Raw genomic sequence first — 57,671 nt, 5'->3', positions numbered from 1 at the left:
GAGGATTCGCCACGCTTACAGATTTTGTCGATTTCGTCGATAAACACGATACCGTGCTGCTCAACCGCGTCGATAGCATCCTGCTTCAGCTCTTCCGGGTTCACCAGTTTCGCCGCTTCTTCTTCGATCAGCAGCTTCATGGCGTCTTTGATTTTCAGCTTACGCGCTTTCTGCTTCTGGCCGCCCAGGTTCTGGAACATAGACTGCAGCTGGCTGGTCATCTCTTCCATGCCGGGCGGTGCCATGATTTCCACACCCATAGGGGCAGCAGCAAGATCGATCTCAATCTCTTTGTCGTCCAGCTCGCCTTCACGCAGTTTTTTGCGGAACGCCTGACGCGCCGCTGACGGCTCAGCCTGCTGTTCAGCCTGGCCCCAGTTGTTTTTCGCCGGTGGGATCAGGACGTCAAGAATGCGCTCTTCCGCCATCTCTTCGGCGCGGTAGCGGTTTTTCTCAATCGCCTGGACGCGCACCATTTTGATCGCCGAGTCGGTCAGATCGCGAATGATGGAGTCCACTTCTTTACCCACATAGCCCACTTCGGTGAACTTGGTGGCTTCGACTTTGATGAACGGGGCGTTAGCCAGTTTCGCCAGACGACGGGCGATTTCGGTTTTACCGACACCGGTCGGGCCGATCATCAGAATGTTTTTTGGCGTCACTTCATGGCGCAGCTCTTCTTCGAGCTGCATGCGGCGCCAGCGGTTACGCAGGGCAATAGCCACGGAACGCTTGGCGTTGTCCTGGCCGATAATATGTTTGTCCAGTTCGCTGACAATTTCGCGTGGGGTCATTTCAGACATGGGAGATCCTTACGCTTTAGACGGTAATTCTTCGATGGTGTGGTTGTGGTTGGTATAGATGCAGATATCACCTGCAATATCCAACGCCTTCACCGCGATATCGCGCGCGTTCATGTCGGTATTTTCCAACAGCGCACGGGCTGCAGCCTGGGCGTACGGGCCACCGGAGCCAATAGCAATCAGGTCGTTTTCAGGCTGAATGACGTCACCGTTACCGGTGATGATAAGCGAAGCGGTTTCATCGGCCACCGCCAGCAGCGCTTCAAGTTTGCGCAGCATGCGATCGGTACGCCAGTCTTTCGCCAGCTCAACGGCGGCTTTCACCAGGTGACCCTGGTGCATTTCCAGTTTGCGTTCAAACAGTTCGAACAGCGTGAAGGCGTCAGCCGTGCCGCCTGCAAAACCGGCGATCACTTTGTCGTTGTATAAACGACGAACTTTCTTCACGTTGCCTTTCATTACGGTATTACCCAGCGTGGCCTGGCCATCACCGGCGATTACCACGTGGCCGTTACGGCGTACACTTACTATTGTTGTCACGAGCAGACCCCCTGGTTACAGAATCGGGAAACAGAAGCCCTGAGCCTGTGCTCAGGGCTGAATAGAATGATAGATGGGGGGGAATTTGGGGGTTTCAACCCCCGGTAGCGAGTCGAATGCAGTTTGTGTGTCCCGCCACTTTCAAACGGGAAATGGTTCCGTCGGCATTTTCTTTGCCTTTGACCGGGCCAATCACCACGCGATTCCAGCCGTTATTGGTGGTAATGCGTGAATCAAACCCTTCAAAAGCCAGCTGTGCGCGCACCGTTTCCGCCTGCTCAGCACCTTTGAATGAACCACATTGAACCATCCAGCGGCGTTCGTCTTTTTTCTCAGCAGTCTGCTTCGGCGCATCGGTCTCTTTGGTTACCGGTGCGGCCTGCTGCGTTTTCGGCTGCTGCGCAGTGGTATGCGCCGGCGTCTGCAGCAGATCCTGATACGGCTGAGCCGCCTGTTTCTGCGGCTGGGCCTTCGGCGGTTGCTGCACTGGCTGGGACTGCGCCGTTCGCGTTTGCTGCTGATACGGCTGTTCCGTCACCCGCGGCTGCGTTTTAGGCTGCTGCACTGGCTGGGTTTGCGCCCACTGCTGTTGTTGCTGCTGTTGCTGTTGGAGCTGCTGCTGCGCCTGACGACGCTGCAGCGTTTGCTGACGCTGTTCCGGCGTCTGCTCGTTCCACGGCACTTCGTTCAGCTGCGTAGGCTGCTGGCGCATATCGGCCTGCATTTGTGCCAGCAACTGACGCTGTTCATCCGTCAACTGGCTGGCATTTTGCACTTCGCCACCCGCTGAAGGTTCGGTCGGCGCACGTACGCCAGGCTGACGGCTTTCCAGCTCTTTGATATAGCGCCAGCGCTCTTCAGGCTTCGGCGGAAGGCCGTTTCCGGCAACCTTGCTGGCCTGAAGCGCCTCGGACTCTTCTTTTTTATGGTGCGTGATGAAGTACAGACCACCAATAAAGGCCACGACTACAGCCGCAGCAATAGCGACCATCGCTGGCGAGACAGCAGGCAGGTTACGTTGCTTTTTCCTTGAGCTACTCTTTTTGCGTCGCGAAGGTGCCGGCTGGCCGCGACGTACATAATCTCGTTGTGCCACTATCGTTTCGCTGTATTTATTCGTTCGTCAGCCCGCCATGTTACTTAAGCGGCGGGGCTTTGACCAGATAAGGGTGTCTGAAAGACATTTACTTTAAGTCAATGCCTGGGTAGAACCGCGCACAATCAATTCACAGTCCAGCAACCGCGAGCCGCTGTTAACTGTTTGACCATGCAGCTGATCCAGCAGAAGAAGCATCGCTTCACGCCCAATATCATAGCGCGGCTGCGCCACGGTCGAGAGTGGAGGATCGCAAAATTCTGACAGCGAAATATTATCGAATCCGATGATCGACAAATCTTTCGGTATGCGCAGGCCGCGGCGCTTCGCATACGATAATGCCCCCAGTGCCATCACATCGCTGTGACAGAACACCGCGGTCGGCGGCTCGGGTAGATCCAGCAGCTTCTCCAGTGCCTGTCCACCGGCTTCAAAGGTGAAATCCCCGCGAGCAATGTAGTGCGGATCGACGGTGACGCCGGTACGGCGCAGCGCCTGAACGTAGCCCTGCAGGCGGTAGTGGCACAATGGCATCTCTTCCGGCCCGGCAATGCAGCCAATACGCTTGTGCCCCAGCTCCTGAAGATAGTTGACGGCGTTGAACGCGGCGGTCAGGTTATCAATATGTACCGTCGGCAGCTCCAGCTCGGGTGCAAACTCGTTGGCCATCACCATCGGCGGTAAATTGCGCTGCTCTTCAATGCTGGCATCAAAGGGCAGGCGAGACCCAAGCAGCAACATGCCGTCGATCTGCTTGGTGATAATGAGGTCGATAAAGGTTTTTTCCTGCTGGTTCTGGTGAGCACAGTCGCCAATTAGCACCAGATAACCTTGCTCTGCCGCCGTCACTTCGATACCGCGAATAATCTCGCTGAAGAAGGGATCGCAGATGTCCGGCACAATCACCAGGATGGTGCGCGACTCATTGCGTTTAACGTTTCGTCCCATCGCCTGCGGGAAATAGCCCACTTCCAGCGCAGCCTGCTCTACCCGGTTACGGGTCGCCTGGGAGACTTTATCCGGGTTCATTAATGCGCGGGACACGGTTGCCGTAGAGACTTGTGCTTTCTGGGCAACGTCTTTCATGGTCGCCGTGGCAACCTCTTTCCTGGACTTCAACGTCTTCTCCTCGCCTGAACACCGAACTTCTGACGCCACCATTTTTACAGATAGTTAATGGAATCGGTTACAGAATTTTCATAAAAAGTGTGAGGAGCGTTAAATTTTTCGATCCGTCTTCAGCCTTCGATAGGATCAACGTCCAGCACCCACTTCACTTTGCGCGCTTCCGGTAGGGTATTGATCAGCACCAGCGCGCCGCTGACGATATGTTGCAGGCGGATGCGCGAAGGGTGCTGGAGCAAAATCTGCCAGCGGAAACGTCCACCACGCTTTGGTGCCAGCGCCGGCACCGGCCCCAGTATCCACAGCGGGTTATCCACCAGCGGACTGGCCTGCAGGAGGTTTCTCAGCTGCTGCAGGAAAAGCGGTGCCTGCTGGTTGTTGTGATCTTCTGCGCGGATGATGACGTGGCTGGTCCACGGCGGAAGCTGCATCGTCTGGCGTTCTGCCAGCGCTTGCTCCGCAAACGCGTCATAGCCTTTATGCAGCAGGGTTTGCAGTAACGGATGTTCAGGATGGTGGGTCTGTAAAACCACTTCACCCTGTTTGCCTGCGCGACCGGCACGTCCGGCAACCTGGGTATAAAGCTGGGCAAAACGTTCTGCTGAGCGAAAATCGGCCGAAAACAGCGCGCCGTCTACGTCCAGCAGGGCGACCAGCGTTACGTCCGGGAAGTGGTGCCCTTTGGCCAGCATCTGCGTGCCAATCAGAATGCGTGCGCCACCGCGATGCACTTCCGCCAGCTGCTGTTCCAGCGCCCCTTTGCGGCTGGTGGTGTCACGGTCGATGCGGGAAAGAGGAACGTCAGGGAAGAAAGGCTTAAGGGCCTCTTCCAGTTGCTCCGTCCCCAGACCGACCGGCACGATATGCGTTGAGCCACATGACGGACACTGGCGTGGTACCGGCCGCTGGCTATCGCAGTGGTGGCAGCGCAAATGGCGCTGGGCCTGATGGAACGTGTAGTAGTGGTCGCAGCGCGGGCATTCGGCAATCCAGCCGCAGTCGTGACACAGCAGCGCCGGGGCAAACCCGCGGCGGTTAAGGAACAAAATGACCTGATTACCGGCCTGCAAATGCTGGCGCATCCGGGTGATAAGCGCAGGCGCTAACCCCGCCTGCACCTGCTGGCCTTTTAGATCCAGCACATGCTGAATAGCAGGGCGCGCGTTCCCTGCGCGCCGCGTCAGGCGCAGCATGTGGTATTTACGCTGGCGAACGTTATGCAGCGTTTCGAGGGCGGGCGTCGCGGAGCCAAGAATAATCGGGATTTGCTCGCTGTGGGCGCGATAAACGGCCAGATCGCGGGCGTGATAGCGCCAGCCTTCCTGTTGCTTATAGGAGCTGTCATGCTCTTCATCGATGACGATAACGCCGAGGTTTTTAAACGGCGTAAACAGCGAGGAACGGGTGCCAATCACAATCGCCGCTTCGCCGTTTTTGGCTTTCAGCCAGGCGCTGAGGCGCTCGCTGTCGTTCAGGCCCGAATGTAACACTTCAACCGGCGCATTAAACCGCTCGCGAAAACGGGCGATGGTTTGTGGTGTAAGGCCGATTTCCGGAACCATCACCAGCGCCTGTTTACCCTGCGCAAGCACGTTTTCCAGTACGCTGAGATACACTTCTGTTTTGCCGGAGCCGGTGACCCCTGCCAGTAGCCAGGCGGAGAAATGATCGGAGGCGCTGTGAATGGCTCCTACGGCGGTGGCCTGCTCGGTGTTGAGTCGCAGACGATCCCCTGAAACGGAGAAACTGTCCCGCCAGTCATAAAGGGCAGGCGCCTCGCTTGCCAGTTCGCTCAGCCCTTTTTTGCGCAGGGCCTGTAGCGCCGTTTCGCTCACCTCAAGCTCGTCAACCTGATGCCGCCAGATTTTCCCCTGACGCAGGGCCGCCAGCGCCTGCTGCTGTTTCTGCGAGCGTTTCAGGCTATTGATATCGACCGCCTGACCCTCTTCAGTGGCAAACCAGTACCACAGGGGAGCGTGGCTGGCACTTTTACCCTGACGAAGCATAATAGGCAGGGCGTGGAACAGGACATCGCCGATGGGGTGATGGTAGTAATCTGCCGCCCACAGCAGGAGCCGCCAGGTGCTGGTGGAGAAAACGGGCTCGCTGTCCAGTACCTCCGCGACGGCTTTTAGCTCATTGAGCGGCAATTCGCTCTTATCGCTCACCGACACCACAATCCCAATACGCTGCTGTTTACCAAATGGCACGGTCACGCGACAGCCCGCTTTGGCGCTCATGCTGTCAGGCAGCAGATAGTCAAAGGTGCGGGGAAGCGGAACGGGCAGGGCAACGTGAGCGACGGGCATCGAATCTTCCTGACTTGAAAAGTGGCGCGTTAGTATACACATTAGTGAAAGCGGCGTGCGGATCAGTTTGCATACGTTGGTCAAATTCTGTATGATTCGCCGCCTTTGGTGTACTTTACGCCAAAGAACTTACATTCAACATCGCGTGGTGTCTGGCGTTAGGGCTGGAAGAGCGACGCGGCCTTAACTGAGGTTCTCCCATGAAAAAAGATATTCACCCGAAATACGAAATGATTACTGCAAACTGTTCTTGCGGTAACTCTATCCAGATCCGCTCTACCGTGGGTCACGATCTGAACCTGGACGTGTGCGGCAAATGCCACCCGTTCTACACTGGTAAGCAGCGTGATGTTGCAACCGGTGGCCGTGTTGACCGCTTCAACAAGCGTTTCAGCATCCCGGGCGCTAAGTAAGTTTCCCGAAAAAAAGGCACCGCAAGGTGCCTTTTTTGTATCCGCTTCTCAGTATTCCCACGTATCCGGGTCGATACCCAGTTCACGCATGATCACCTTCGCCTCTTCCGGAATTTCATCACTACGCTCTTTGCGCAGATCTTCATCGTTTGGCAACGGTTGACCGGTAAACGCATGCAGAAACGCTTCGCACAGCAGTTCGCTGTTGGTCGCGTGGCGCAGGTTGTTCACCTGACGACGCGTACGTTCATCGGTGAGGATCTTCAACACCTTCAGAGGAATGGAAACCGTAATTTTCTTTACTTGCTCACTCTTCTTACCGTGCTCAGCGTATGGGCTGATATATTCGCCGCTCCATTCAGCCATGAGATACCTTTAATCCTCTCAGTCATTAATCTAAAGGTGCAAAACCCGTCATCGCCAGTTTTGACCGTAATCCAGCGTAGTTTACCGTAGAGACGATACCGTGGCACGGATATTGCCGCTGCAGCGTGCACTAAAGCATATAATTTTAACGGCTATTTGCGCATTGCTCAATCTATACGCAAAGAAGTTTAGATGTCCAGATGTATTGACGTCCATACTTTCAATGTTTACTCTGGTGCCTGACTTTTCACCTCTTTTAGCCAGGAAGCCTTCACCATGACGCGTAAACAGGCCACCATCGCAGTGCGTAGCGGATTAAATGATGACGAGCAGTACGGCTGTGTTGTCCCGCCAATTCATCTTTCCAGTACTTACAATTTTACCGGTTTTAATGAACCCCGTGCGCATGACTACTCCCGTCGCGGCAACCCGACGCGTGACGTAACCCAGCGCACGCTGGCGGAGCTGGAAGGCGGTGCAGGCGCCGTGTTAACCAACACCGGGATGTCTGCGATTCACCTGGTGACGACGGTATTTCTGAAGCCGGGCGACCTGCTGGTGGCACCGCACGACTGTTACGGTGGTAGCTATCGTCTGTTTGACAGCCTCGCAAAACGCGGGTGCTACCGCGTGCTGTTTGTCGATCAAAACGACGAACAGGCGCTGAAACAGGCGCTGGCAGAGAAACCGAAGCTGGTGCTGGTGGAAAGTCCAAGCAATCCATTGTTGCGCGTCGTCGATATTGCGAAAATTTGTCAGCGCGCAAGGGATGCGGGAGCGATAAGTGTAGTGGATAATACCTTCCTCAGTCCGGCCCTTCAGAACCCGCTTGCGCTGGGTGCCGATCTGGTATTGCATTCATGCACAAAATATCTGAACGGTCATTCTGATGTGGTAGCGGGCGTGGTGATTGCAAAAGATCCCGACGTTGTCACCGAACTGGCATGGTGGGCCAATAACATTGGCGTCACTGCGAGCGCTTTCGACAGCTACCTGTTGTTGCGCGGTATCCGCACGCTGTCGCCGCGCATGGAAGTGGCGCAGCGCAATGCTCAGGCGATTGTCGATTTTCTGAAGACCCAGCCGCTGGTGAAAAAGCTCTATCACCCGTCGCTGCCGGAAAACCAGGGGCACGAGATTGCCGCGCGTCAACAAAAGGGATTTGGCGCGATGTTAAGTTTTGAACTGGACGGTGACGAGCAAACGCTGCGTCGCTTCCTGAGCGGGCTGTCATTGTTTACGCTGGCGGAATCATTAGGTGGGGTTGAAAGCTTGATCTCCCACGCCGCGACCATGACGCACGCAGGTATGGCACCAGAAGCACGTGCCGCCGCCGGTATTTCTGAGACGCTGCTGCGTATCTCGACCGGTATTGAAGATTCTGAAGATTTAATTGCCGATCTGGAAAATGGCTTCCGGGTCGCAGCCAAGGGGTAATCATGAGTGTGATAGCGCAGGCAGGGGCGAAGGGTCGTCAACTGCACAAGTTTGGTGGTAGTAGTCTTGCTGATGTGAAGTGTTACCTGCGTGTCGCAGGGATCATGACAGAGTATTCGCAGCCGGGGGACATGATGGTTGTCTCCGCGGCTGGCAGCACCACCAACCAGTTGATTAGCTGGCTCAAACTGAGTCAGACCGATCGCCTCTCTGCGCATCAGGTGCAACAGTCCTTACGTCGTTACCAGAGTGAGCTGATTGCCGGCTTACTGCCTGCGGACGTCGCGGACGGATTGATTAGCGCCTTTACGCATGACCTTGAGCGTCTGGCTGCCCTGCTGGACAGCGGTATTACCGACGCGGTGTATGCCGAGGTGGTCGGCCACGGTGAAGTGTGGTCTGCACGCCTGATGGCGGCCGTGCTGCAACACCTGGGCGTGGATGCGGCCTGGCTTGACGCGCGTGACTTCCTGCGCGCCGAACGCGCCGCTCAGCCACAGGTGGATGAAGGCTTGTCATATCCGCTGCTGCAACAGCTGCTGGTTCAGCATCCGGGCAAACGTATTGTGGTGACCGGCTTTATCAGCCGCAGCAGTGCCGGTGAAACCGTGCTGCTGGGACGTAACGGCTCTGACTACTCAGCGACGCAAATTGGTGCGCTGGCAGGCGTTTCCCGCGTCACCATCTGGAGCGACGTGGCCGGTGTCTACAGTGCTGACCCGCGTAAAGTGAAAGATGCCTGCCTGCTGCCGCTGCTGCGTCTGGACGAGGCCAGCGAGCTGGCACGCCTGGCGGCACCGGTTCTGCATGCGCGTACGCTACAGCCGGTTTCCGGGAGCGACATCGACCTGCAACTGCGCTGTAGTTACACCCCGGATCAAGGCTCTACCCGTATCGAACGCGTCCTGGCGTCCGGTACGGGGGCGCGAATTGTGACCAGCCATGACGACATCTGCCTGATTGAGTTCCAGGTCCCGGCGGGCCAGGATTTCAAACTGGCACACAAAGACATCGACCTGATCCTCAAACGCGCCCAGGTGCGTCCGCTCGCCGTTGGCGTGCATAACGATCGCCAGCTGCTGCAGTTCTGCTACACCGCTGAAGTGGCGGACAGCGCCCTGAAAATTCTTGATGAAGCGGGCCTGCCGGGCGAGCTTCGCCTGCGTCAGGGTCTGGCGCTGGTGGCGATGGTGGGGGCGGGCGTTACCCGCAACCCGCTGCACTGCCATCGTTTCTGGCAGCAGCTGAAAGGCCAGCCGGTTGAATTCACCTGGCAGTCGGAAGAGGGCATTAGCCTTGTGGCCGTACTGCGTAAAGGACCTACCGAGAGTCTGATTCAGGGGCTGCATACCTCTCTGTTCCGTGCGGAGAAACGCATTGGACTGGTGCTGTTTGGCAAAGGAAACATCGGCTCACGCTGGCTGGAGCTGTTCGCTCGCGAGCAGGTGACTCTCTCAGCGCGTACGGGGTTTGAATTTATTCTCGCGGGCGTGGTGGACAGCCGCCGCAGCCTGCTGAACTACGAAGGGCTGGATGCCAGCCGGGCGCTGGCCTTCTTTAACGATGAAGCGGTTGAACAGGACGAAGAGTCGCTGTTCCTCTGGATGCGCGCGCACCCGTATGACGATCTGGTGGTGCTGGACGTGACCGCCAGTGAACAGCTTGCCGATCAGTATCTTGATTTCGCCAGCCACGGTTTCCATGTTATTAGCGCCAATAAGCTGGCGGGGGCGAGCAGCACGGACAAGTACCGTCAAATCCACGACGCGTTTGAAAAGACAGGCCGTCACTGGCTGTATAACGCCACGGTGGGCGCTGGCTTGCCGGTTAACCATACCGTGCGTGATTTGATTGAAAGCGGCGACAGCATTCTGGCGCTGAGTGGCATCTTCTCAGGTACGCTCTCCTGGCTGTTCCTGCAGTTTGATGGCACCGTGCCGTTCACTGACCTGGTGGATCAGGCATGGCAGCAGGGCTTAACGGAGCCTGACCCACGCGTTGACCTCTCCGGTAAAGACGTTATGCGTAAGCTGGTGATCCTGGCGCGCGAAGCCGGGTATGACATCGAACCTGATGCCGTCCGCGTTGAGTCGCTGGTGCCTGCTGGCTGCGAGGACGACTCTGTCGACCATTTCTTCGAGAACGGCGAAGAGCTGAACGAGCAGATGGTGCAACGTCTGGAAGCGGCAAACGAGATGGGGCTGGTGCTGCGCTACGTGGCGCGTTTCGAAGCGAACGGAAAAGCACGTGTGGGTGTCGAGGCGGTTCGTCCTGAACATCCGCTGGCGGCACTGCTGCCGTGCGATAATGTTTTCGCCATTGAAAGCCGCTGGTACCGTGATAACCCACTGGTGATCCGTGGCCCGGGTGCGGGGCGCGATGTGACCGCCGGGGCTATCCAGTCCGACATCAACCGTCTGGCTAAACTGCTGTAATCTTTCTTGTTCCCTCTCCCGGTGGGAGAGGGACAGGGTGAGGGCATCAGACCGCACTCACCCGCCATCATGAACTCCCTTCATCTTCCCTGAGCATTCCTCACCATTCCTGGCGATTATTTCTGTTGACGTCCCTCCGCTTTTCCGTCATTTTTACATCTGGACGTCTAAACGTATAGAAGTTCGAAACACAACACACAATGACACGCGATTGATGAGGTAAGGTATGAGCTTTTTTCACGCCAACCAGCGGGAAGCCCTGAATCAGAGCCTGGCCGAAGTAAATGGTCAGATTAACGTCTCTTTTGAATTTTTCCCGCCGCGCACCAGTGAAATGGAGCAAACCCTCTGGAGCTCTATCGATCGCCTGAGCAGCCTGAAACCGAAGTTTGTCTCCGTCACCTACGGTGCCAACTCCGGTGAGCGTGACCGTACGCACAGCATCATTAAAGGCATTAAGGACCGTACGGGTCTGGAAGCGGCTCCGCACCTGACCTGTATCGACGCGACGCGCGATGAGCTGCGTGCCATTGCCCAGGACTACTGGAACAACGGTATTCGCCATATCGTCGCCCTGCGCGGTGACCTGCCGCCGGGGAGCGGTAAACCGGACATGTACGCCACCGATCTGGTCGCGCTGCTGAAAGAGGTCGCAGACTTCGACATTTCCGTTGCTGCTTATCCTGAAGTTCACCCGGAAGCGAAAAGCGCCCAGGCGGATCTGCTTAACCTGAAGCGTAAAGTGGACGCCGGTGCGAACCGCGCCATTACGCAGTTCTTCTTTGATGTGGAAAGCTACCTGCGCTTTCGTGACCGCTGTGTGTCCGCGGGCATCGACGTCGAAATTATCCCGGGAATTTTGCCGGTCTCTAACTTCAAACAGGCGAAGAAATTTGCCGATATGACCAATGTGCGCATTCCGCACTGGATGTCTAAAATGTACGAAGGGCTGGACGATGATCCGGAAACACGCAAGCTGGTGGGCGCAAACATCGCGATGGACATGGTGAAGATCTTGAGTCGTGAAGGAGTGAAGGATTTCCACTTCTATACGCTCAACCGCGCGGAAATGAGTTACGCCATTTGCCATACGCTGGGTGTACGGCCTGGCGCATAACAAATAGAAGCCCTCTTCGGAGGGTTTTTTGATTTATAAGGGTTTTATTTCCCCGCCATATCAGCAATGCTGCCTTTGACGTACAGAACGCACATACTTTCAATGGGAAATTAAACGGAATTAACTATCGAATCTGTGGGTTATCTCAACTATACCTTATCAACAAGGGCGTATATCGTAACGGTAACACTGTAAAAGGGAGCATAGAGATGAGCACGTCAGACGACAGCAATAATGCGGCATCAATCGGCAAGTGCCCGTTCCATCAGGGCAGCGTCGATCACAGCGCGGGGGCAGGCACAGGCAGCCGCGACTGGTGGCCAAAACAACTCCGCGTCGATCTTCTTAATCAACATTCCAACCGTTCTAACCCTCTGGGTGAAGACTTTGACTACCGCAAAGAATTCAGCAAACTCGATTACTCCGCACTCAAGGGCGATCTCAAAGCACTTCTGACCGACTCTCAGCCGTGGTGGCCAGCCGACTGGGGCAGCTATGCGGGCCTGTTTATCCGTATGGCCTGGCACGGCGCAGGTACCTATCGCTCCGTTGACGGTCGCGGTGGCGCAGGGCGCGGTCAACAGCGCTTTGCCCCCCTGAACTCCTGGCCAGATAACGTAAGCCTGGATAAAGCGCGCCGTCTCCTGTGGCCTATCAAGCAAAAATACGGTCAAAAAATTTCCTGGGCTGACCTCTTCATCCTTGCCGGTAACGTGGCGCTGGAGAACTCTGGCTTCCGTACCTTTGGTTTTGGGGCCGGGCGTGAAGATGTCTGGGAACCGGATATGGACGTGAACTGGGGTGATGAAAAAGCCTGGCTCACCCACCGTGACCCGGAAGCACTGGCGAAGCGCCCACTGGCAGCCACCGAAATGGGGCTGATTTACGTTAACCCGGAAGGGCCAAACGCCAGCGGTGAACCACTGTCAGCGGCCGCGGCGATCCGTGCCACCTTTGGCAACATGGGGATGAACGACGAAGAGACCGTTGCGTTGATTGCAGGCGGTCATACCCTCGGTAAAACCCACGGTGCAGGTGAAGCGACCCATGTCGGCGCCGACCCGGAAGCCGCGCCAATTGAAGCGCAGGGTCTGGGCTGGACCAGTACGCACGGTACCGGCGTTGGCGCAGATGCGATCACCTCCGGGCTGGAAGTCATCTGGTCACAAACGCCGACCCAGTGGAGTAACTACTTCTTCGAGAATCTGTTCAAATACGAGTGGGTGCAGACCCGCAGCCCGGCGGGTGCGATTCAGTTCGAAGCGGTGGATGCACCAGACATTATGCCTGATCCGTTCGACCCGTCGAAAAAGCGCAAACCGACGATGCTGGTCACCGATCTGACGCTGCGTTTTGACCCCGAGTTCGAGAAAATCTCCCGCCGCTTCCTGAACGATCCGCAGGCCTTTAACGAAGCCTTTGCGCGCGCGTGGTTCAAGCTGACCCACCGTGATATGGGGCCAAAAGCGCGTTACATTGGTCCGGAAGTGCCGAAAGAAGATCTCATCTGGCAGGATCCACTGCCGCAGGCGGTGTTCAATCCGACCAAAGAGGACATCGAGAGTCTGAAGGCGGAAATCATTGCCTCGGGTCTGTCCGTGAGCGACCTGGTTTCCGTTGCCTGGGCGTCTGCATCGACCTTCCGCGGTGGCGATAAGCGTGGCGGCGCCAACGGTGCGCGTCTGGCACTGGCACCCCAGCGCGACTGGGAAGTTAACGCCGCAGCGGTTCGCGCGTTACCCGCCCTGGAAGCTATTCAGCGTACCACCAACAAAGCGTCACTGGCCGATATCATCGTGCTGGCAGGTGTGGTGGGTGTTGAACAGGCGGCGAAAGAGGCCGGCGTTTACGTCAATGTACCGTTCACGCCGGGCCGCGTTGATGCGCGCCAGGATCAGACGGATATCGAGATGTTTAACCTGCTCGAACCGATTGCCGATGGCTTCCGTAACTACCGTGCACAGGTTGATGCCTCCACTACCGAGTCTCTGTTGATTGATAAGGCCCAGCAGCTGACGCTCACTGCACCAGAACTGACGGTGCTGATTGGCGGTCTGCGCGTACTGGGGGCGAACTTCGATGGCAGTCAGAACGGCGTGTTCACCCATCGTGAAGGCGTGCTGAGTAACGATTTCTTCGTGAACCTGCTGGACATGAATACCCAATGGAAAGCGACCGATGAATCAAACGAGCTGTTTGCCGGCAGCGATCGCGCCAGCGGTGAAGTGAAATACACCGCCACGCGTGCCGATCTGGTATTCGGTTCGAACGCCGTGCTGCGCGCGCTGGCCGAGGTTTACGCCAGCAGCGACGCCCATGAGAAATTCGTCCGCGACTTTGTTGCCGCTTGGGCGAAGGTGATGGATTTGGATCGGTTTGATCTGCAGTAAATACAATCCCCGCTTCGGCGGGGATTTTTTTATTATCCGGCCATACCGGTTATGCCCACTCCCGCAGGAACTGTTGCCCGTACTGATCGGCCACCAGCAGCGCCGCGTAAACCTGATCCGGTGATACCCCGCCTGGCATGTTGTGAATGGTTTCACCCTCTGCGCAGGCTGCCTCGGCAATCAGCCGCATTTTAAGCGGAATATCCTCTTTAATGTTCAGTTGTGCCAGCGTGATGGGCAAACCTACGCTGTGACACAGCGCCGCGACGGTTTCAATTTCCTCTACCGGGGCATTTTCCAGCACCAGTTGCGTCAGCGTCCCAAACGCCACTTTTTCACCGTGATAGAACGAATGTGCCTCCGGCACGGCGGTCATTCCGTTATGAATGGCGTGCGCGGCCGCCAGTCCACCGCTTTCAAATCCAACGCCGCTCAGATAGGTATTGGCTTCAATGATGCGCTCCAGCGCCGGTGTGACCACGTGCTGCCCGGCCGCGAGCATCGCTTTCTCACCCTCTTCAATTAACGTGTTGTAGCACAGCTCGGCGAGGGCTAGCGCAGCCTGGGTACATTTTCCGCCCGCCATCGTGATTGCGCCGCTACGGGAACAGGCGCGCGCTTCAAACCAGGTGGCAAGGGCATCGCCTATCCCGGCGGCCAGCAGACGCGGCGGAGCGCCAGCCACCACCCGGGTGTCGACAATCACCATGTTCGGGTTATGCGGCAGCATCAGGTAGCGATCGAATTCACCGCTGTCGGTATAAATGACGGAAAGGGCGCTGCACGGGGCGTCGGTGGAGGCGATAGTCGGGGCGATGGCAACGGGCACGTCCATAAAATGCGCCAGCGCTTTGGCGGTATCCAGCGTTTTCCCGCCGCCGATACCGAGCACCGCCATACAGTCGGCGCCGTCGGCCCGTTTTTTCAGGCGATCGATTTCGTTTTGCGAACATTCGCCACCGAAGGGCGCGATTTCAGCATGAATTCCCGCTTTTTTGAAACTCTCAAGTAAGGTCTCTTGTGCAAAACCCAGCACAAACTTATCGCCCACAACCAACCAGCGTGTTGCCAGTGGTTTCAGATAGTCGCCGAGACGGGTGAGAACATCAGCGCCCTGGATATATTTCCCCGGCGATTGAATGATACGGTCCATAACAGATCTCCCTTAGAGATTGAGGTTACCAAACGCGTTTTTCCAGTCGTGCTCAAACTTCTCTATGGCTGACTCTACCGCCGGGGTGCCGAGCATTTGTTGCGCTACATCTAAAGGAAGCGTGATTGCTTCACATCCGGCGAGCAGGCAGTCCAGCGCCTGACGTGGTGTTTTGAAGCTGGCGGCCAGCACGCTGCTTTCTGGGGCGTGCCGTTCGAGCAGGGATTGCAGCTCCTGTACCATACGAATGCCGTCCCCGCCCTGAGCGTCGACGCGGTTAACATACGGTGCGACATATTTCGCTCCCGCCAGCGCGGCCAGTAAACCCTGGGCGGCGCTGTAAACGGCCGTGCCCAACGTAGTTATGCCCTCTTTTTTCAGCATTTTTATCGCCATAAGGCCCTGTGCGGTCACCGGGATTTTCACCACGATGCCAGGAATGGCGTTACTCAGGCGTTTGGCTTCTGCCACCATCCCTTCGGCTTCACGGCTCATGGTCTGGGCAAACAGCGTACCCTGGGGCCCGATGGCGTTTTGCAGACGAGGCAGTACGTTCCAGAGGGTTTCGCCGTTGGCGGCTACAATGCTCGGGTTGGTGGTGACGCCGGCAATCGGAAAAATGCGCGCCAGGCGCTCAACCTCTGCCACGTTGGCGGTATCCAGATACAGTTCCATTATTTTTCCTTAAGTCAGAAAGGTTAACCTAAGGATAAGGTGGGGCTGCAGGCCGGGGATACAGGTCAATTTTGCCAAATACTGGACAAATGTAATGTGCTTAGTGAAGTGAGAGGGCGATCACAATGCTAGTTTTTGGCAGTCAGCTGGCTGTGATACTGGCGGCGGTACTCGGAAGGGGAGCGTTCGGTATGTTTACGAAAGAGGCGACAGAAGTAGTTGCTGTCTGTAAAGCCGCAGCGGGCGGCAATATCTTTGATTTTTAGGTCATAACCCTTGAGCAACTGGCGCGCGTGTTCCAGACGCGTTTGGGTCAGGTATTCATTGAACCCCACGTTCCCGGTCTTCTGAAACAGATGTGAAAGGTAGTTGGGTGAAATATAAAACGCCTGCGCCACGGAATCGCGGGTCAGCGGTGAGGCGTGATGTTCATCGAGATAGCGCCGGATGGCTTCAAACAAAGCGCGACTGCGGCTGTCAGTGTGAATGTCGCTGCCAAGAAGATCGCGACAATGGCTGAGCATACTCAGTACCACCAGTCTGGCCGTTTCCTGTTCATCAGGCTGCATCTGCAGCTCGGCCAGCGTTTGCAGGAGAAACGCTCCGGTTCGGGGGCCGCGCCGGGCAACCTGCTGGTGCTGCATAAGCACGTTATCCCGATAAAGACGAAGCGACAGCTGCTGTTTACCGAAGCTGATGCTGAGCGCGTGACCGGTATGAAGTAACCCCTCTGCAGAGGAAGAAAACCACGCTTCGCAGGCATTATCGAGGTTAATGACCAGGCAAGGCGATGTGCGGGAGTGTGGGTCGGGCGGGGCGACAAACCGTACGTCACGTAGCGCTACGGTGCCATTAATGAGGTCGGTCAGAAGGGTGCTGATGTCGTGGTGCATGGCGTGAATACCGGATATCGCCCGGCAGCGTTAGCGCTGCCGGGCCTGTATGAAGCCAATGGATTAGCCTGTGTTACGCATACCTGCCGCAACGCCTGCAATCGTCACCATCAACGCCTGTTCGACGCGTGGATCCGGCTCTTTACCTTCCTCTTCCGCCAGACGTGAACGGTGCAGCAGCTCCGCCTGCAGGACGTTCAGGGGGTCGGTGTAGATATTACGCAGCTGGATGGACTCGGCAATCCACGGCAGATCCGCCATCAGGTGCGAGTCGTTAGCAATGTCCAGCACCACTTTGATGTCGTCTTCCAGCAGTTCGCGCAGCTCTTTACCCAGCGTCCACAGCTCAGGCTTCACCAGACGCTGATCGTAGTATTCCGCCAGCCACAGGTCTGCTTTCGAGAAGACCATCTCCAGCATACCCAGACGGGTGGAGAAGAATGGCCAGTCGCGGCACATGGTTTCCAGTTCGTTCTGTTTGCCATCTTCCACCACTTTCTGCAGCGCCGCGCCTGCGCCCAGCCAGGCGGGCAGCATCAGACGGTTCTGGGTCCAGGCGAAGATCCACGGGATGGCACGCAGAGACTCTACACCACCGGTCGGTCGGCGCTTAGCCGGACGTGAACCCAGCGGCAGTTTACCCAGCTCCTGCTCAGGCGTGGCTGAACGGAAGTAAGGCACAAAATCTTTGTTTTCACGCACGTAGCCGCGGTACAGATCGCAGGAGATATCTGACAGCTCGTCCATGATATGGCACCAGGACTCTTTCGGCTCTGGCGGTGGCAGCAGGTTCGCTTCCAGAATCGCACTGGTGTAGAGCGACAGGCTGCTGATGGTCACTTCCGGCAGGCCGTACTTGAAGCGGATCATCTCGCCCTGTTCGGTCACGCGCAGGCCGCCTTTCAGGCTTCCCGGCGGTTGTGACAGCAGTGCCGCATGCGCTGGCGCACCACCACGGCCAATCGAGCCACCGCGTCCGTGGAACAGCGTCAGTTCGATGCCTGCTTTTTCACAGGTCTTGATCAACGCGTCCTGTGCCTGATACTGCGCCCAGGATGCCGCCATGACGCCCGCGTCTTTTGCGGAGTCGGAATAGCCAATCATCACCATCTGTTTGCCCTGAATAAAGCCGCGGTACCAGTCGATGTTCAGCAGCTGCGTCATGACGTCGTTGGCGTTGTTCAGGTCATCAAGGGTTTCAAACAGCGGTGCAACCGGAAGGGCATAGTCGATACCGGCTTCTTTGAGCAGAAGGTGAACGCCCAGCACGTCAGACGGCGTTTTCGCCATGGAGATCACATAGGCAGCCACCGATCCTTTCGGCGCATCAACGATCGCTTTACAGGTGTTGAGCACCTCGCGGGTTTCGTTGCTTGGCTCCCAGTTACGTGGCAGCAAGGGGCGCTTGGAGTTCAGTTCGCGGATCAGGAAGGCTTGTTTGTCCGCTTCAGACCAGCTTTCATAGTCGCCGATGCCGAGATAGCGGGTCAGTTCGCCCAGCGCTTCGGTATGACGGGTGCTTTCCTGACGGACGTCAATACGCACCAGCGGCACGCCGAAACACTTCACGCGACGCAGGGTGTCGAGCAGTTCGCCATTCGCGATGATGCCCATTCCGCAGGCCTGCAGCGATTTATAGCAGGCATACAGCGGCTCCCAGAGCTGCTCGTTCTGGCTCAGCAGGCCTTCCGGCTTCGGCAGGCGCTGGCCTTTCAGACGCGCTTCCAGCCAGGCCTGCGTCGCCATCAGTTGGCCACGCAGTTTTTTCATCAGGAAACGATACGGCTCGCTGGCACCTTCTTCGCCGGCCAGCGCGCGCAGTTCCGGCGTGGCCTCTACCATCGACAGCTCGGAGATCAATACCTGAATATCTTTCAGGAACAGGTCGGTTGCTTTCCAGCGGCTCAACAGGAGCACGTGGCGGGTAATTTCCGCGGTGACGTTCGGGTTGCCGTCACGGTCGCCGCCCATCCAGGAGGTGAAGCGCACCGGCACAAAATCGACCGGCAGGCGGTAATCCAGATTCGCTTCCAGCTGCTCGTTCAGCTCACGCAGGTAGTTCGGCACCCCTTCCCACAGGCTATTTTCTACCACTGCAAAGCCCCATTTGGCTTCGTCGACCGGGCTTGGACGATGCTTACGAATTTCATCGGTGTGCCAGGACTGGGCAATCAGCTGGCGCAGACGGCGCATCAGCTGGTTGCGCTCGTAGTCAGCAATGTCTTTGTTATCCAGCTGCTTGAGGCAGTTGTTCACTTCCACCATTTTGTGGATCAGGGTGCGGCGAGTGATTTCGGTTGGGTGAGCGGTCAGAACCAGCTCAAGCGAAAGGGACTCCACCGCTTTTTTGATGATGTCTTCGTTGAGGTCTGGCTGGTCTTTCAGTTTACGAAGCGTACGGGCAATGACTTCCGGGTTGCTGGCAGCTTCGCCATTTGGCGAAATGCTGTGGTATTGCTCAGCGGTGTTTGCCAGGTTCAGAAACTGGCTGAAGGCGCGGGCAACGGGCAGCAGCTCATCGTTAGAAAGGTTCTGCAAGGTGGTGAGCAGCTCCTGACGACTGGCCTCGTTACCTGCACGGGAAGATTTTGACAGCTTGCGGATGGTTTCAACGCGGTCGAGGATGTTTTCCCCCAACGCATCTTTGATGGTATCTCCAAGCACTTTGCCGAGCATACTGACATTACTACGCAACGCGGAATATTGTTCGTTCATAAAAACCCAGTCACCCCATCATTTTTGTTTATGCCCAATCGAAAATCTTTTGGACAATATTTTGTCATCTCCTTTTATAAAGCCACGTAAAACCCCCGTCGTCAATTGCTGCGAAAACGGTTCAGCAAACGAATAAATGTGGGTAATTTACGAAATTTAATTCGCTTTGCGTCAGATAAGAGATGCTTATGGGAATGTGACGAAGATCGCGGGATTTGTTGCCCTTACCCTGACCCTCTCCCACCGGGAGAGGGAACCCTCAGGGGCATTTTAATGCCAGCAGAAGTGATGCACGACCTGGGTAATCAGTTCACGGGTCGGTTTGATAAAGCGCGTTTCCAGATATTCATCCGGCTGGTGAGCCTGGTTGATGGAACCCGGGCCAAGCACCAGCGTAGGACACAGAGTCTGAATAAACGGTGCTTCGGTGCAATAGTTCACCACGTCGGTTTTCTCGCCGAGCAGCTTTTCCACGACTTCAACCAGTTGATGATCCGGCGGACATTCGTAGCCAGGGATCGGCGGATGAAGCTCGGAGACCGTCAGGCGGCCCGGCCAGCGCTCGCTGACCGGCGCCAGCGCTTCGGTCAACAGGCCGTCGAGATCGCTCAGCGTCATGCCCGGCAGCGGACGGATATCCATATGCAGTTCGCAGCAGGCGCAGATACGGTTGGATGCATCGCCACCGTGCAGGCTGCCGAGGTTCAGCGTCGGGTAAGGCACGGTGAATGCGTCGTAGTGATAACGCTCTTTCAGCGAGTCGCGCAACTGCATGATGCGGCCGATGGCGTCGTGCATCAGTTCGATGGCGTTGACGCCGCGCGCCGGATCGCTGGAGTGGCCTGACTGGCCCAGCACGCGCACCGCCGTGGAGATATGGCCTTTGTGGGCGCGGATTGGCTGCAGTGACGTTGGTTCACCAATAATGGCGCAATCCGGGCGAATCGAGGTGTTTTCAGAGAAGTAGCGCGCCCCGGCCATGCTGGTCTCTTCATCGGCAGTGGCCAGAATGTAGAGCGGTTTCTTCAGCGTTGTCACGTCCACGTCACGCAGCGCATCGAGGATAAAAGCAAAAAAGCCTTTCATGTCGGCGGTGCCCAGACCGTAAAGCTTGTTGTCATGCTCGGTCAGGGTGAACGGATCGCGTGTCCAGCGGCCATCGTCAAAGGGAACGGTATCGGTATGACCGGCCAGTAGCAGGCCGCCAGCACCCTGTCCGGTACTGGCGAGCAGGTTAAATTTATGGCGTGTTCCGGGAACGGGCTGAACCTCAACGTTAAACCCAATATCGCTAAACCAACCTGCCAGCAGATTGATTAAAGACTCATTGCTCTGATCCAGCGCTTCTTCGGTCGCACTGATGGAGGGTGTGGCAATCAGGGCGCGGTAAATCTCGATAAATGGCGGTAAGTTCATTTTCATTGTTGACACACCTTAGGTCGTGATAGTATCAATATTCATGCAATAAATGTGAATAAAAATACATTAACGTTGAGCATAAAGGAACCCGATGTTGAATACGCTGATTGTAGGCGCTAGCGGTTATGCGGGCGCAGAGCTTGTAAGCTACGTGAATCGCCATCCTCATATGACCATAACCGCTTTGACCGTGTCAGCGCAAAGCAATGATGCAGGAAAGTTAATTTCCGATTTGCATCCGCAACTTAAAGGCATTGTTGATCTGCCGCTGCAGCCAATGTCTGACATCCGCGCGTTCACCGACGGCGTCGACGTGGTGTTTTTAGCTACCGCGCACGAAGTCAGCCACGACCTGGTTCCGCAATGTCTGGCGGCCGGCTGTGTGGTGTTCGACCTCTCCGGCGCCTTCCGTGTGAATGACGGCGCGTTCTACGAAAAATATTACGGTTTCACCCATCAACACCCTGAACTGCTGGAAAAAGCGGTATACGGCCTGGCGGAGTGGAGCACAGATAAACTGAAGGAAGCGGATCTGGTTGCCGTGCCGGGCTGTTATCCGACGGCGGCACAGCTTTCTCTGAAGCCGCTGATCGACGCAGACCTGCTGGATCTGAACCAGTGGCCGGTTATCAACGCCACCAGTGGTGTCAGCGGCGCGGGGCGTAAAGCCGCTATCGCTAACAGCTTCTGCGAAGTGAGCCTTCAGCCGTATGGCGTGTTCAATCACCGCCATCACCCTGAAATCACGACGCATCTGGGTGCGGATGTCATCTTCACGCCGCATCTGGGCAGCTTCCCGCGTGGGATCCTCGAAACCATCACCTGCCGCCTGAAACCCGGCGTGACCCACGAACAGGTGAGCGAAGCCTTTACGCAGGCCTATGCGGATAAACCGCTGGTGCGTCTGTACGACAAAGGCGTGCCGGCGCTGAAAAACGTGGTTGGCCTGCCATTCTGCGACATCGGTTTTGCCGTGCAGGGTGAGCACCTGATTGTGGTGGCTGCGGAAGATAACTTACTTAAAGGCGCTGCCGCACAGGCAATGCAGTGTGCAAATATTCGTTTCGGTTTCCCGGAAACCCAGGCTCTTATTTAAGGTGTGATGATGAACCCATTAATTATCAAACTCGGTGGTGTATTGCTGGACAGCGAAGAAGCGCTGGAGCGTCTTTTTACCGCGCTGGTGAACTATCGCGAATCACACCAACGTCCGCTGGTGATTGTGCACGGCGGCGGCTGCGTGGTTGATGAGCTGATGAAAGGGCTCAACCTGCCGGTGAAAAAGAAAAATGGCCTGCGCGTCACGCCTGCTGACCAGATTGATATTATTACCGGTGCCCTGGCGGGGACGGCGAACAAAACGCTGCTGGCGTGGGCGAAGAAACACCATATCGCCTCAGTCGGTCTGTGCCTGGGTGATGGTGACAGCGTAAAAGTGACCCAGCTCGACGAAGAACTCGGACACGTTGGACTGGCACAGCCTGGTTCGCCTAAGCTGATTAACATGCTGCTGGAAGGAGGATTCCTGCCGGTGGTGAGCTCTATCGGGGTGACCGAAGAGGGCGAACTGATGAACGTCAATGCAGACCAGGCGGCAACGGCTCTGGCGGCTACGCTGGGCGCGGACCTGATTTTGCTCTCTGACGTAAGCGGTATTCTCGACGGCAAAGGCCAGCGTATTGCGGAAATGACCGCAGCGAAAGCCGAACAGCTTATCGAGCAGGGCATTATTACCGACGGCATGATCGTCAAAGTCAATGCGGCGCTGGATGCCGCGCGTACGCTTGGACGTCCGGTGGACATCGCCTCCTGGCGCCATGCGGAACAACTCCCGGCGTTGTTTAACGGCACGCCGATTGGCACGCGTATTCTGGCGTAAGCAATTTACCGATTCTGCAGGCCCGGTCAGCGCAGCGCAGCCGGGCAATGAAATTCAAAGATATTAAGGAAGCATGTTATGGCACTTTGGGGTGGGCGTTTTACACAGGCAGCGGATCAGCGGTTCAAACAGTTCAACGACTCTTTGCGCTTCGACTACCGCCTGGCCGAGCAGGATATCGTCGGCTCTGTGGCCTGGTCCAAAGCGCTGGTCACCGTGGGCGTCCTGACCGTAGACGAACAGCTGCAGCTGGAAGAGGCGCTGAATAACCTGCTGGAAGAGGTGCGTCTGGACCCGCAGCAGATCCTCGCCAGCGATGCGGAAGATATTCACAGCTGGGTGGAAGGGAAACTCATCGATAAAGTCGGCCAGCTGGGTAAAAAACTGCATACCGGGCGTAGCCGTAACGACCAGGTCGCGACTGATCTGAAATTGTGGTGTAAAGATACCGTTGGTGAACTGCTGGCAGCCAACCGTCAGCTGCAGGGTGCGCTGGTGGAAACCGCGCAGAACAACCAGGACGCGGTGATGCCGGGTTATACCCACCTGCAGCGCGCGCAGCCGGTAACCTTTGCGCACTGGTGTCTGGCCTACGTTGAGATGCTGGCGCGTGATGAAAGCCGTCTGCAGGATACCCTGAAGCGTCTGGACGTGAGCCCGCTGGGCAGCGGTGCGCTGGCAGGGACGGCCTATGAAATCGACCGTGACCAGCTGGCAGGCTGGCTGGGCTTTGCTTCAGCCACCCGTAACAGCCTGGACAGCGTCTCTGACCGTGATCACGTGCTGGAGCTGCTTTCCAATGCGTCTATCGGCATGGTGCATCTGTCGCGCTTTGCCGAAGACCTGATTTTCTTCAACTCCGGTGAAGCCGGGTTTGTTGAGCTGTCTGACCGCGTGACGTCAGGCTCCTCCCTGATGCCACAGAAGAAAAACCCGGATGCGCTGGAGCTTATCCGCGGTAAGTGTGGCCGTGTGCAGGGCGCGCTGACCGGCATGATGATGACCCTGAAAGGGCTGCCGCTGGCGTATAACAAAGATATGCAGGAAGACAAAGAAGGGCTGTTCGACGCGCTCGATACCTGGCTGGACTGCCTGCATATGGGCGCGCTGGTGCTGGATGGCATTCAGGTGAAACGCCCGCGTTGTCAGGAAGCGGCGCAGCAGGGCTATGCAAACTCGACCGAGCTTGCCGATTACCTGGTGGCGAAAGGCGTACCGTTCCGTGAAGCGCACCATATTGTCGGTGAAGCGGTGGTTGAAGCCATTCGTCAGGGTAAGGCACTGGAAGCGTTGCCGCTGACCGACCTGCAGAAATTCAGTGCGGTTATCGGTGATGATGTGTATCCGATTCTGGCGTTGCAGTCTTGTCTGGATAAGCGTGCAGCGAAAGGCGGCGTGTCACCGAAGCAGGTCGCGCAGGCGATTGCGGATGCGAAAAACCGGCTGGTTTGATGAGTGCGGGCTGGTGCCCTCACCCCGGCCCTCTCCCACGGGGAGAGGGCGTAAACACTATAAATGGCAACTTCGGTTGCCATTTTGCTTTTATCCCCGGGCTTTTTTACGCAAAAAAAAAGCGGACCACGGGGTCCGCAAAAGTTCACGTTGGCTTTAGTTGTTCGAGTTTTGAGAGAAACTCGCTGACGGTGCGGGGACGTCAAGGGTCAAACACGTGCCGCCTCGTCTATGTGGTGTATTATTCAACAGAATGCTTGATAGGGATAATCGTTCGTTGCTATGATATCTATCGCCATGAACTATCGTGGCGACGGAGGATGAATAATGAATATTCGTGATCTTGAATACCTGGTAGCGCTAGCCGAGCACCGCCATTTTCGCCGCGCGGCAGATTCCTGCCACGTCAGCCAGCCTACCCTGAGCGGCCAGATCCGCAAGCTGGAAGACGAGCTGGGCGTGATGCTGCTGGAGCGCACCAGTCGTAAGGTACTGTTCACCCAGGCAGGTCTGCTGCTGGTGGATCAGGCGCGCACCGTGCTGCGCGAGGTCAAAGTGCTCAAGGAAATGGCAAGCCAGCAGGGGGAGGCAATGTCCGGCCCGTTGCATATTGGCCTGATCCCAACCGTTGGCCCGTACCTGTTGCCGCACATCATTCCAATGCTGCATCAGACGTTCCCGAAACTCGAAATGTATCTGCATGAAGCGCAAACCCATCAGCTGCTGGCGCAGTTAGACAGCGGCAAGCTCGACTGTGCCATTCTGGCGCTGGTCAAAGAGAGCGAAGCTTTTATCGAAGTGCCGCTGTTTGATGAGCCCATGATGCTGGCGATCTATGAAGATCACCCGTGGGCGAACCGCGATCGCGTGCCGATGGCCGATCTGGCCGGTGAAAAACTGCTGATGCTGGAAGATGGTCACTGCCTGCGCGATCAGGCGATGGGCTTCTGCTTCGAAGCGGGTGCTGACGAGGATACCCATTTCCGCGCAACCAGCCTTGAAACGCTGCGGAATATGGTGGCGGCGGGCAGTGGGATCACATTGCTGCCGGCACTGGCCGTGCCGCGCGAACGTAAACGTGACGGCGTGGTTTATCTGCCATGCATTAAACCAGAGCCACGTCGTACCATTGGTCTGGTTTATCGTCCGGGTTCACCGCTGCGCAGCCGCTATGAGCAGCTGGCAGAGGCCATCCGTGGTTCGATGGATGGCCATTTTGACAATGCGTTAAAACAGGCGGTTTAAGCCGTTCAGTGCCGCGACCCGATAGGCTTCCGCCATGGTCGGGTAGTTGAAGGTGGTGTTAACGAAGTACTCGATGGTGTTACCACCACCTTTTTGCTCCATGATCGCCTGGCCGATATGAATAATCTCCGCCGCGCGTTCACCAAAGCAGTGAATACCGAGGATCTCTTTCGTCTCGCGATGGAACAGGATCTTCAGCGTACCCACGCTCATTCCCACGATTTGTGCCCTCGCCAGATGTTTAAACTGTGCGCGACCCACCTCGTAAGGCACCTTCATTGACGTCAGCTGCTGCTCGGTTTTCCCGACGGAGCTGATTTCCGGGATAGTATAAATACCTGTCGGAATATCTTCGATCAGATGTGCCGTCGCTTCGCCTTTCACCAGCGCCTGCGCCGCGATGCGTCCCTGATCGTATGCTGCAGAAGCCAGGCTTGGATAACCGATAACATCACCGACAGCATACACATGCGGCAGGGCTGTCTGGTACATGCTGTTCACCTTCAGCTGACCGCGGCTGTCGGTTTCGAGCCCGATATTTTCCAGAGCCAGAGAATCAGTGTTACCGGTACGGCCGTTGGCGTACAGCAGGCAGTCTGCTTTCAGCTTCTTGCCCGATTTCAGATGCATGATCACACCATCGTCGCAGCCTTCAATTTTCTCGTACTCTTCGTTGTGGCGAATCACCACGCCACTGTTCCAGAAGTGGTAAGAGAGCGAGTCTGACATTTCCTGATCGAGGAAGGCCAGCAGGCGGTCGCGGGTGTTGATCAGATCAACTTTCACGTCCATACCCCGGAAGATCGACGCATATTCGCAGCCAATCACCCCTGCGCCATAGATAATCACATGACGGGGTTCGTGGTGCAGGCTCAGGATGGAATCGCTGTCGTAAATGCGCGGGTGGGAGAAGTCCACGTCTGCCGGATGGTACGGGCGTGAACCACAGGCGATGACAAATTTTTCCGCCGTGATGGTTTCGACTGACCCGTCGTGGCATTCGAGTGCCAGGGTGTGTTCATCAACAAAGTGCGCATTGCCCTGCAAAATTTCACAGTGGTTACGCTCATAAAACCCCTGGCGCATCCGTGTCTGCTGGTTAATAACGGTATCCGCATGATTCAGGATGTCAGCAAAGGAGGAACGAAGAAGTCGGGAGTGGTCGCTGTAAAGAGGGTTCTGGTTAAATTCAATAATGCGGCTAACGGCATGGCGGAGGGCTTTGGAAGGGATGGTGCCCCAATGAGTGCAACCGCCGCCAACGTTATGGTAGCGCTCTATCACCGCTACTCTGGCTCCCTGTTTCACCAGTCCCATAGCAGCGCCTTCGCCGCCGGGGCCGGAACCTATCACAATTGCGTCGTAATCGTAGGAATGTGGCATGGTAAGGCTTACCTGTTCTTATACATAAAAGCAACAGAATCATAACATCATTGCCCGAGTAACCCAATTATCGTTGTGCTTTTTTCCGGCAGTGGAGCACAAACCGTACGTAAACAATCATTCACAAAGCCAGGCAAACAGATTAATTTTATTCTCTGGTATAGTGCCATCAGGCCTTTGGAAGGATTCAACTATCGTGATGGGCGTAAGAGCACAACAAAAAGAGAAAACCCGGCGTTCGCTGGTGGAAGCCGCATTCAGTCAACTGAGTGCCGAGCGTAGTTTTGCCAGTTTAAGCCTGCGTGAAGTTGCGCGCGAGGCCGGGATTGCGCCAACGTCCTTCTATCGTCATTTCCGTGATGTGGATGAACTGGGTCTGACCATGGTCGACGAGAGCGGGCTGATGCTGCGTCAGCTTATGCGCCAGGCGCGGCAGCGTATCGCTAAAGGGGGGAGCGTGATCCGCACCTCTGTGTCGACCTTTATGGAATTTATTGGCAATAACCCCAACGCGTTTCGCCTGCTGTTGCGGGAACGTTCCGGAACATCAGCCGCGTTCCGTGCCGCTGTGGCGCGTGAAATTCAGCATTTTATCGCGGAACTTGCCGACTATCTTGAACTCGAAAACCATATGCCGCGTGCGTTCACTGAAGCACAGGCTGAGGCGATGGTGACGATTGTTTTCAGCGCGGGTGCCGAAGCGCTGGATGTCAGCATCGAACAACGCAAGCAGCTCGAAGAGCGACTGGTATTACAGCTCAGGATGATCTCCAAAGGCGCGTACTACTGGTATCGCCGTGAACAAGAGAAACTGGCACATCAAACCGAAGAGTGAAGGTGAGTAATGAAACAGTCAGGTCAGGATAAGGGTACGCTGTTGCTGGCATTGATCGCTGGCTTATCAATTAATGGCACGTTTGCGGCTGTGTTCAGCTCGATCGTTCCATTTTCTATTTTCCCGCTCATTGCGCTGGTGCTGACGGTGTATTGTCTGCATCAGCGTTACCTGAACCGCACCATGCCGGTCGGGTTGCCTGGGCTGGCCGCGGCCTGCTTTATTCTTGGCGTGTTGCTGTATAGCACCGTGGTGCGTGCAGAGTATCCGGATATCGGTTCTAACTTCCTGCCGGCGGTACTTTCCGTGGTACTGGTGTTCTGGATTGGCTCGCGCATGCGTAGCCGCAAGCACGAGCTGCCGGAGTAAGAGAGTGGGGTTGCAGGCAGGTTGACCTGCCTGCCATCACGTTACTTCGCGGTAAGAAGTACGCCGCACTCCATATGGTGCGTATACGGGAACTGATCGAAGAGAGCCAGACGTTCAACATTGTGCGTCTGGCTTAATGTTTCGAGATTCTTGCACAGCGTTTCCGGGTTACAGGAAATGTACAAAATACGCGGGTACGCCTGCACCATCTTCTCGGTTTCGCTGTCCAGGCCACTGCGCGGCGGATCGACAAAAATCGTCTCACACTGGTAGCTCTTCAGATCGATCCCCTCCAGGCGATTAAACTGGCGTACGCCATTCATGGCCTGCGTGAACTCTTCTGCAGACATACGGATGATCTGCACATTGTCGATGTGATTGGCGGCAATGTTGTACTGTGCAGCGGCAACGGACGGCTTGGCAATCTCCGTCGCCAGGACGCGCTCAAAGTTACGCGCCAGCGCCAGGGAGAAGTTGCCGTTCCCGCAGTACAGCTCTAGCAGATCGCCCTTTGACCCTTCAGTCGCCTTCAGCGCCCAGTCCAGCATCTGTACGTTCATTGCCGCGTTTGGCTGGGTAAAGCTGTTCTCAACCTGGCGGTACACCATCTCTTTTCCCGCCACCGACAGACGTTCGTCGATGAAATCCTGATCCAGCATGATTTTGGTTTTTGTCGCACGACCAATCAGGTGAACGTTGATGTTCTGCGCGCGCAGGGCATCGCGCAGCGCTTCTGCCTGCTCGCGCCATTCGTCATTCAGCGCTTTGTGATACAGCAGAGAGACAATCGCCTGGTTGCTTTGTGTGGTCAGATAATCAATCTGGAACAGCTTGTGGCGCAGCACAGGGTTGTTGCGTACGCCGTCGATCATCAGCGTCATGAGCTGGTTGATGAGTTCACTCGCCGCCGGGAAGCTGTTAACCCGAATGCGGGACTTCGTCTGCTGATCGAAAATGATGTGGTACAGGTCGTCACCGTCGTGCCAGATGCGGAACTCCGCACGCATGCGGTAGTGGCTAACGGGCGAGCGGAACACCTCAGGAACGGGCGCGTTGAAAGGCGTCATCATACTTTGCAGGCGGACAACTTTCTCTGCCAGCTGTGCGTCGTACTGTTCTGTTGGGAGGTGTTCGGGGGTCATGATGCGTCCTGAGTGATAAAGAATTACGCGGGGATTGTAGGGATTGTGCAGTGGATGTCCAGATTTAATGGCCAATAGCTATCTGGACATCTATACGTGTCTAATTGTAGCATTCTGTTTCCGGTCTCCTGAGAGTGAAAAGGGAATCCAGTGAAAATCTGGAGCTGACGCGCAGCGGTAAAGACTGGCGGGATGAGTATTGTAGACACTGTGAAAATGGGAAGTCTTCATCCGCAAAACGCCACCTAGCCCGAAGACCTGCCGGGATCACGTCGCATTTGGTTTCGTCATCGCGTGCTATAGATGAAGCCTGCGGCATCCTTCTTATATTGTGGATGCTTTAACAATGATTAAAAAAGTATCGCTGTTGACGGCGTTGTCCGTCACGGCATTTTCGGGCTGGGCGCAGGATAGCGCCGACTCGTTGGTGGTGACAGCAAACCGTTTTGAGCAACCTGTTAATACCGTTCTTGCACCAACGTCTGTGGTGACGCGCGAGGATATTGATCGCTGGCAGGCAAACACCGTCATTGACGTTATGCGTCGCTTGCCTGGCGTGGATACCGCCCAAAACGGCGGAATGGGACAACTTTCCTCTCTTTTTATTCGGGGAACTAATTCCAGCCATGTTCTTATTCTTGTCGACGGGATCCGTCTTAACCAGGCTGGGGTAACGGGGTCGTCCGATCTCAGTCAGTTCCCGATCGCCCTGGTGCAGCGCATTGAATATATTCGCGGGCCACGCTCTGCAGTCTATGGTTCTGATGCGATTGGTGGCGTAGTGAACATTATTACTACCCGCGCAAAGGACGGCACGACGTTGAATGCGGGCGTAGGCTCGCATGGCTACCAAAATTACGGCGGCAGCACCCAGCAAACCCTGGGTGACAGCACGCGCGTGACGCTGGCGGGTGATTATACCTATACCAAAGGCTTTGACGTGGTTGCGGATGGCAACAACGGTGGTCTGGCTCAGACCGATCGTGACGGCTTTATGAATAAAACCCTCTACGGTGCGCTGGAGCATGCTTTCTCTGATCAGTGGAGCGGGTTCGTTCGCGGCTATGGCTACAGCAACCGTACCGCCTATGACGGCTATTACAGTTCATTTACGCCTGATGTTTTGGTTGATACTCGCCAGCTCTATAGCCAGACCTGGGACGCTGGGCTGCGCTTTAATAATGACATTTTCCATTCACAACTTCTCACCAGCTACAGCCACAGCAAAGATTATAACTACGACCCGCATCTGGGACGTTATGATTCCAATGCCACGCTGGATGAGATCAAACAGTACAACGTGCAGTGGACTAACTCCGTTGAGGTGGGCCATGGCAATATTGGCGCAGGTGTCGACTGGCAGAAGCAGAGCACCGAACCAGGAACAAGCTATGTTACAAACGGCTATGACCTGCGTAACACCGGCGTCTACCTGACTGCGCTGCAGCAGTTTGGCGACTTTACCCTGGAAGGGGCAGCGCGTAGCGACGATAACTCTCAGTTTGGTCGCCATGGCACCTGGCAGAGCAGTGCGGGCTGGGAGTTCATTGAAGGTTATCGATTCATTGCCTCGTATGGCACTGCCTATAAAGCACCCAACCTCGGGCAGTTGTATGGTTTCTATGGCAACGACCATCTTGATCCTGAGGAGAGTAAACAGTGGGAAGGCGCGTTCGAAGGCCTGACGGCTGGCGTGAACTGGCGCGTATCGGCCTATCGCAATGACGTTGATAACCTGATCGACTTTAATAACAACCTTCAGGAATACTACAACGTAGGCAAGGCGCGTATTAAAGGGGTTGAAGCCACAGCGTCCTTTGATACAGGTCCACTGACTCATACGGTCGGTTACGATTACGTGGATGCACGCAATGCGGCAACAAACCAGCTATTGGATCGCCGGGCTAAGCAGCAGGTGAAGTATCAGCTTGATACGCAGGTCTATGAATTCGACTGGAGCCTGACTTACCACTACCTGGGAACACGTTACGACACTGACTTTGGTACCTACCCGTCTGAAAAGGTGAAAATGGGCGGCGTAAGCCTGTGGGATGTCGCAGTTTCATATCCTGTCACCTCTCACCTTACAGTTCGTGGTAAAATAGCCAACCTGTTCGATAAAGATTACGAGACAGTTTATGGCTACCAAACTGCAGGACGGGAATACACCTTGTCTGGCAGCTACACCTTCTAATCCGCGTCCCACCGTGCTGGTATTTGATTCCGGCGTCGGTGGGCTTTCGGTCTATGATGAGATTCGACATCTTCTGCCGGATCTCCATTACATTTACGCCTTTGATAACGTCGCGTTCCCGTATGGGGAAAAGAGTGAAGACTTTATTGTTGAGCGTGTGGTTGAAATCGTCACCGCGGTACAAAAGCGTTATCCCCTCTCGCTGGCGGTCATCGCCTGTAACACGGCCAGTACAGTATCGCTTCCTGCATTGCGCGAAAAATTCCAGTTCCCGGTTGTGGGCGTTGTTCCTGCAATAAAGCCTGCCGCACGTCTGACGGCAAATGGCATTGTTGGTTTACTGGCAACGCGAGGCACGGTGAAGCGACCTTATACGCGCGAGTTAATCGACCGCTTTGCCAACGAATGCCAGATTGCGATGCTCGGTTCGGCGGAACTGGTCGAGATCGCCGAAGCGAAGCTGCACGGAAAGGCAGTGCCGCTCGAAGAGTTGCGCCGTATTCTCCGCCCGTGGCTGCGGATGCCGGAGCCACCGGACACCGTTGTGCTGGGGTGTACCCATTTCCCTCTATTACAGGAAGAGTTATTAGAAGTTCTGCCTGAGGGCACGCGGCTGGTGGATTCGGGGGCGGCTATAGCCCGACGTACGGCCTGGTTGCTGGAACATGAAGCCCCGGATGCAAAATCTGCCGATGCAAACATCGCTTTTTGTATGGCCATCACCAACGAGACCGAGCAACTTTTGCCCGTTTTACGCCGTTATGGCTTTGAAACGCTCGAAAAACTGGCGCTGTAGCACGATTTTGAGCAAAAAAGAGACGGTTGAACGTTTTTTTTAAAAGAGGGGTTGTCAACGTCTGAGAACTCCCTATAATGCGCCTCCACTGACACGGAACAACGGCTTACAAGCCGCCGGGTTAGCGGGGTTCAGAGATGAACACCAACAGAGAAAAGCAAAAATAAATGCTTGACTCTGAATGAGGAAAACGTAATATACGTGACCTCGCGACGGTGAGCTGTAAGCCGCGTCGCAACTGCTCTTTAACAATTTATCAGACAATCTGTGTGGGCACTCAAAGTGACATGGATTCTTAATGTCTTCGGACAAAAAATGAATACCAAGTCTCTGAGTGAACATACGTAATTCATTACGAAGTTTAATTCACGAGCATCAAACTTAAATTGAAGAGTTTGATCATGGCTCAGATTGAACGCTGGCGGCAGGCCTAACACATGCAAGTCGAACGGTAGCACAGAGAGCTTGCTCTCGGGTGACGAGTGGCGGACGGGTGAGTAATGTCTGGGAAACTGCCTGATGGAGGGGGATAACTACTGGAAACGGTAGCTAATACCGCATAACGTCGCAAGACCAAAGAGGGGGACCTTCGGGCCTCTTGCCATCAGATGTGCCCAGATGGGATTAGCTAGTAGGTGGGGTAATGGCTCACCTAGGCGACGATCCCTAGCTGGTCTGAGAGGATGACCAGCCACACTGGAACTGAGACACGGTCCAGACTCCTACGGGAGGCAGCAGTGGGGAATATTGCACAATGGGCGCAAGCCTGATGCAGCCATGCCGCGTGTATGAAGAAGGCCTTCGGGTTGTAAAGTACTTTCAGCGGGGAGGAAGGTGTTGTGGTTAATAACCACAGCAATTGACGTTACCCGCAGAAGAAGCACCGGCTAACTCCGTGCCAGCAGCCGCGGTAATACGGAGGGTGCAAGCGTTAATCGGAATTACTGGGCGTAAAGCGCACGCAGGCGGTCTGTCAAGTCGGATGTGAAATCCCCGGGCTCAACCTGGGAACTGCATTCGAAACTGGCAGGCTAGAGTCTTGTAGAGGGGGGTAGAATTCCAGGTGTAGCGGTGAAATGCGTAGAGATCTGGAGGAATACCGGTGGCGAAGGCGGCCCCCTGGACAAAGACTGACGCTCAGGTGCGAAAGCGTGGGGAGCAAACAGGATTAGATACCCTGGTAGTCCACGCCGTAAACGATGTCGACTTGGAGGTTGTGCCCTTGAGGCGTGGCTTCCGGAGCTAACGCGTTAAGTCGACCGCCTGGGGAGTACGGCCGCAAGGTTAAAACTCAAATGAATTGACGGGGGCCCGCACAAGCGGTGGAGCATGTGGTTTAATTCGATGCAACGCGAAGAACCTTACCTACTCTTGACATCCAGAGAACTTTCCAGAGATGGATTGGTGCCTTCGGGAACTCTGAGACAGGTGCTGCATGGCTGTCGTCAGCTCGTGTTGTGAAATGTTGGGTTAAGTCCCGCAACGAGCGCAACCCTTATCCTTTGTTGCCAGCGGTCCGGCCGGGAACTCAAAGGAGACTGCCAGTGATAAACTGGAGGAAGGTGGGGATGACGTCAAGTCATCATGGCCCTTACGAGTAGGGCTACACACGTGCTACAATGGCGCATACAAAGAGAAGCGAACTCGCGAGAGCAAGCGGACCTCATAAAGTGCGTCGTAGTCCGGATTGGAGTCTGCAACTCGACTCCATGAAGTCGGAATCGCTAGTAATCGTAGATCAGAATGCTACGGTGAATACGTTCCCGGGCCTTGTACACACCGCCCGTCACACCATGGGAGTGGGTTGCAAAAGAAGTAGGTAGCTTAACCTTCGGGAGGGCGCTTACCACTTTGTGATTCATGACTGGGGTGAAGTCGTAACAAGGTAACCGTAGGGGAACCTGCGGTTGGATCACCTCCTTACCTTAAAGAACCTGCCTTTGTAGTGCTCACACAGATTGTCTGATGAAAAACAGCAGTAAAAAACCTCTACAGGCTTGTAGCTCAGGTGGTTAGAGCGCACCCCTGATAAGGGTGAGGTCGGTGGTTCAAGTCCACTCAGGCCTACCAAATCTGTCATGCAGATTTGAAGAGGTTGGTCATACGATGGGGCTATAGCTCAGCTGGGAGAGCGCCTGCTTTGCACGCAGGAGGTCTGCGGTTCGATCCCGCATAGCTCCACCATCTTTTACTGCGAAAACAAGAAAACTTCAGAGTGAACCTGAAAAGGTGCACTGCGAAGTTTTGCTCTTTAAAAATCTGGATCAAGCTGAAAATTGAAACGACACACATGTTATGTGTGTTCGAGTCTCTCAAATTTTCGCAAGCCGGTGGTGAATCGAAAGAAACATCTTCGGGTTGTGAGGTTAAGCGACTAAGCGTACACGGTGGATGCCCTGGCAGTCAGAGGCGATGAAGGACGTGCTAATCTGCGAAAAGCGCCGGCGAGGTGATATGAACCTTTGACCCGGCGATGTCCGAATGGGGAAACCCAGTGTGTTCCGACACACTATCGTTAACTGAATACATAGGTTAACGAGGCGAACCGGGGGAACTGAAACATCTAAGTACCCCGAGGAAAAGAAATCAACCGAGATTCCCCCAGTAGCGGCGAGCGAACGGGGAGCAGCCCAGAGTCTGAATCAGCTTGTGTGTTAGTGGAAGCGTCTGGAAAGTCGCACGGTACAGGGTGACAGTCCCGTACACGAAAGCACACAGGTTGTGAACTCGAAGAGTAGGGCGGGACACGTGGTATCCTGTCTGAATATGGGGGGACCATCCTCCAAGGCTAAATACTCCTGACTGACCGATAGTGAACCAGTACCGTGAGGGAAAGGCGAAAAGAACCCCGGCGAGGGGAGTGAAAAAGAACCTGAAACCGTGTACGTACAAGCAGTGGGAGCCTCTTTTATGGGGTGACTGCGTACCTTTTGTATAATGGGTCAGCGACTTATATTCTGTAGCAAGGTTAACCGTATAGGGGAGCCGAAGGGAAACCGAGTCTTAACTGGGCGTTAAGTTGCAGGGTATAGACCCGAAACCCGGTGATCTAGCCATGGGCAGGTTGAAGGTTGGGTAACACTAACTGGAGGACCGAACCGACTAATGTTGAAAAATTAGCGGATGACTTGTGGCTGGGGGTGAAAGGCCAATCAAACCGGGAGATAGCTGGTTCTCCCCGAAAGCTATTTAGGTAGCGCCTCGTGAACTCATCTTCGGGGGTAGAGCACTGTTTCGGCTAGGGGGCCATCCCGGCTTACCAACCCGATGCAAACTACGAATACCGAAGAATGTTATCACGGGAGACACACGGCGGGTGCTAACGTCCGTCGTGAAGAGGGAAACAACCCAGACCGCCAGCTAAGGTCCCAAAGTCATGGTTAAGTGGGAAACGATGTGGGAAGGCACAGACAGCCAGGATGTTGGCTTAGAAGCAGCCATCATTTAAAGAAAGCGTAATAGCTCACTGGTCGAGTCGGCCTGCGCGGAAGATGTAACGGGGCTAAACCATGCACCGAAGCTGCGGCAGCGACACTATGTGTTGTTGGGTAGGGGAGCGTTCTGTAAGCCGTTGAAGGTGTCCTGTGAGGGGTGCTGGAGGTATCAGAAGTGCGAATGCTGACATAAGTAACGATAAAGCGGGTGAAAAGCCCGCTCGCCGGAAGACCAAGGGTTCCTGTCCAACGTTAATCGGGGCAGGGTGAGTCGACCCCTAAGGCGAGGCCGAAAGGCGTAGTCGATGGGAAACAGGTTAATATTCCTGTACTTGGTGTTACTGCGAAGGGGGGACGGAGAAGGCTATGTTAGCCGGGCGACGGTTGTCCCGGTTTAAGCATGTAGGCGGAGGTTCCAGGTAAATCCGGTTCCTTATTAACGCTGAGGTGTGATGACGAGGCACTACGGTGCTGAAGTAACAAATGCCCTGCTTCCAGGAAAAGCCTCTAAGCATCAGGTAACATCAAATCGTACCCCAAACCGACACAGGTGGTCAGGTAGAGAATACCAAGGCGCTTGAGAGAACTCGGGTGAAGGAACTAGGCAAAATGGTGCCGTAACTTCGGGAGAAGGCACGCTGATATGTAGGTGAAGTCCCTGCGGATGGAGCTGAAATCAGTCGAAGATACCAGCTGGCTGCAACTGTTTATTAAAAACACAGCACTGTGCAAACACGAAAGTGGACGTATACGGTGTGACGCCTGCCCGGTGCCGGAAGGTTAATTGATGGGGTTAGCGGTAACGCGAAGCTCTTGATCGAAGCCCCGGTAAACGGCGGCCGTAACTATAACGGTCCTAAGGTAGCGAAATTCCTTGTCGGGTAAGTTCCGACCTGCACGAATGGCGTAATGATGGCCAGGCTGTCTCCACCCGAGACTCAGTGAAATTGAACTCGCTGTGAAGATGCAGTGTACCCGCGGCAAGACGGAAAGACCCCGTGAACCTTTACTATAGCTTGACACTGAACACTGGTCCTTGATGTGTAGGATAGGTGGGAGGCTTTGAAGCGTGGACGCCAGTCTGCGTGGAGCCAACCTTGAAATACCACCCTTTAATGGCTGGTGTTCTAACGTAGACCCGTGATCCGGGTTGCGGACAGTGTCTGGTGGGTAGTTTGACTGGGGCGGTCTCCTCCCAAAGAGTAACGGAGGAGCACGAAGGTTAGCTAATCCTGGTCGGACATCAGGAGGTTAGTGCAATGGCATAAGCTAGCTTGACTGCGAGAGTGACGGCTCGAGCAGGTGCGAAAGCAGGTCATAGTGATCCGGTGGTTCTGAATGGAAGGGCCATCGCTCAACGGATAAAAGGTACTCCGGGGATAACAGGCTGATACCGCCCAAGAGTTCATATCGACGGCGGTGTTTGGCACCTCGATGTCGGCTCATCACATCCTGGGGCTGAAGTAGGTCCCAAGGGTATGGCTGTTCGCCATTTAAAGTGGTACGCGAGCTGGGTTTAGAACGTCGTGAGACAGTTCGGTCCCTATCTGCCGTGGGCGCTGGAGAATTGAGGGGGGCTGCTCCTAGTACGAGAGGACCGGAGTGGACGCATCACTGGTGTTCGGGTTGTCATGCCAATGGCACTGCCCGGTAGCTAAATGCGGAAGAGATAAGTGCTGAAAGCATCTAAGCACGAAACTTGCCCCGAGATGAGTTCTCCCTGAGACTTTAAGTCTCCTGAAGGAACGTTGAAGACTACGACGTTGATAGGTCGGGTGTGTAAGCGCAGCGATGCGTTGAGCTAACCGATACTAATGAACCGTGAGGCTTAACCTTACAACGCCGAAGATGTTTTGGCGATGAGAGACGATTTTCAGCTGATACAGATTACAGAATTTGCCTGGCGGCTTTAGCGCGGTGGTCCCACCTGACCCCATGCCGAACTCAGAAGTGAAACGCCGTAGCGCCGATGGTAGTGTGGGGTCTCCCCATGTGAGAGTAGGGAACTGCCAGGCATCAAATTACGTAGTAAGCCGGTGCATAAATCCGGTGGTTACAGCAGTCTTCGGTGGAGCGGTAGTTCAGTCGGTTAGAATACCTGCCTGTCACGCAGGGGGTCGCGGGTTCGAGTCCCGTCCGTTCCGCCACTTATTAAGACATTAAGCCTGCCTACCCGGCAGGCTTAATGGCAAAAGACTTTAGGGGCGTAGCTCAGTTGGTAGAGCACCGGTCTCCAAAACCGGGTGTCGCGAGTTCGAGTCTCTCCGCCCCTGCCATATATAATCCTTTGCTTCGGCAAAGGATTTTTTTTTGCCTGAAAGACGCCGAGTCCCCTCTTCAGACGTTGCAGCCAGCATTTCTGCTGGCGCATGCATCAATCCATAATATTAATTTTTAGAAGATCTTTTATCTGCGATTGCTTATCGCTGTTCTGGAGCCAGATGGCATACAGCGGTCTGGAAAGCGTGGTGGAGTCCACAACGGTATGCAACCCGGGTTTCGTGTCTGCCCAGCGAACAGGTAACCAGGTGCACCCCTTCAGCAAGGATAGCTGCTGACAGGCGATCTCCGCAGAGCTGGTTGTTAACTGTGGCACATCATCCGGAGCAATCAATCCCGCCTCGTGTTGCTGGAAATCTGGCCCCCACTCCAGACGCAGATAGGTCAGGTCGGCTTTCATCATTGAAGGCTCGGAGGCATAAAGCGCAAGGCCAAACTGGCCAACAATCTGGCTGCTAAATTCGTCCATTTTGGGGGCTTCGGTCGTGAGCAGAAGATCCAACTGGCGCTCGTGCAGTTGCTTAACGAGCGACTGACGTTGCGCAATCCGCGCTTCAAATTGCAAATGGTTGTGGGAAGGATAGAGCCGGGTAAGCCACTGACTGAGCATACATTCCCACAACGATGCGCTGGCCCCAATGGAGAACTCGTTATGCCTCGAGGTGTGCGCAACCTCTTTACGTGCCGCCTGCCAGGTGTTCATCAGGGTCTCTGCATACGGCAGCAGTTTCTCACCGGCTGGCGTGAGGCGTATGTTGTTGCGGTGGCGGGTAAAAAGATTCACACCCAGTTGATTTTCCAGCTGTCGAATACGAAAACTGACCGCTGACTGCGTCAGGTAAAGGGCTTCCGCTGCTCGCCCAAAGTGGCGCGTTCTGCTCACTTCCAGGAAAGTTTTTAGCAATTCCGTATCCACATCTTTCTCCGCAAAATAATTTGTCGTTATGATTTAAATGTTTTGTTTTACACTCTGTCAAGCGTAACTAATACTCCGCGCCATAAATAGCTCGGCCAAAGAATTAGGAGCGTGTAGGATGGCGGAAAGCTTTACGACGACTAATCGTTTTTTCGACAATAAAAATTATCCACGCGGGTTCTCTCGTCACGGCGATTTCACCATCAAAGAGGCGCAGATGCTTGAGCGTCATGGTTATGCCTTTAACGAGCTGGATCTGGGTAAACGTGAGCCTGCAACTGAAGACGAAAAACAGTTTGTCGCAGTCTGCCGTGGCGAGCGTGAGCCACAGTCTGAAGCAGAACGTGTATGGATCAAGTATATGGCACGCATTAAGCGTCCAAAGCGTTTCCATACGCTGTCTGGCGGTAAGCCGCAGATGGAAGGTGCTGAAGACTACACTGAGTCTGACGACTAACAAGAAAAGGGGCTGTGGCCCCTTTTTTTATGCCAGTAACTTTTGCAGGTGCAGGAGCAAGCGATCGATCGCACGATAGCTTAACGCTTCCTGCAGATGCCGCCTCTCAATGTCAGGGCACTTTTCCACATCGGCGATGGTGCGGGCGACTTTTAGAAGACGCTGCCATGCGCGAATGGAAAGCCCAAAGCGCGTCAACGTATCCTCCAGCCAGCATGAATCTTCAGTCTTAAGAGGACAAAACTGCCGAATTTCAGCGTTATCCAGACGGGCATTCAGCTTATGTTGACGCATATACTGTCGTGCCTGCGCGGCGATAACCCGCTCGCGAACTTCCACCGTACTCTCTCCTCTGGCGCTGCTCTGGCTGAGCAGGCCGGGAGGAGGCAAGGGGATTTCCAGCGACAAATCGAAACGATCCAGGAAAGGACCAGATAACTTCCCCAGGTAGCGCAGCGTCTGTTCAGGCGTGGAGCGATTGTGGTTTCCCTGATAATGGCCCGATGGGCTGGGGTTCATTGCCGCTACCAGCTGGAACCGCGCGGGATAGCTTATTTTGGCGCGTGCACGGGAGATGTGGATCTCACCCGATTCGATGGGCTCCCTCAGCGCATCCAGAACGCGGCGTTCAAATTCAGGCAGTTCATCCAGAAACAGGATGCCGTTGTGCGCCAGAGAGATCTCTCCCGGCCCTGGTATGGAGCCACCGCCGACCATGGCCGCCAGTGAGGCACTGTGGTGCGGAGAGCGAAACGGGCGACGTCGCCACTGTTTTTGCAATGACACTGAACTCACCAGACTAAATATCGCCGCGCTTTCCAGCGCTTCATGGTTATTAAGTGGAGGCAGTAAACCATTCAACCTGCTCGCCAGCATCGTTTTTCCTGTACCCGGTGGGCCAATCAACAACAGGTTATGTCCGCCGGCAGCGGTGATCTCCAGCGCCCGCTTCCCCTGCTCCTGGCCGTAAATATCGCTCAGATCGTCCGGGCTTTCTGCCAGGGGATCGCCTGATTCTTCCGGCTCTGACAGCACATGTTGCCCCTCAAGATACGCGCACACTTCCTGTAAATGCCCGGCTAGCAGACATCCTCTCTCGGCTATCAGGCTCACTTCTGCACCATTTTCATTGGCAACAATGATTTGTCGACCTGCGCGAATGGCCTCCAGCGCACCCGAGATGGCACCAGGAACGCCCCTCAGCGCGCCTGTGAGCGCCAGTTCACCGATGAACTCATATGCGCCTAGTCTGCTGCTGTTAAGCTGCTCAGAGGCGGCGAGGAGCGCTATAGCGATAGGTAAATCATATCGCCCTCCCTCTTTAGGCAAGTCTGCAGGCGCAAGGTTGATGGTGATTTTCTTTGCCGGAAAGGTATAACCGCTATTAATAATCGCACTGCGCACCCGATCTCTGGCTTCCTTTACCGTGGTCTCCGGCAATCCAACCAGCGTCAGCCCGGGCAGCCCGTTGCTGAGATGAACTTCTACCGAAATAAGCGGTGCTTTTACTCCAATGGCCGCTCGGGTATAAACAACTGACAGTGACATAAGCACCTCCTCAGTAGATGACTATGCCCGTGACCGATATGCATGTTTAGCCACATTTAGCGGATTTACGCATCCTCTTCCGAGGTTTTAACGTCAAGATGTAACCTTTTCTTTTCTGTGGAACCCTGCTCGCAAAAAAATGTACTGGCGACATACCGCTCTGCCCGTGCTGAAAAAATGAAAAATATTCACTATCTAATTTCTTCATATAAAACAATGTGTTCATAAAATATGATTCGCAGGCTAACGAAACCAGCCATAAATAAATCTTGTGTTTGATTCAAAAACTGTGATACCTCTTTAGGTATTCCTTCGAACAAGATGCAAAAAGAACTGAAAATGACAGCCCTTCTACGAGTGATTAGCCTGGTCGTGATTAGCGTGGTGGTGATTATTATCCCACCGTGCGGGGCTGCACTTGGACGAGGAAAGGCTTAGAAATCAAGCCTTAACGAACTAAGACCCCCGCACCGAAAGGTCCGGGGGTTTTTTTATGACTAAAAAACTTACACGAGGAGCAGAGAATGACTAATAGCACAAAATTCTGTTTCTCCCGATTTATGACGGGGAACTAACTATGAATGGTGCACAGTGGGTAGTACATGCGTTGCGCGCACAGGGAGTCGACACTGTCTTCGGTTATCCGGGGGGCGCAATAATGCCGATTTACGATGCATTGTATGACGGCGGCGTGGAACACCTCTTGTGCCGACACGAGCAGGGCGCTGCGATGGCCGCCATTGGCTATGCACGTGCCACCGGTAAAACCGGTGTCTGCATGGCAACTTCAGGGCCGGGCGCCACAAACCTGATCACCGGCCTGGCGGATGCACTGCTTGATTCCGTTCCCGTTGTCGCCATCACCGGTCAGGTGGCTTCTCCCCTCATTGGCACTGATGCCTTCCAGGAAGTGGACGTGCTCGGCTTGTCACTGGCCTGCACCAAACACAGCTTCCTCGTTCAGTCTCTGGAAGAGCTGCCGCGTGTGATGGCAGAGGCGTTTGAGGTGGCAAACTCTGGTCGCCCTGGACCGGTTCTGGTTGATATCCCGAAAGATATCCAGGTTGCTCTGGGCGATCTGGAGCCGCACTTCTCCACCGTTGAAAGCGACGATGCATTCCCGCACGCCGCGGTGGAAGAGGCGCGGCAGATGATTGCCCACGCTAAACAACCGATGTTGTACGTAGGGGGTGGGGTTGGTATGGCACAGGCCGTTCCCGCCCTGCGCGAATTCATCGCGGTTACGCAAATGCCCGCCACCTGTACGCTGAAAGGTCTTGGCGCGGTAGATGCGGACTATCCGTACTATCTGGGCATGCTGGGGATGCACGGTACCAAAGCGGCGAACCTGGCCGTGCAGGCGTGTGACTTGCTGATCGCCGTAGGTGCCCGTTTTGATGATCGTGTCACCGGCAAGCTGAATACCTTCGCGCCGAATGCTAACGTGATCCACATGGATATCGACCCGGCGGAGATGAACAAACTGCGTCAGGCGCATGTGGCCCTGCAGGGCAATCTCAACGCGTTATTACCGGCTTTACAGCAGCCTCTGAAAATCGACGCATGGCGTCAGCACACCGCCGAAATGCGCGTTGAACATACCTGGCGTTACGACCATCCTGGTGACGCCATCTATGCGCCACTGCTGTTAAAGCAATTGTCCGACCGTAAACCGGCAGACTGTGTGGTCACGACGGATGTAGGCCAACACCAGATGTGGTCAGCACAGCACATGACTTACACGCGCCCGGAAAACTTCATTACCTCCAGCGGCTTAGGGACGATGGGCTTCGGTCTCCCTGCCGCGGTTGGGGCGCAGGTTGCCCGCCCGAACGATACGGTTATCTGTATCTCCGGTGACGGCTCTTTCATGATGAACGTGCAGGAGCTGGGCACCGTTAAGCGCAAGCAGTTACCGTTGAAAATCGTCTTGCTCGATAACCAGCGTTTAGGAATGGTTCGTCAGTGGCAACAGCTGTTTTTCCAGGAACGCTACAGTGAGACTACCCTGACGGATAACCCTGATTTCCTCATTCTGGCCAGTGCCTTTGGTATCCCTGGCCAGCACATCACCCGTAAAGACCAGGTTGAAGCGGCACTCGACACCATGCTGTCAAGCGAAGGGCCGTACCTGCTTCATGTCTCAATCGACGAGCTTGAGAATGTCTGGCCGTTGGTACCGCCAGGTGCCAGTAACTCACAAATGCTGGAGAAATTATCATGATGCAACATCAGGTCGCCGTGCAGGCTCGCTTCAATCCAGAGACATTAGAACGCGTTTTGCGTGTGGTACGTCACCGTGGCTTTCAGATTTGCTCTATGAATATGGAGACGGCCACTGATGCTCAAAATATCAGTATCGAATTAACCGTTGCCAGCCCGCGGTCGGTCGACTTACTGTTTAGTCAGTTAACAAAACTGGTAGACGTTGCACATGTTGCCATCTGCCAGAGCACAACCACATCACAACAGATCCGTGCTTAAGCGCGACAGGAAGAGAAAATGACGACAAAAAAAGCTGATTACATTTGGTTCAATGGTGAGATGGTTCGCTGGGAGGACGCGAAAGTCCACGTTATGTCCCACGCGCTGCATTACGGTACCTCTGTCTTCGAAGGCATCCGTTGCTACGACTCACACAAAGGGCCAGTGGTGTTCCGTCATCGCGAACACATGCAGCGTCTGCATGACTCAGCCAAAATTTATCGTTTCCCGGTTTCTCAGAGCGTGGATGAGCTGATGGAAGCCTGCCGCGACGTGATTCGTAAGAACAACCTCACCAGTGCCTATATTCGTCCGCTGGTGTTTGTAGGTGATGTGGGCATGGGCGTGAACCCGCCAGCCGGTTATACCACCGATGTGATCATTGCTGCGTTCCCGTGGGGTGCTTATCTGGGGGCTGAAGCCCTGGAGCAGGGGATCGACGCAATGGTTTCTTCCTGGAACCGCGTGGCACCAAACACGATCCCGACGGCGGCAAAAGCGGGCGGTAACTACCTCTCCTCACTACTGGTCGGTAGCGAAGCGCGCCGTCACGGTTATCAGGAAGGTATCGCGCTGGACGTGAATGGCTATATCTCTGAAGGTGCAGGTGAAAACCTGTTCGAAGTGAAAGACGGCATTCTGTTTACGCCGCCATTTACCTCTTCCGCCCTGCCGGGCATTACCCGTGACGCCATCATCAAGCTGGCAAAAGATTTGGGTATCGAAGTCCGTGAGCAGGTCCTGTCCCGCGAATCCCTGTACCTGGCCGATGAAGTGTTCATGTCCGGTACCGCGGCGGAAATTACGCCGGTTCGTAGCGTAGACGGTATTCAGGTTGGTGCTGGCCGCTGTGGTCCGGTCACCAAACGTATTCAGCAAGCCTTCTTTGGCCTCTTCACCGGTGAAACGGAAGATAAATACGGCTGGCTGGATCAGGTTAATCAATAAGCATAAATATGGGACGGCACGCACCGTCCCATTCAATAGTCAGACGGGAGTAAATAAAGCATGCCTAAGTATCGTTCCGCCACCACCACTCATGGCCGTAACATGGCAGGTGCCCGCGCACTGTGGCGCGCCACCGGGATGACCGACGCCGATTTCGGTAAGCCTATTATCGCCGTGGTGAACTCCTTCACCCAGTTTGTGCCGGGCCACGTGCACCTGCGCGATCTCGGCAAACTCGTTGCCGAGCAAATCGAAGCCTCCGGCGGTGTGGCGAAAGAGTTCAACACCATTGCGGTGGATGACGGTATCGCGATGGGTCACGGGGGTATGCTCTATTCACTGCCGTCGCGTGAGCTGATCGCCGACTCGGTGGAGTATATGGTGAACGCCCATTGCGCGGATGCCATGGTTTGTATCTCCAACTGCGACAAAATTACCCCAGGGATGCTGATGGCTTCCCTGCGTCTGAACATTCCGGTGATCTTCGTCTCCGGCGGTCCAATGGAAGCGGGTAAAACCAAGCTTTCCGATAAAATCATCAAGCTCGACCTGGTCGATGCGATGATTCAGGGCGCGGATCCAAAAGTTTCTGATGAGCAAAGCGATCAGGTTGAACGTTCTGCGTGCCCAACCTGTGGCTCCTGCTCAGGTATGTTCACTGCGAACTCCATGAACTGTCTGACCGAAGCGCTGGGTCTGTCTCAGCCGGGCAACGGCTCGCTGCTGGCGACCCACGCCGACCGTAAACAGCTGTTCCTCAATGCCGGTAAACGCATCGTTGAGCTGACCAAACGCTACTACGAGCAAGATGATGAAAGCGCGCTGCCGCGTAATATCGCCAGCAAAGCCGCGTTTGAAAATGCCATGACGCTGGATATCGCCATGGGTGGTTCCACCAACACCGTTCTCCACCTGCTGGCCGCCGCGCAGGAAGCTGAAATCGACTTCACCATGAGCGATATCGACAAGCTGTCCCGCAAAGTACCGCAGCTCTGTAAAGTTGCGCCGAGTACCCAGAAGTACCACATGGAAGATGTCCACCGTGCGGGTGGCGTACTGGGTATTCTCGGTGAACTGGATCGCGCCGGGCTGCTGAACCGCAACGTCAAAAACGTGCTCGGCCTGACGCTGCCGGAGTCGCTGGACAAATACGACGTCATGCTCACGAAAGACGATGCGGTGAAAAAGATGTTCCGCGCCGGCCCGGCAGGTATTCGTACCACCCAGGCCTTCTCACAGGATTGCCGCTGGGACACGCTGGATGACGATCGTGCAGAAGGCTGTATTCGCTCACTGGAACATGCCTACAGCAAGGACGGCGGTCTGGCCGTGCTCTACGGTAACTTTGCAGAAAACGGCTGTATTGTAAAAACCGCAGGCGTGGATGACAGCATTCTCAAATTCACCGGCCCGGCAAAAGTGTACGAAAGCCAGGACGACGCGGTAGAGGCTATTCTCGGTGGCAAAGTGGTGGAAGGCGACGTGGTTGTCATTCGCTACGAAGGGCCGAAAGGCGGGCCGGGTATGCAGGAGATGCTCTATCCCACCACCTTCCTGAAATCCATGGGCCTCGGTAAAGCCTGTGCGCTGATCACCGACGGACGTTTTTCTGGCGGTACGTCTGGTCTCTCCATTGGCCACGTGTCACCGGAAGCGGCAAGCGGCGGCAACATCGCGATTATTGAAGATGGCGACCTGATCGAAATTGATATCCCGAATCGCGGTATTCAGTTGAAACTGAGCGACCAGGAGATTGCGGCGCGTCGTGAAGCCCAGGAAGCTCGCGGTGACAAAGCCTGGACGCCAAAAGATCGCCAGCGCGACGTCTCCTTCGCCCTGCGCGCCTATGCGAGCCTTGCCACCAGTGCAGATAAAGGCGCGGTGCGCGACAAATCGAAACTTGGGGGCTAATGATGGCCGAGTCGCAACCGTTATCCGCCGCCCCTGAGGGGGCGGAATACCTCAGGGCGGTGCTACGTGCACCGGTCTATGAAGCCGTACAGGTCACGCCGCTGCAGAAGATGGAAAAACTCTCCTCGCGCCTCGACAACGTGATTCTGGTGAAACGCGAAGACCGCCAGCCGGTACACAGCTTCAAGCTGCGTGGCGCCTACGCAATGATGGCCGGGTTGACCGACGAGCAAAAAGCGCGGGGGGTGATTACCGCCTCTGCGGGCAACCACGCGCAGGGCGTCGCGTTCTCCTCAGCGCGCCTGGGGCTGAAAGCGCTGATTGTTATGCCGGTTGCTACTGCTGATATCAAAGTGGATGCCGTACGCGGTTTCGGCGGTGAAGTGTTGCTCCACGGCGCAAACTTTGACGAAGCCAAAGCCAAAGCGATAGAGCTGGCGCAGCAACAGGGGTTTACCTGGGTGCCGCCGTTCGATCATCCGATGGTCATTGCCGGACAGGGGACGCTGGCGCTTGAGCTGCTGCAGCAGGATGCGCATCTCGACCGCGTCTTCGTGCCGGTTGGCGGTGGCGGCCTCGCGGCGGGCGTAGCGGTGCTGATCAAACAGCTGATGCCGCAAATCAAAGTGATTGCCGTTGAGGCGGAAGACTCGGCCTGTCTGAAAGCGGCGCTGGATGCCGGTCATCCGGTGGACTTACCACGCGTCGGGCTGTTTGCTGAAGGCGTGGCGGTTAAACGCATTGGCGATGAAACCTTCCGTCTTTGCCAGGAGTATCTCGACGATATTATCACCGTCGACAGCGACGCCATTTGCGCCGCAATGAAAGATCTGTTCGAAGATGTGCGTGCGGTAGCGGAACCTTCCGGCGCGCTGGCGCTGGCGGGGATGAAGAAATACATCGCGCAGCACAACATCCGCGGCGAGCGTCTGGCGCATGTCCTTTCTGGTGCCAACGTGAACTTCCACGGTCTGCGCTATGTTTCCGAACGCTGCGAGCTGGGTGAGCAACGCGAAGCGCTGCTGGCGGTTACCATTCCGGAAGAGAAGGGCAGCTTCCTGAAGTTTTGTCAGCTGCTGGGCGGCCGTTCAGTCACGGAGTTTAACTACCGTTTTGCCGACGCCCGAGATGCCTGCATTTTTGTCGGTGTACGGTTAAGCCGTGGTCTGGAAGAGCGTAAAGAGATCCTCCACCTGCTCCACGAAGGTGGCTACAGCGTCGTGGATCTCTCTGACGATGAGATGGCGAAACTGCACGTGCGTTACATGGTGGGTGGGCGTCCGTCGAAGCCGCTGCAGGAACGTCTCTACAGCTTCGAGTTCCCGGAGTCACCGGGCGCGTTGCTCAAGTTCCTGCATACGCTGGGCACGCACTGGAACATCTCTCTGTTCCACTACCGCAGCCACGGTACCGATTATGGGCGCGTGCTGGCCGCCTTCGAACTGGGCGAGCACGAGCCTGATTTCGAAACGCGGCTGAACGAGCTGGGCTATGAGTGTCACGATGAAACCCATAACCCGGCGTTCAGGTTCTTCCTGGCGGGCTAGTGGTTAGGCAGTATCTGCCAGAAGGCATCAATAAGCGGCTCCTGCAGCCGCTTTTTTTGTGCGCACACGCCAAGCTCAAACGGCGTTTTTTCGTCGCTGCGCTCCAGAATCATCACGCGATTACGCACCGGTTCCGGGCTGTTCTCCAGGACCACTTCCGGCAGCAGTGCCACGCCGCAGCCCAGCGCCACCATTGACACCATCGCCTCATGCCCGCCAACCGTCGCGTAAATTGACGGGTTGCTGATCTTCTGGCGACGAAACCAGAGCTCAATACGACGGCGCACCGGCCCCTGATCGGCCATGATAAAAGGCACCGTGGACCAGTCTGGTTTTTCCACCGACACCTGATTACGCACCGGGCAGGGTAACGCGGGGGCAATCAACACGACCGCCAGGTTCTCCAGCATTGAGAACGCGACAGCGCCTGGCAGGGTTTCGGGTTTCCCGGCAATGGCGAGATCCGCCTCGCCTGTCACCACTTTTTCCATTGCGTCGGCGGCATCACCGGTGGTGAGTTTAATTTCCACCGACGGTTGTTCTGCGCGAAAGCGGTCAAGAATCGGCGGCAGATGGCTATAGGCCGCGGTCACGGAGCAGAAAATATGCAGCTCGCCGGACAGCGATGGCCCTTTCTGGTCAATGGTGTGTCGCAGCTGCTGATACTGCAGCAGCGTTTGTTGGGCAAAGACCCGTAACTCCTCACCGGCCTCCGTCAGGGTGACGGTACGGTTGTCGCGTACAAACAAAGGCTGGCCGAGGTCTTCCTCAAGGCGCTGGATCTGGCGCGAAAGCGTGGAGGGACTGACGTGCATCGCCCGGGCGCTGCGCCCAAAGTGACGGCTTTCCGCCAGATGCAGGAACATTTTCAGATCGCGTAAATCCACTGATTTCACTCCCCCTTTTTACATTGCAAATATTGCAACGTGACGTTGTGAATATATCAATTTCCGCAATAAATTTCCTGTCATATAGTAAGTTCATTCTCGCAAAAGCGAACCGAACAATAAGCACAACAACACAACATCACGGAGTCCATTATGGCTAACTACTTTAATACACTGAATTTGCGCCAGCAGCTGGCGCAGCTGGGCAAATGCCGCTTTATGGCGCGCGACGAATTTGCCGATGGCGCGAGCTACCTTCAGGGTAAAAAAGTGGTCATCGTCGGCTGCGGCGCCCAGGGTCTGAACCAGGGCCTGAACATGCGTGACTCCGGTCTGGATATCTCCTACGCCCTGCGTAAAGAAGCGATTGCTGAGAAGCGTGCGTCCTGGCGCAAAGCGACCGAAAACGGTTTTAAAGTTGGTACCTACGAAGAACTGATCCCCCAGGCAGACCTGGTGGTTAACCTGACGCCAGACAAACAGCACTCTGACGTTGTGCGTTCCGTGCAGCCGCTGATGAAAGACGGTGCGGCGTTGGGGTACTCCCACGGCTTTAACATCGTTGAAGTGGGCGAGCAGATCCGTAAAGACATCACCGTTGTGATGGTGGCACCGAAGTGCCCGGGTACAGAAGTACGTGAAGAGTACAAACGTGGCTTCGGCGTGCCAACGCTTATCGCCGTTCACCCGGAAAACGATCCGAAAGGCGAAGGTATGGCGATCGCCAAAGCGTGGGCTGCAGCAACGGGTGGCCACCGTGCGGGCGTTCTGGAATCGTCTTTCGTCGCGGAAGTAAAATCTGACCTGATGGGTGAGCAAACCATCCTGTGCGGTATGCTGCAGGCGGGCTCTCTGTTGTGCTTCGACAAGCTGGTGGAAGAGGGTACAGACCCGGCATACGCAGAAAAACTGATTCAGTTCGGCTGGGAAACGATCACCGAAGCGCTGAAGCAGGGCGGTATCACGCTGATGATGGACCGTCTGTCCAACCCGGCGAAACTGCGTGCTTACGCGCTGTCTGAACAGCTGAAAACGATCATGGCACCGCTGTTCCAGAAACATATGGACGACATTATCTCCGGCGAGTTCTCTTCCGGCATGATGGCGGACTGGGCTAACGACGATAAGAAACTGCTGACCTGGCGTGAAGAGACCGGTAAAACCGCTTTTGAAACCGCCCCACAGTTTGAAGGTAAAATCGGCGAGCAGGAGTACTTCGATAAAGGCGTTCTGATGATTGCGATGGTGAAAGCTGGCGTTGAGCTGGCGTTCGAAACCATGGTGGATTCCGGCATCATCGAAGAGTCTGCCTACTATGAATCACTGCACGAGCTGCCACTGATTGCGAACACCATCGCCCGTAAGCGTCTGTACGAAATGAACGTGGTTATCTCTGATACCGCCGAGTACGGTAACTACCTGTTCTCTTACGCTTGCGTACCGTTGCTGAAAGAGTTCATGACGACCCTGCAGCCGGGCGATCTGGGCAAAGCGATTGCGGAAGGTGCTGTGGATAACGCGCAGCTGCGCGATGTAAACGAAGCCATTCGCGGCCATGAAATCGAGAAAGTGGGTCAGAAACTGCGTGGCTACATGACCGATATGAAACGTATCGCGGTAGCAGGTTAATAACCGGGCGGGCTGATGCCCTGACCTGACGAAACGTACAAGGCCTTCTCTCAGAGAAGGCCTTGCTGTTATTTGCGGTACAGAACCTTAATAACATGGTAGCCAAACTGCGTGTGCAGTGGGCCTGTGGGTTCCAGCACCGGGCAGGAAAAGACCACTTTATCGAACGCCGGAACCATTTGACCCTGACGGAATTCACCTAAATCACCGCCGCGTTTACCTGACGGACAAATAGAGTGTTTCTTCGCCAGCTTGCCGAAGTCGGCGCCGTTTTTGATCTGCTCGAGAAGATCCAGAGCCAGTTTTTCTTCTTTTACAAGGATATGCAGTGCTGCCGCGGTTTTTGCCATGATCGTGCCTTGAGTGGTATGGATTAGGCTCGCTATACTACCACGCTGTTATTCTCCCCTCCTGACTTTCATTGAGTGATCATTTATGCGTTTAAACCCCGGACAACAACAAGCCGTCGAATTTGTCACTGGACCCTGTCTGGTGCTGGCGGGCGCGGGATCCGGCAAAACGCGCGTCATCACCAATAAGATTGCCCACCTGATCCGCGGCTGCGGGTATCAGGCTCGCCACATCGCGGCGGTGACGTTCACCAACAAAGCAGCGCGCGAGATGAAAGAGCGTGTCGGCCAGACGCTGGGGCGTAAAGAGGCGCGCGGTCTGATGATTTCAACCTTCCATACGCTGGGGCTGGATATCATCAAACGTGAATACGCCGCGCTGGGGATGAAATCCAACTTCTCACTGTTTGACGATACCGACCAGGTGGCCCTGCTCAAGGAGCTCACCGAGGGGCTGATCGAAGATGATAAGGTTCTGCTGCAACAGCTGATCTCGACGATCTCCAACTGGAAAAACGATCTGATGACCCCGGCCCAGGCCGCGGCGATCGCCAAAGGCGAGCGGGATCGGATCTTCGCCCACTGCTACGGTCTGTACGATGCGCATATGAAAGCCTGTAACGTACTGGATTTCGACGACCTGATCCTGCTTCCCACGCTACTGCTGCAGCGTAATGAAGAGGTGCGTGAGCGCTGGCAGAATAAAATCCGCTACCTGCTGGTGGATGAGTATCAGGACACCAATACCAGTCAGTATGAACTGGTGAAACTGCTGGTGGGACAGCGCGCGCGTTTCACGGTGGTCGGTGATGACGATCAGTCCATTTACTCCTGGCGCGGTGCGCGTCCGCAAAACCTGGTCCTGCTGAGTAAAGATTTCCCGGCGCTGCAGGTGATCAAACTGGAGCAGAACTACCGTTCCTCCGGGCGTATCCTTAAAGCCGCGAACATCCTGATCGCCAACAACCCGCACGTGTTCGAAAAACGCCTGTTCTCCGAACTGGGTTACGGTACAGAGCTTAAAGTGCTCAGTGCCAACAATGAAGAGCACGAAGCGGAGCGGGTCACAGGCGAACTTATCGCCCACCACTTCGTCAATAAAACCGAATACAAAGACTACGCGATCCTCTATCGCGGCAACCACCAGTCACGCGTCTTTGAAAAGATGCTGATGCAAAACCGCATCCCGTACAAAATTTCGGGCGGGACCTCCTTTTTCTCGCGGCCCGAAATCAAAGATCTTCTGGCCTACCTGCGTGTGCTCACTAACCCGGATGATGACAGCGCGTTTCTGCGTATCGTGAATACCCCGAAACGGGAAATTGGCCCGGCGACGCTACAAAAGCTTGGCGAGTGGGCGATGACGCGTAATAAGAGTCTGTTTACCGCCAGCTTCGATATGGGGCTGAGTCAGACGCTCACCGGACGCGGCTACGATTCGTTAACCCGCTTTACCCACTGGCTTGGTGAAGTGCAGCGGCTGGCAGAGCGCGAACCTATCGCCGCCGTGCGCGACCTTATCCACGGTATCGACTACGAGTCCTGGCTGTATGAAACCTCCGCCAGTCCGAAAGCGGCCGAGATGCGCATGAAAAACGTTAACCAGCTGTTCAGCTGGATGACTGAAATGCTGGAAGGCTCGGAGATTGATGAACCGATGACCCTGACGCAGGTGGTTACCCGCTTTACCCTGCGCGATATGATGGAGCGCGGCGAGAGCGAAGAAGAGGCCGATCAGGTTCAGCTGATGACGCTGCATGCATCAAAAGGTCTGGAATTCCCGTATGTCTATCTGGTTGGCATGGAAGAGGGGTTACTGCCGCACCAGAGCAGCATTGATGAAGATAACGTCGATGAGGAGCGCCGTCTGGCCTATGTAGGCATCACGCGCGCTCAGAAAGAGCTGACCTTCACGCTGTGCAAAGAGCGTAGACAATATGGTGAACTGGTGCGCCCGGAGCCGAGCCGTTTCCTGCTGGAACTTCCGCAGGACGACCTCATCTGGGAGCAGGAGCGTAAAGTGATTACGGCTGAAGAGCGGATGCATAAGGGGCAGGCGAACGTCGCTAACATCCGCGCCATGCTGGCGAAAGCCAAAGAGAAGGGGTAGGTTGTTACACGCCCGGCAAGCGTAGCGTTACCGGGCATGTCCGCCCTGTTATTTCACCTCAAGCACCCAGTGTACGTAGCTCTGCCACTGACACTCCTGCTCGACCATCTCCGCCCCAAGCGGATGATTATCCAGCCAGTTTTCCGGCAACGTCAGCGAAAGTTTCTCGTCATCCGCCACCAGATTGAGTGCCGGCAGCAAATCATCGCGGCGGCGGCTGGCAAACAGAATAGCCAGACGCAGCAGGCGGCACATATGCTCGGCCACGCGCGGCGGTACGGCGTTTTGCTGATGCAAAGAGGAGAGGTCAACGGTATTGGTCTGGTTCAGCAGCAGCGTTGCCAGCAACTTTTTCTGCGCAGGGGTATAGCCGGGTAAATCGAGGTTACGCACCAGATAAGCGGCATGAGCCGGGGCCTGTTTAAAATCAATGCTCAGCCCGATTTCATGCAGTGCACAGGCACTTAGCAGCAGATCGCGACTCAAAGGGTCCAGATCCCAGGCGTTAGCCACATGATCGGCGAAGCGTGACGCCAGCTGTGCCACGCGGCCTGCCTGATCGATATCAACCAGGAAACGACGCTGCACGTTTCGCAGGGTACGGCTGCGAATGTCCTGATCGACCGACAGGTGCAACATCCCGTAGACCAGACCTTCACGCAGCGCGCCACCCGCCAGCGTCATACATTTGATGTTCAGCTCGGTGAAAATGGCGATCAGGATCGCGAGCCCGCTCGGGAATACCAGCGCGCGTTCAAGCGTCAGGCCTTCAATTTCCAGCTCTTCCAGACGCCCGCACTGAATGGCCCGCTGTTTAAGCTGCTGAAGCTTGGCAAGCGTGATCCGCTCATCCATGCCCTGCGCCATCATAATTTCCTGCAATGCCTGCACGGTACCGGAGGCCCCCACGCAGACTTTCCAGCCGTGGTAGCGCAGTTCGTCCATCACCGGGCGTAACACCTCGCGTGCGGCAGTTTCCGCCTCGTCGAAGTTCTCCTGACCCAGATTGCGGTCAGTAAAGTAGCGCTCAAGCCAGGTTACGCAACCCATCGACAGGCTGAATAGCGACGTTGCCTGCGCACCGGTGCCGGTCACGAGTTCGGTACTGGCGCCCCCGATATCCACAACCAGACGACGATCGTCGCCTCCCGTGGTGTGCGCAACACCCTGATAAATCAGGCGCGCTTCTTCTTCACCGCTGATAACCTGCACCGGACAACCGAGAATTTCCTGCGCTTTGGCAATAAAATCCACGGCGTTAACCGCCAGGCGGAGTGTTGCTGTGGCGACGACGGTGATTTGGGAATGCGGGATATCCTGCAGACGCTCTGCAAAGAGTCGCAGGCACTGCCAGCCACGTTCCATGGCTTCAGGAGAGAGGTGATTATCGCTGCTCAGGCCCGCCGCGAGGCGGACCTTGCGCTTAATGCGCGTCAGCGTTTGTATGCTTCCCGCCACCTCGCGCACAACCAGCATATGAAAACTATTCGAACCGAGATCAATTGCCGCATAAAGCGAGGTGGAGCTGAGCATAATTTTTTAACCTGAGCGACGACGATTACGCGGCGCGCCAGATCGACGCGGGCCATTGCCGGAGCGGGCGCGGGTAAGGCGCTTAGCCGGCGGCAGTTCGCTTAATAGCGCATCCGGGTTGTACTTACTCACCGGAATAGAATGGCCGATGTATGTCTCAATCGCCGGCAGGTTCAGCGCATACTCTTCACACGCGAGGCTGATAGAGTGGCCGCTTGCACCCGCACGACCGGTACGACCGATACGGTGTACATAGTCTTCGCAGTCATCCGGCAGGTCATAGTTAAAGACGTGCGTAACGGCTGGAATGTGCAGGCCGCGCGCTGCGACGTCGGTGGCGACCAGAATATCGAGATCGCCACGGGTGAATTCTTCAAGAATACGCAGGCGTTTTTTCTGCGCAACATCGCCCGTCAGCAGGCCAACACGGTGACCGTCTGCAGCCAGATGGCCCCAGATATCTTCACAGCGGTGCTTGGTGTTCGCGAAGATAATGGCGCGGTCTGGCCACTCTTCTTCGATCAGCGTTTGCAGCAGACGCATTTTCTCTTCATTGGAAGGATAGAAGAGTTCTTCTTTGATGCGGTGGCCGGTTTTCTGCTCGGGTTCCACTTCCACATATTCGGCGTTGTTCATCTGCTCGAATGCCAGTTCGCGTACGCGATACGACAGGGTCGCAGAGAACAGCATGTTGAGGCGCTGATTCGCGGGTGGCATGCGGCGGAACAGCCAGCGGATATCTTTAATGAAGCCCAGATCGTACATACGGTCAGCTTCATCCAGCACCACAACCTGGATGGCACCAAGGTTAATGTGGTTCTGTTTTGCGTAGTCGATAAGACGGCCGGTGGTACCGATCAGGATATCCACACCGCTTTCCAGCACTTTCAGCTGCTTATCGTAACCATCGCCGCCATAAGCCAGGCCAATTTTCAGGCCCGTAGCCTGCATCAGGGGTTCAGCGTCTGCGTGGATCTGTACCGCCAGTTCTCGCGTCGGGGCCATAATTAGCGCGCGCGGCTGGTTAACTTTGCGGTCTGCAATCGCTGGATGAGAAAGTAAATAATGAAACGTTGACGTTAAAAACGCCATCGTTTTGCCAGTACCGGTTTGCGCCTGCCCTGCTACGTCACGTCCCGCCAGCGTCAGCGGCAGGGCGAGAGCCTGAATGGGCGTGCAGTTATGAAACCCTTTATTTTCAAGGGCTTCGATCACTTTTGGGTGCAGGGCGAAGTCGGAAAACTTCTGTTCTGTTAAATGTGTTTTGCTCATAGTGTGGTAGAATATCAGCTTACTATTGCTTTACGAAAGCGTATCCGGTGAAATAAAGTCAACCTTTAGTTGGTTAATGCGACATCAACACGTCGTTGATGAGGGCGAAACCAACGTACCAGGCTTATTCCTGTGGAGTTATATATGAGCGATAAAATTATTCACCTGACTGACGACAGTTTTGACACGGACGTACTTAAGGCTGACGGGCTGACACTCGTCGATTTCTGGGCTGAATGGTGTGGTCCTTGCAAAATGATCGCCCCGATTCTGGATGAGATCGCTGACGAATATCAGGGCAAACTGACCGTTGCCAAGCTGAACATCGACCAGAACCCGGGCACCGCACCAAAATACGGTATCCGTGGCATTCCGACCCTGCTGCTGTTCAAAAACGGCAAAGTGGCAGCGACCAAAGTGGGCGCACTGTCCAAAGGTCAACTGAAAGAGTTCCTCGACGCTAACCTGGCGTAAGGTTTCTTTGCTGCGCGTCCAGAGCGCCTAAATTATGTGGAACTCTGGACGCCCGGCTGAAGTCGTGCTAAGTTAGCTATGACTTCGTTTTAAACATATCTTGTTGTTTGAATCTTGTTTTACCCGATACTTCCCGTTGTTGACACAAACAGTGCGTGAAGTTGCTAAATTCCGGGCTTGTCACTCAATCCGTCTTGTCGTTTCAGTTCTGCGTTTTTTCCCTGTGACCAGACAGCGAACAGACATGAGTTGATGGCCGCTAAACAGGCATGGATGACCCTGCCATACCATTCACAACATTAAGTTCGAGTATCACCCCGAGTTTAAGAACCCACACCATTATGAATCTTACCGAATTAAAGAATACGCCGGTTTCTGAGCTGATCACTCTCGGCGAAAATATGGGGCTGGAAAACCAGGCTCGTATGCGCAAGCAGGACATCATTTTCGCCATCCTGAAGCAGCATGCTAAGAGTGGCGAAGATATCTTTGGCGACGGTGTGCTGGAGATATTGCAAGACGGATTTGGTTTCCTCCGCTCTGCAGACAGCTCCTACCTCGCCGGCCCTGACGACATCTACGTATCCCCTAGCCAAATCCGCCGTTTCAACCTCCGCACTGGTGACACCATTTCAGGTAAGATTCGTCCTCCAAAAGAGGGTGAACGCTACTTTGCGCTGTTGAAAGTGAATGAAGTTAACTTCGACAAACCGGAAAACTCCCGTAATAAGATCCTGTTTGAGAACTTAACGCCGCTGCACGCGAACTCTCGCCTGCGCATGGAGCGTGGTAACGGCTCAACTGAAGATTTAACCGCTCGCGTCCTGGATCTGGCATCGCCAATCGGTCGTGGCCAGCGTGGTCTGATCGTCGCACCGCCAAAAGCGGGTAAAACCATGCTGCTGCAGAATATCGCGCAGAGCATCGCTTATAACCACCCAGACTGCGTACTGATGGTACTGCTGATTGACGAACGTCCGGAAGAAGTGACCGAGATGCAGCGTCTGGTTAAAGGTGAAGTGGTTGCTTCTACCTTTGACGAACCCGCATCTCGCCACGTTCAGGTTGCGGAAATGGTTATCGAGAAGGCGAAACGCCTGGTTGAACACAAGAAAGACGTGATCATCCTACTCGACTCCATCACCCGTCTGGCGCGTGCCTACAACACCGTCGTTCCGGCTTCCGGTAAAGTGCTGACGGGGGGTGTGGACGCTAACGCCCTGCATCGTCCAAAACGCTTCTTCGGTGCGGCACGTAACGTGGAAGAGGGCGGCAGCCTGACCATCATCGCTACGGCGCTGATCGATACGGGTTCCAAAATGGACGAAGTTATTTACGAAGAGTTTAAAGGTACAGGTAACATGGAACTGCACCTCTCTCGTAAAATTGCTGAGAAACGCGTCTTCCCGGCTATCGACTACAACCGTTCCGGTACCCGTAAAGAAGAGCTGCTCACCACCCAGGAAGAGCTGCAGAAAATGTGGATCCTGCGCAAAATCATCCATCCAATGGGTGAAATCGACGCAATGGAGTTCCTCATTAACAAACTGGCGATGACCAAAACTAACGACGATTTCTTCGATATGATGAAACGCTCGTAACGCAAATAAAGCCAGCAAGCGCCACGTTTTTACGTGGCGTTTTTCTTTTATGGCTTATACGCTATTAATGCAGACTCCCATTTCAGACCAGTCAGTGCGACAATAAGAT

At 55.3% G+C, this 57,671-nt stretch carries 44 protein-coding genes, 4 tRNA genes, 3 rRNA genes and 1 riboswitch (1 of these 52 only partly in view); of the genes, 32 read left to right on the top strand and 19 right to left on the bottom strand.

Annotated features, from left to right (window positions below; translation table 11 throughout):
* The 5 genes from hslU to priA all read right to left on the bottom strand — a co-directional run.
* Positions 1-803: the 5' portion of an HslU--HslV peptidase ATPase subunit gene (gene hslU, locus JTA15_RS17220; RefSeq protein ID WP_014172195.1), read on the bottom strand. It extends 529 nt beyond the left edge of the window; only the first 803 of its 1,332 coding nucleotides appear in the window; it begins with the start codon at positions 801-803; the stop codon falls past the left edge of the window.
* A 9-nt stretch (positions 804-812) separates the two neighbouring features.
* The gene (gene hslV, locus JTA15_RS17215; RefSeq protein ID WP_014172194.1) at positions 813-1,343 is read right to left on the bottom strand and encodes an ATP-dependent protease subunit HslV; all 531 of its coding nucleotides are present in this window, start codon (positions 1,341-1,343) and stop codon (positions 813-815) included.
* 94 nt (positions 1,344-1,437) lie between these two features.
* Entirely contained in the window at positions 1,438-2,439 is a 1,002-nt protein-coding gene (gene ftsN / locus JTA15_RS17210) for a cell division protein FtsN (RefSeq protein WP_014172193.1), read from the bottom strand.
* A gap of 93 nt (positions 2,440-2,532) precedes the next feature.
* On the bottom strand, positions 2,533-3,558 hold the full coding sequence (gene cytR / locus JTA15_RS17205; protein ID WP_020883949.1) for a DNA-binding transcriptional regulator CytR: 1,026 nt from the start codon (positions 3,556-3,558) through the stop codon (positions 2,533-2,535).
* Between the two features lie 119 nt (positions 3,559-3,677).
* Positions 3,678-5,873 (bottom strand): primosomal protein N', encoded by a 2,196-nt coding sequence (gene priA / locus JTA15_RS17200; RefSeq protein ID WP_047742291.1) that lies wholly within the window; start codon positions 5,871-5,873, stop codon positions 3,678-3,680.
* Between the two features lie 200 nt (positions 5,874-6,073).
* Between priA and rpmE the strand changes: the two genes are divergently transcribed.
* On the top strand, positions 6,074-6,286 hold the full coding sequence (gene rpmE / locus JTA15_RS17195; RefSeq protein ID WP_003862040.1) for a 50S ribosomal protein L31: 213 nt from the start codon (positions 6,074-6,076) through the stop codon (positions 6,284-6,286).
* Positions 6,287-6,334: 48 nt separating this feature from the next.
* On the opposite strand, the gene metJ is transcribed toward rpmE, so the two are convergent.
* Positions 6,335-6,652: a met regulon transcriptional regulator MetJ gene (metJ, locus tag JTA15_RS17190; protein ID WP_007369220.1), complete on the bottom strand. Its 318-nt coding sequence runs from the start codon at positions 6,650-6,652 to the stop codon at positions 6,335-6,337.
* A 276-nt stretch (positions 6,653-6,928) separates the two neighbouring features.
* Here metJ and metB point away from each other — a divergent pair, with 276 nt between their 5' ends.
* The 4 genes from metB (at position 6,929) to katG (ending at position 14,031) form a co-directional block, all read left to right on the top strand.
* Positions 6,929-8,089: a cystathionine gamma-synthase gene (gene metB / locus JTA15_RS17185; protein ID WP_014172189.1), complete on the top strand. Its 1,161-nt coding sequence runs from the start codon at positions 6,929-6,931 to the stop codon at positions 8,087-8,089.
* A 2-nt stretch (positions 8,090-8,091) separates the two neighbouring features.
* Complete coding sequence (locus JTA15_RS17180) at positions 8,092-10,524, top strand: bifunctional aspartate kinase/homoserine dehydrogenase II (protein WP_020883947.1); 2,433 nt, start codon at positions 8,092-8,094, stop codon at positions 10,522-10,524.
* Between the two features lie 226 nt (positions 10,525-10,750).
* Positions 10,751-11,641, top strand: a complete 891-nt coding sequence (gene metF, locus JTA15_RS17175; protein WP_014172187.1) for a methylenetetrahydrofolate reductase — start codon at positions 10,751-10,753, stop codon at positions 11,639-11,641.
* 209 nt (positions 11,642-11,850) lie between these two features.
* On the top strand, positions 11,851-14,031 hold the full coding sequence (gene katG / locus JTA15_RS17170) for a catalase/peroxidase HPI (protein WP_025202761.1): 2,181 nt from the start codon (positions 11,851-11,853) through the stop codon (positions 14,029-14,031).
* Between the two features lie 49 nt (positions 14,032-14,080).
* Here the strand turns inward: katG and JTA15_RS17165 are convergent, their stop codons facing one another.
* The 5 genes from JTA15_RS17165 to argE form a co-directional block, all read right to left on the bottom strand.
* Complete coding sequence (locus JTA15_RS17165) at positions 14,081-15,184, bottom strand: glycerol dehydrogenase (RefSeq protein ID WP_040018283.1); 1,104 nt, start codon at positions 15,182-15,184, stop codon at positions 14,081-14,083.
* Between the two features lie 12 nt (positions 15,185-15,196).
* Positions 15,197-15,859, bottom strand: a complete 663-nt coding sequence (fsa, locus tag JTA15_RS17160; protein WP_063215136.1) for a fructose-6-phosphate aldolase — start codon at positions 15,857-15,859, stop codon at positions 15,197-15,199.
* 128 nt (positions 15,860-15,987) lie between these two features.
* On the bottom strand, positions 15,988-16,752 hold the full coding sequence (locus tag JTA15_RS17155; protein WP_063215135.1) for an AraC family transcriptional regulator: 765 nt from the start codon (positions 16,750-16,752) through the stop codon (positions 15,988-15,990).
* 63 nt (positions 16,753-16,815) lie between these two features.
* On the bottom strand, positions 16,816-19,467 hold the full coding sequence (ppc, locus tag JTA15_RS17150) for a phosphoenolpyruvate carboxylase (RefSeq protein WP_014172182.1): 2,652 nt from the start codon (positions 19,465-19,467) through the stop codon (positions 16,816-16,818).
* A gap of 270 nt (positions 19,468-19,737) precedes the next feature.
* Positions 19,738-20,889, bottom strand: a complete 1,152-nt coding sequence (gene argE, locus JTA15_RS17145; protein WP_020883942.1) for an acetylornithine deacetylase — start codon at positions 20,887-20,889, stop codon at positions 19,738-19,740.
* 88 nt (positions 20,890-20,977) lie between these two features.
* Here argE and argC point away from each other — a divergent pair, with 88 nt between their 5' ends.
* The 4 genes from argC to oxyR all read left to right on the top strand — a co-directional run bounded on the left by argC (position 20,978) and on the right by oxyR (position 25,462).
* Complete coding sequence (gene argC / locus JTA15_RS17140) at positions 20,978-21,982, top strand: N-acetyl-gamma-glutamyl-phosphate reductase (protein WP_020883941.1); 1,005 nt, start codon at positions 20,978-20,980, stop codon at positions 21,980-21,982.
* A gap of 6 nt (positions 21,983-21,988) precedes the next feature.
* The gene (gene argB / locus JTA15_RS17135) at positions 21,989-22,765 is read left to right on the top strand and encodes an acetylglutamate kinase (RefSeq protein ID WP_086462987.1); all 777 of its coding nucleotides are present in this window, start codon (positions 21,989-21,991) and stop codon (positions 22,763-22,765) included.
* A gap of 78 nt (positions 22,766-22,843) precedes the next feature.
* Positions 22,844-24,217 (top strand): argininosuccinate lyase, encoded by a 1,374-nt coding sequence (gene argH / locus JTA15_RS17130; RefSeq protein ID WP_219372532.1) that lies wholly within the window; start codon positions 22,844-22,846, stop codon positions 24,215-24,217.
* 327 nt (positions 24,218-24,544) lie between these two features.
* Complete coding sequence (gene oxyR / locus JTA15_RS17125) at positions 24,545-25,462, top strand: DNA-binding transcriptional regulator OxyR (protein ID WP_014172176.1); 918 nt, start codon at positions 24,545-24,547, stop codon at positions 25,460-25,462.
* Here oxyR and sthA read toward each other — a convergent pair.
* On the bottom strand, positions 25,445-26,845 hold the full coding sequence (sthA, locus tag JTA15_RS17120) for a Si-specific NAD(P)(+) transhydrogenase (protein ID WP_014172175.1): 1,401 nt from the start codon (positions 26,843-26,845) through the stop codon (positions 25,445-25,447). The genes oxyR and sthA overlap by 18 nt on opposite strands.
* A 196-nt stretch (positions 26,846-27,041) precedes the next feature.
* On the opposite strand from sthA, the gene fabR reads away from it, so the two are divergent.
* Complete coding sequence (gene fabR, locus JTA15_RS17115; RefSeq protein WP_008501784.1) at positions 27,042-27,680, top strand: HTH-type transcriptional repressor FabR; 639 nt, start codon at positions 27,042-27,044, stop codon at positions 27,678-27,680.
* 9 nt (positions 27,681-27,689) lie between these two features.
* Positions 27,690-28,049 carry a YijD family membrane protein gene (locus JTA15_RS17110; RefSeq protein WP_025202767.1) on the top strand — a complete coding sequence of 120 codons (360 nt, stop codon included), beginning with the start codon at positions 27,690-27,692 and terminating at the stop codon, positions 28,047-28,049.
* 41 nt (positions 28,050-28,090) lie between these two features.
* Here the strand turns inward: JTA15_RS17110 and trmA are convergent, their stop codons facing one another.
* Positions 28,091-29,191, bottom strand: coding sequence for a tRNA (uridine(54)-C5)-methyltransferase TrmA (gene trmA / locus JTA15_RS17105; RefSeq protein ID WP_041162909.1), 1,101 nt, complete (start codon positions 29,189-29,191; stop codon positions 28,091-28,093).
* A 104-nt stretch (positions 29,192-29,295) separates the two neighbouring features.
* Positions 29,296-29,472, top strand: a riboswitch (cobalamin riboswitch).
* A gap of 65 nt (positions 29,473-29,537) precedes the next feature.
* Between trmA and btuB the strand changes: the two genes are divergently transcribed.
* The 9 genes from btuB (at position 29,538) to JTA15_RS17060 (ending at position 37,891) form a co-directional block, all read left to right on the top strand.
* Positions 29,538-31,385, top strand: coding sequence for a TonB-dependent vitamin B12 receptor BtuB (gene btuB / locus JTA15_RS17100; RefSeq protein WP_032679232.1), 1,848 nt, complete (start codon positions 29,538-29,540; stop codon positions 31,383-31,385).
* The gene (murI, locus tag JTA15_RS17095; RefSeq protein ID WP_020883936.1) at positions 31,330-32,181 is read left to right on the top strand and encodes a glutamate racemase; all 852 of its coding nucleotides are present in this window, start codon (positions 31,330-31,332) and stop codon (positions 32,179-32,181) included. Before btuB ends, murI begins: the two co-directional genes overlap by 56 nt.
* A 383-nt stretch (positions 32,182-32,564) precedes the next feature.
* A 16S ribosomal RNA gene (locus tag JTA15_RS17090) occupies positions 32,565-34,104 on the top strand.
* Positions 34,105-34,174: 70 nt separating this feature from the next.
* A tRNA-Ile gene (locus JTA15_RS17085) sits at positions 34,175-34,251 on the top strand.
* 38 nt (positions 34,252-34,289) lie between these two features.
* Positions 34,290-34,365 (top strand) — tRNA-Ala (locus tag JTA15_RS17080).
* 180 nt (positions 34,366-34,545) lie between these two features.
* Positions 34,546-37,451 (top strand): 23S ribosomal RNA (locus JTA15_RS17075).
* 63 nt (positions 37,452-37,514) lie between these two features.
* Positions 37,515-37,630: ribosomal RNA gene (gene rrf, locus JTA15_RS17070) — 5S ribosomal RNA — on the top strand.
* Together the 16S, 23S and 5S rRNA genes with 4 tRNA genes alongside form the textbook arrangement of a ribosomal RNA operon.
* A gap of 55 nt (positions 37,631-37,685) precedes the next feature.
* Positions 37,686-37,762: transfer RNA gene (locus JTA15_RS17065), tRNA-Asp, on the top strand.
* A gap of 53 nt (positions 37,763-37,815) precedes the next feature.
* Positions 37,816-37,891, top strand: a tRNA-Trp gene (locus JTA15_RS17060).
* A gap of 98 nt (positions 37,892-37,989) precedes the next feature.
* On the opposite strand, the gene hdfR is transcribed toward JTA15_RS17060, so the two are convergent.
* Entirely contained in the window at positions 37,990-38,811 is an 822-nt protein-coding gene (gene hdfR / locus JTA15_RS17055; protein WP_219372531.1) for an HTH-type transcriptional regulator HdfR, read from the bottom strand.
* A 118-nt stretch (positions 38,812-38,929) separates the two neighbouring features.
* Here hdfR and JTA15_RS17050 point away from each other — a divergent pair, with 118 nt between their 5' ends.
* Entirely contained in the window at positions 38,930-39,268 is a 339-nt protein-coding gene (locus tag JTA15_RS17050) for a DUF413 domain-containing protein (protein ID WP_014172168.1), read from the top strand.
* A 27-nt stretch (positions 39,269-39,295) separates the two neighbouring features.
* Here JTA15_RS17050 and JTA15_RS17045 read toward each other — a convergent pair whose 3' ends face one another.
* Complete coding sequence (locus JTA15_RS17045; RefSeq protein ID WP_219372530.1) at positions 39,296-40,816, bottom strand: YifB family Mg chelatase-like AAA ATPase; 1,521 nt, start codon at positions 40,814-40,816, stop codon at positions 39,296-39,298.
* Positions 40,817-41,155: 339 nt separating this feature from the next.
* On the opposite strand from JTA15_RS17045, the gene ilvL reads away from it, so the two are divergent.
* The 7 genes from ilvL to ilvA all read left to right on the top strand — a co-directional run bounded on the left by ilvL (position 41,156) and on the right by ilvA (position 47,706).
* Positions 41,156-41,254 carry an ilv operon leader peptide gene (gene ilvL, locus JTA15_RS17040; protein ID WP_001311244.1) on the top strand — a complete coding sequence of 33 codons (99 nt, stop codon included), beginning with the start codon at positions 41,156-41,158 and terminating at the stop codon, positions 41,252-41,254.
* Positions 41,255-41,340: 86 nt separating this feature from the next.
* On the top strand, positions 41,341-41,391 hold the full coding sequence (gene ilvX, locus JTA15_RS17035) for a peptide IlvX (RefSeq protein ID WP_102046757.1): 51 nt from the start codon (positions 41,341-41,343) through the stop codon (positions 41,389-41,391).
* Positions 41,392-41,393: 2 nt separating this feature from the next.
* Positions 41,394-43,040 (top strand): acetolactate synthase 2 catalytic subunit, encoded by a 1,647-nt coding sequence (ilvG, locus tag JTA15_RS17030; protein WP_078775113.1) that lies wholly within the window; start codon positions 41,394-41,396, stop codon positions 43,038-43,040.
* Positions 43,037-43,300 (top strand): acetolactate synthase 2 small subunit, encoded by a 264-nt coding sequence (gene ilvM, locus JTA15_RS17025; protein ID WP_014172166.1) that lies wholly within the window; start codon positions 43,037-43,039, stop codon positions 43,298-43,300. Before ilvG ends, ilvM begins: the two co-directional genes overlap by 4 nt.
* Before the next feature lie 18 nt (positions 43,301-43,318).
* Positions 43,319-44,248, top strand: coding sequence for a branched-chain-amino-acid transaminase (gene ilvE / locus JTA15_RS17020; RefSeq protein ID WP_025202772.1), 930 nt, complete (start codon positions 43,319-43,321; stop codon positions 44,246-44,248).
* Between the two features lie 60 nt (positions 44,249-44,308).
* Positions 44,309-46,159, top strand: a complete 1,851-nt coding sequence (ilvD, locus tag JTA15_RS17015; protein WP_020882897.1) for a dihydroxy-acid dehydratase — start codon at positions 44,309-44,311, stop codon at positions 46,157-46,159.
* 2 nt (positions 46,160-46,161) lie between these two features.
* The gene (gene ilvA, locus JTA15_RS17010) at positions 46,162-47,706 is read left to right on the top strand and encodes a threonine ammonia-lyase, biosynthetic (RefSeq protein WP_025202773.1); all 1,545 of its coding nucleotides are present in this window, start codon (positions 46,162-46,164) and stop codon (positions 47,704-47,706) included.
* Here ilvA and ilvY read toward each other — a convergent pair.
* Complete coding sequence (ilvY, locus tag JTA15_RS17005; RefSeq protein ID WP_020882896.1) at positions 47,703-48,593, bottom strand: HTH-type transcriptional activator IlvY; 891 nt, start codon at positions 48,591-48,593, stop codon at positions 47,703-47,705. The two genes, ilvA and ilvY, sit on opposite strands and share 4 nt — an antisense overlap.
* Before the next feature lie 153 nt (positions 48,594-48,746).
* Here ilvY and ilvC point away from each other — a divergent pair, with 153 nt between their 5' ends.
* Entirely contained in the window at positions 48,747-50,222 is a 1,476-nt protein-coding gene (ilvC, locus tag JTA15_RS17000) for a ketol-acid reductoisomerase (protein WP_014172161.1), read from the top strand.
* Positions 50,223-50,290: 68 nt separating this feature from the next.
* Here the strand turns inward: ilvC and ppiC are convergent, their stop codons facing one another.
* Positions 50,291-50,572 (bottom strand): peptidylprolyl isomerase PpiC, encoded by a 282-nt coding sequence (gene ppiC / locus JTA15_RS16995; RefSeq protein WP_008501570.1) that lies wholly within the window; start codon positions 50,570-50,572, stop codon positions 50,291-50,293.
* A gap of 85 nt (positions 50,573-50,657) precedes the next feature.
* Between ppiC and rep the strand changes: the two genes are divergently transcribed.
* Positions 50,658-52,682, top strand: coding sequence for a DNA helicase Rep (gene rep / locus JTA15_RS16990; protein WP_014172160.1), 2,025 nt, complete (start codon positions 50,658-50,660; stop codon positions 52,680-52,682).
* A gap of 48 nt (positions 52,683-52,730) precedes the next feature.
* Here the strand turns inward: rep and gppA are convergent, their stop codons facing one another.
* Positions 52,731-54,215, bottom strand: a complete 1,485-nt coding sequence (gppA, locus tag JTA15_RS16985) for a guanosine-5'-triphosphate,3'-diphosphate diphosphatase (protein WP_020882895.1) — start codon at positions 54,213-54,215, stop codon at positions 52,731-52,733.
* Between the two features lie 6 nt (positions 54,216-54,221).
* The gene (gene rhlB, locus JTA15_RS16980; RefSeq protein ID WP_014172158.1) at positions 54,222-55,487 is read right to left on the bottom strand and encodes an ATP-dependent RNA helicase RhlB; all 1,266 of its coding nucleotides are present in this window, start codon (positions 55,485-55,487) and stop codon (positions 54,222-54,224) included.
* A 144-nt stretch (positions 55,488-55,631) separates the two neighbouring features.
* Between rhlB and trxA the strand changes: the two genes are divergently transcribed.
* Together trxA and rho are read left to right on the top strand one after the other, a co-directional pair.
* Positions 55,632-55,961 (top strand): thioredoxin TrxA, encoded by a 330-nt coding sequence (gene trxA, locus JTA15_RS16975; protein ID WP_219372529.1) that lies wholly within the window; start codon positions 55,632-55,634, stop codon positions 55,959-55,961.
* Positions 55,962-56,302: 341 nt separating this feature from the next.
* Positions 56,303-57,562 carry a transcription termination factor Rho gene (gene rho / locus JTA15_RS16970; RefSeq protein ID WP_008501566.1) on the top strand — a complete coding sequence of 420 codons (1,260 nt, stop codon included), beginning with the start codon at positions 56,303-56,305 and terminating at the stop codon, positions 57,560-57,562.
* Positions 57,563-57,671: the final 109 nt, after the last annotated feature.

The sequence above is a fragment of the Enterobacter sp. BIDMC 29 genome (genome assembly GCF_019378755.1).
Taxonomy (GTDB): domain Bacteria; phylum Pseudomonadota; class Gammaproteobacteria; order Enterobacterales; family Enterobacteriaceae; genus Enterobacter; species Enterobacter ludwigii.
Note: the sequence above shows the minus strand (reverse complement) of the source record. Positions and strands in the feature narration are given on the sequence as shown.

What these genes read in the sequence shown, in the direction of transcription:
- JTA15_RS17110 (WP_025202767.1), top strand. Translation starts at nt 27,690, where the DNA reads ATGAAACAGTCAGGTCAGGATAAGGGTACGCTGTTGCTGGCATTGATC.
- gppA (WP_020882895.1), bottom strand. Translation starts at nt 54,215, where the DNA reads ATGCTCAGCTCCACCTCGCTTTATGCGGCAATTGATCTCGGTTCGAAT.
- argB (WP_086462987.1), top strand. Translation starts at nt 21,989, where the DNA reads ATGATGAACCCATTAATTATCAAACTCGGTGGTGTATTGCTGGACAGC.
- murI (WP_020883936.1), top strand. Translation starts at nt 31,330, where the DNA reads ATGGCTACCAAACTGCAGGACGGGAATACACCTTGTCTGGCAGCTACA.
- btuB (WP_032679232.1), top strand. Translation starts at nt 29,538, where the DNA reads ATGATTAAAAAAGTATCGCTGTTGACGGCGTTGTCCGTCACGGCATTT.
- fsa (WP_063215136.1), bottom strand. Translation starts at nt 15,859, where the DNA reads ATGGAACTGTATCTGGATACCGCCAACGTGGCAGAGGTTGAGCGCCTG.
- JTA15_RS17155 (WP_063215135.1), bottom strand. Translation starts at nt 16,752, where the DNA reads ATGCACCACGACATCAGCACCCTTCTGACCGACCTCATTAATGGCACC.
- ilvM (WP_014172166.1), top strand. Translation starts at nt 43,037, where the DNA reads ATGATGCAACATCAGGTCGCCGTGCAGGCTCGCTTCAATCCAGAGACA.
- metJ (WP_007369220.1), bottom strand. Translation starts at nt 6,652, where the DNA reads ATGGCTGAATGGAGCGGCGAATATATCAGCCCATACGCTGAGCACGGT.
- metB (WP_014172189.1), top strand. Translation starts at nt 6,929, where the DNA reads ATGACGCGTAAACAGGCCACCATCGCAGTGCGTAGCGGATTAAATGAT.
- katG (WP_025202761.1), top strand. Translation starts at nt 11,851, where the DNA reads ATGAGCACGTCAGACGACAGCAATAATGCGGCATCAATCGGCAAGTGC.
- ilvE (WP_025202772.1), top strand. Translation starts at nt 43,319, where the DNA reads ATGACGACAAAAAAAGCTGATTACATTTGGTTCAATGGTGAGATGGTT.
- trmA (WP_041162909.1), bottom strand. Translation starts at nt 29,191, where the DNA reads ATGACCCCCGAACACCTCCCAACAGAACAGTACGACGCACAGCTGGCA.
- JTA15_RS17045 (WP_219372530.1), bottom strand. Translation starts at nt 40,816, where the DNA reads ATGTCACTGTCAGTTGTTTATACCCGAGCGGCCATTGGAGTAAAAGCA.
- rpmE (WP_003862040.1), top strand. Translation starts at nt 6,074, where the DNA reads ATGAAAAAAGATATTCACCCGAAATACGAAATGATTACTGCAAACTGT.
- argH (WP_219372532.1), top strand. Translation starts at nt 22,844, where the DNA reads ATGGCACTTTGGGGTGGGCGTTTTACACAGGCAGCGGATCAGCGGTTC.
- ilvC (WP_014172161.1), top strand. Translation starts at nt 48,747, where the DNA reads ATGGCTAACTACTTTAATACACTGAATTTGCGCCAGCAGCTGGCGCAG.
- oxyR (WP_014172176.1), top strand. Translation starts at nt 24,545, where the DNA reads ATGAATATTCGTGATCTTGAATACCTGGTAGCGCTAGCCGAGCACCGC.
- metF (WP_014172187.1), top strand. Translation starts at nt 10,751, where the DNA reads ATGAGCTTTTTTCACGCCAACCAGCGGGAAGCCCTGAATCAGAGCCTG.
- JTA15_RS17180 (WP_020883947.1), top strand. Translation starts at nt 8,092, where the DNA reads ATGAGTGTGATAGCGCAGGCAGGGGCGAAGGGTCGTCAACTGCACAAG.
- rhlB (WP_014172158.1), bottom strand. Translation starts at nt 55,487, where the DNA reads ATGAGCAAAACACATTTAACAGAACAGAAGTTTTCCGACTTCGCCCTG.
- ilvA (WP_025202773.1), top strand. Translation starts at nt 46,162, where the DNA reads ATGGCCGAGTCGCAACCGTTATCCGCCGCCCCTGAGGGGGCGGAATAC.
- JTA15_RS17050 (WP_014172168.1), top strand. Translation starts at nt 38,930, where the DNA reads ATGGCGGAAAGCTTTACGACGACTAATCGTTTTTTCGACAATAAAAAT.
- argE (WP_020883942.1), bottom strand. Translation starts at nt 20,889, where the DNA reads ATGAAAATGAACTTACCGCCATTTATCGAGATTTACCGCGCCCTGATT.
- argC (WP_020883941.1), top strand. Translation starts at nt 20,978, where the DNA reads ATGTTGAATACGCTGATTGTAGGCGCTAGCGGTTATGCGGGCGCAGAG.
- ppc (WP_014172182.1), bottom strand. Translation starts at nt 19,467, where the DNA reads ATGAACGAACAATATTCCGCGTTGCGTAGTAATGTCAGTATGCTCGGC.
- trxA (WP_219372529.1), top strand. Translation starts at nt 55,632, where the DNA reads ATGAGCGATAAAATTATTCACCTGACTGACGACAGTTTTGACACGGAC.
- ilvL (WP_001311244.1), top strand. Translation starts at nt 41,156, where the DNA reads ATGACAGCCCTTCTACGAGTGATTAGCCTGGTCGTGATTAGCGTGGTG.
- rho (WP_008501566.1), top strand. Translation starts at nt 56,303, where the DNA reads ATGAATCTTACCGAATTAAAGAATACGCCGGTTTCTGAGCTGATCACT.
- sthA (WP_014172175.1), bottom strand. Translation starts at nt 26,845, where the DNA reads ATGCCACATTCCTACGATTACGACGCAATTGTGATAGGTTCCGGCCCC.
- priA (WP_047742291.1), bottom strand. Translation starts at nt 5,873, where the DNA reads ATGCCCGTCGCTCACGTTGCCCTGCCCGTTCCGCTTCCCCGCACCTTT.
- ilvG (WP_078775113.1), top strand. Translation starts at nt 41,394, where the DNA reads ATGAATGGTGCACAGTGGGTAGTACATGCGTTGCGCGCACAGGGAGTC.
- JTA15_RS17165 (WP_040018283.1), bottom strand. Translation starts at nt 15,184, where the DNA reads ATGGACCGTATCATTCAATCGCCGGGGAAATATATCCAGGGCGCTGAT.
- ppiC (WP_008501570.1), bottom strand. Translation starts at nt 50,572, where the DNA reads ATGGCAAAAACCGCGGCAGCACTGCATATCCTTGTAAAAGAAGAAAAA.
- rep (WP_014172160.1), top strand. Translation starts at nt 50,658, where the DNA reads ATGCGTTTAAACCCCGGACAACAACAAGCCGTCGAATTTGTCACTGGA.
- ilvD (WP_020882897.1), top strand. Translation starts at nt 44,309, where the DNA reads ATGCCTAAGTATCGTTCCGCCACCACCACTCATGGCCGTAACATGGCA.